General features: G+C 70.8%; 54 protein-coding genes (1 of these 54 running past the window's edge). 33 read left to right on the forward strand and 21 right to left on the reverse strand.

Annotated elements, in window-relative coordinates; translation table 11 throughout:
• Positions 1-207 (reverse strand): hypothetical protein (locus GA0070561_RS33840; RefSeq protein WP_167362532.1); only part of this gene is annotated, 207 nt, incomplete at its 3' end.
• Between the two features lie 72 nt (positions 208-279).
• Between GA0070561_RS33840 and GA0070561_RS29875 the strand changes: the two genes are divergently transcribed.
• Complete coding sequence (locus tag GA0070561_RS29875) at positions 280-1254, forward strand: pirin family protein (protein ID WP_091408808.1); 975 nt, start codon at positions 280-282, stop codon at positions 1252-1254.
• Positions 1255-1303: 49 nt separating this feature from the next.
• Positions 1304-1972, forward strand: a complete 669-nt coding sequence (locus GA0070561_RS29880; protein ID WP_091408811.1) for a hypothetical protein — start codon at positions 1304-1306, stop codon at positions 1970-1972.
• A 269-nt stretch (positions 1973-2241) separates the two neighbouring features.
• Here the strand turns inward: GA0070561_RS29880 and GA0070561_RS29885 are convergent, their stop codons facing one another.
• Both GA0070561_RS29885 and GA0070561_RS29890 read right to left on the reverse strand, forming a co-directional pair.
• Positions 2242-2910 (reverse strand): DUF1345 domain-containing protein, encoded by a 669-nt coding sequence (locus GA0070561_RS29885; protein WP_091408104.1) that lies wholly within the window; start codon positions 2908-2910, stop codon positions 2242-2244.
• Between the two features lie 42 nt (positions 2911-2952).
• Positions 2953-3225 (reverse strand): DUF2795 domain-containing protein, encoded by a 273-nt coding sequence (locus GA0070561_RS29890; RefSeq protein WP_030332551.1) that lies wholly within the window; start codon positions 3223-3225, stop codon positions 2953-2955.
• Positions 3226-3379: 154 nt separating this feature from the next.
• Between GA0070561_RS29890 and GA0070561_RS29895 the strand changes: the two genes are divergently transcribed.
• From GA0070561_RS29895 to GA0070561_RS29920, 6 genes are all read left to right on the forward strand, one after another.
• Entirely contained in the window at positions 3380-3790 is a 411-nt protein-coding gene (locus tag GA0070561_RS29895; RefSeq protein WP_091408107.1) for a DUF2267 domain-containing protein, read from the forward strand.
• A gap of 217 nt (positions 3791-4007) precedes the next feature.
• The gene (locus tag GA0070561_RS29900; RefSeq protein WP_091408110.1) at positions 4008-5033 is read left to right on the forward strand and encodes a TerC/Alx family metal homeostasis membrane protein; all 1026 of its coding nucleotides are present in this window, start codon (positions 4008-4010) and stop codon (positions 5031-5033) included.
• Between the two features lie 75 nt (positions 5034-5108).
• Positions 5109-5708 (forward strand): sulfite oxidase-like oxidoreductase, encoded by a 600-nt coding sequence (locus GA0070561_RS29905; RefSeq protein ID WP_091408112.1) that lies wholly within the window; start codon positions 5109-5111, stop codon positions 5706-5708.
• A 7-nt stretch (positions 5709-5715) separates the two neighbouring features.
• The gene (locus tag GA0070561_RS29910) at positions 5716-6480 is read left to right on the forward strand and encodes a ferredoxin reductase (protein ID WP_091408113.1); all 765 of its coding nucleotides are present in this window, start codon (positions 5716-5718) and stop codon (positions 6478-6480) included.
• 35 nt (positions 6481-6515) lie between these two features.
• Positions 6516-6809: a DUF6510 family protein gene (locus tag GA0070561_RS29915; protein ID WP_091408116.1), complete on the forward strand. Its 294-nt coding sequence runs from the start codon at positions 6516-6518 to the stop codon at positions 6807-6809.
• Between the two features lie 34 nt (positions 6810-6843).
• Complete coding sequence (locus GA0070561_RS29920; RefSeq protein WP_091408119.1) at positions 6844-7263, forward strand: hypothetical protein; 420 nt, start codon at positions 6844-6846, stop codon at positions 7261-7263.
• Positions 7264-7272: 9 nt separating this feature from the next.
• On the opposite strand, the gene GA0070561_RS29925 is transcribed toward GA0070561_RS29920, so the two are convergent.
• The 4 genes from GA0070561_RS29925 to GA0070561_RS29935 are packed head-to-tail and all read right to left on the reverse strand — an operon-like array spanning position 7273 to position 9117.
• Positions 7273-8202: an alpha/beta hydrolase gene (locus GA0070561_RS29925; protein ID WP_091408122.1), complete on the reverse strand. Its 930-nt coding sequence runs from the start codon at positions 8200-8202 to the stop codon at positions 7273-7275.
• A complete protein-coding gene (locus tag GA0070561_RS33845; RefSeq protein WP_167362533.1) occupies positions 8124-8348 on the reverse strand; it encodes a hypothetical protein in 225 nt (74 codons plus the stop codon). Before GA0070561_RS33845 ends, GA0070561_RS29925 begins: the two co-directional genes overlap by 79 nt.
• 23 nt (positions 8349-8371) lie before the next feature.
• Positions 8372-8779, reverse strand: coding sequence for a pyridoxamine 5'-phosphate oxidase family protein (locus GA0070561_RS29930; RefSeq protein ID WP_091408125.1), 408 nt, complete (start codon positions 8777-8779; stop codon positions 8372-8374).
• On the reverse strand, positions 8776-9117 hold the full coding sequence (locus GA0070561_RS29935) for a winged helix-turn-helix transcriptional regulator (RefSeq protein ID WP_091408127.1): 342 nt from the start codon (positions 9115-9117) through the stop codon (positions 8776-8778). The genes GA0070561_RS29930 and GA0070561_RS29935 overlap by 4 nt, the downstream gene beginning before the upstream one ends.
• Positions 9118-9188: 71 nt before the next feature.
• Between GA0070561_RS29935 and GA0070561_RS29940 the strand changes: the two genes are divergently transcribed.
• The 5 genes from GA0070561_RS29940 (at position 9189) to GA0070561_RS29960 (ending at position 15035) form a co-directional block, all read left to right on the forward strand.
• Entirely contained in the window at positions 9189-9953 is a 765-nt protein-coding gene (locus tag GA0070561_RS29940) for a group II truncated hemoglobin (RefSeq protein WP_091408130.1), read from the forward strand.
• A 156-nt stretch (positions 9954-10109) separates the two neighbouring features.
• A complete protein-coding gene (locus GA0070561_RS29945; protein WP_091408132.1) occupies positions 10110-10832 on the forward strand; it encodes a VOC family protein in 723 nt (240 codons plus the stop codon).
• Positions 10833-10902: 70 nt separating this feature from the next.
• Positions 10903-11430: a GNAT family N-acetyltransferase gene (locus GA0070561_RS29950; protein ID WP_091408135.1), complete on the forward strand. Its 528-nt coding sequence runs from the start codon at positions 10903-10905 to the stop codon at positions 11428-11430.
• A gap of 95 nt (positions 11431-11525) precedes the next feature.
• On the forward strand, positions 11526-13679 hold the full coding sequence (locus GA0070561_RS29955; protein ID WP_091408138.1) for an amylo-alpha-1,6-glucosidase: 2154 nt from the start codon (positions 11526-11528) through the stop codon (positions 13677-13679).
• Between the two features lie 54 nt (positions 13680-13733).
• Positions 13734-15035, forward strand: a complete 1302-nt coding sequence (locus tag GA0070561_RS29960; protein ID WP_091408141.1) for an NAD(P)/FAD-dependent oxidoreductase — start codon at positions 13734-13736, stop codon at positions 15033-15035.
• 59 nt (positions 15036-15094) lie between these two features.
• Here the strand turns inward: GA0070561_RS29960 and GA0070561_RS29965 are convergent, their stop codons facing one another.
• The 3 genes from GA0070561_RS29965 to GA0070561_RS29975 form a co-directional block, all read right to left on the reverse strand.
• Positions 15095-16189, reverse strand: a complete 1095-nt coding sequence (locus tag GA0070561_RS29965) for an AI-2E family transporter (protein ID WP_091408144.1) — start codon at positions 16187-16189, stop codon at positions 15095-15097.
• 58 nt (positions 16190-16247) lie between these two features.
• Complete coding sequence (locus GA0070561_RS29970; RefSeq protein ID WP_091408147.1) at positions 16248-17042, reverse strand: spermidine synthase; 795 nt, start codon at positions 17040-17042, stop codon at positions 16248-16250.
• Between the two features lie 103 nt (positions 17043-17145).
• Positions 17146-18123 (reverse strand): DUF2267 domain-containing protein, encoded by a 978-nt coding sequence (locus GA0070561_RS29975; protein WP_091408149.1) that lies wholly within the window; start codon positions 18121-18123, stop codon positions 17146-17148.
• 200 nt (positions 18124-18323) lie between these two features.
• On the opposite strand from GA0070561_RS29975, the gene GA0070561_RS29980 reads away from it, so the two are divergent.
• Positions 18324-18638: a hypothetical protein gene (locus tag GA0070561_RS29980; protein ID WP_091408152.1), complete on the forward strand. Its 315-nt coding sequence runs from the start codon at positions 18324-18326 to the stop codon at positions 18636-18638.
• 75 nt (positions 18639-18713) lie between these two features.
• Here GA0070561_RS29980 and GA0070561_RS29985 read toward each other — a convergent pair whose 3' ends face one another.
• Positions 18714-19052 (reverse strand): STAS domain-containing protein, encoded by a 339-nt coding sequence (locus tag GA0070561_RS29985; protein WP_091408155.1) that lies wholly within the window; start codon positions 19050-19052, stop codon positions 18714-18716.
• A 211-nt stretch (positions 19053-19263) separates the two neighbouring features.
• On the opposite strand from GA0070561_RS29985, the gene GA0070561_RS29990 reads away from it, so the two are divergent.
• The 5 genes from GA0070561_RS29990 to GA0070561_RS30010 all read left to right on the forward strand — a co-directional run bounded on the left by GA0070561_RS29990 (position 19264) and on the right by GA0070561_RS30010 (position 23686).
• The gene (locus GA0070561_RS29990) at positions 19264-21021 is read left to right on the forward strand and encodes a PP2C family protein-serine/threonine phosphatase (RefSeq protein WP_091408158.1); all 1758 of its coding nucleotides are present in this window, start codon (positions 19264-19266) and stop codon (positions 21019-21021) included.
• Entirely contained in the window at positions 21018-22055 is a 1038-nt protein-coding gene (locus GA0070561_RS29995; RefSeq protein ID WP_091408161.1) for a cobalamin B12-binding domain-containing protein, read from the forward strand. The genes GA0070561_RS29990 and GA0070561_RS29995 overlap by 4 nt, the downstream gene beginning before the upstream one ends.
• Before the next feature lie 116 nt (positions 22056-22171).
• Positions 22172-22519: an STAS domain-containing protein gene (locus GA0070561_RS30000; protein WP_091408163.1), complete on the forward strand. Its 348-nt coding sequence runs from the start codon at positions 22172-22174 to the stop codon at positions 22517-22519.
• 84 nt (positions 22520-22603) lie between these two features.
• Entirely contained in the window at positions 22604-23050 is a 447-nt protein-coding gene (locus tag GA0070561_RS30005) for a response regulator (RefSeq protein WP_091408166.1), read from the forward strand.
• A 114-nt stretch (positions 23051-23164) separates the two neighbouring features.
• The gene (locus tag GA0070561_RS30010) at positions 23165-23686 is read left to right on the forward strand and encodes an ATPase (RefSeq protein WP_091408169.1); all 522 of its coding nucleotides are present in this window, start codon (positions 23165-23167) and stop codon (positions 23684-23686) included.
• A 24-nt stretch (positions 23687-23710) separates the two neighbouring features.
• Here the strand turns inward: GA0070561_RS30010 and GA0070561_RS30015 are convergent, their stop codons facing one another.
• The 3 genes from GA0070561_RS30015 to GA0070561_RS30025 form a co-directional block, all read right to left on the reverse strand.
• Complete coding sequence (locus GA0070561_RS30015) at positions 23711-24559, reverse strand: hypothetical protein (protein ID WP_167362534.1); 849 nt, start codon at positions 24557-24559, stop codon at positions 23711-23713.
• A gap of 288 nt (positions 24560-24847) precedes the next feature.
• Complete coding sequence (locus GA0070561_RS30020) at positions 24848-25273, reverse strand: OsmC family protein (protein WP_030332593.1); 426 nt, start codon at positions 25271-25273, stop codon at positions 24848-24850.
• A gap of 69 nt (positions 25274-25342) precedes the next feature.
• Positions 25343-26290 (reverse strand): serine/threonine-protein kinase, encoded by a 948-nt coding sequence (locus GA0070561_RS30025; protein ID WP_091408818.1) that lies wholly within the window; start codon positions 26288-26290, stop codon positions 25343-25345.
• A gap of 199 nt (positions 26291-26489) precedes the next feature.
• Between GA0070561_RS30025 and GA0070561_RS30030 the strand changes: the two genes are divergently transcribed.
• From GA0070561_RS30030 to GA0070561_RS30050, 5 genes are all read left to right on the forward strand, one after another.
• The gene (locus GA0070561_RS30030; protein ID WP_091408172.1) at positions 26490-26720 is read left to right on the forward strand and encodes a hypothetical protein; all 231 of its coding nucleotides are present in this window, start codon (positions 26490-26492) and stop codon (positions 26718-26720) included.
• A gap of 119 nt (positions 26721-26839) precedes the next feature.
• Positions 26840-27580, forward strand: a complete 741-nt coding sequence (locus tag GA0070561_RS30035; RefSeq protein WP_372433046.1) for a response regulator transcription factor — start codon at positions 26840-26842, stop codon at positions 27578-27580.
• Positions 27558-29063 (forward strand): sensor histidine kinase, encoded by a 1506-nt coding sequence (locus GA0070561_RS30040; protein ID WP_091408177.1) that lies wholly within the window; start codon positions 27558-27560, stop codon positions 29061-29063. The genes GA0070561_RS30035 and GA0070561_RS30040 overlap by 23 nt, the downstream gene beginning before the upstream one ends.
• A gap of 44 nt (positions 29064-29107) precedes the next feature.
• On the forward strand, positions 29108-31321 hold the full coding sequence (locus tag GA0070561_RS30045) for an ArnT family glycosyltransferase (protein WP_091408179.1): 2214 nt from the start codon (positions 29108-29110) through the stop codon (positions 31319-31321).
• Between the two features lie 5 nt (positions 31322-31326).
• Positions 31327-32610, forward strand: a complete 1284-nt coding sequence (locus GA0070561_RS30050; RefSeq protein WP_425255919.1) for a glycosyltransferase — start codon at positions 31327-31329, stop codon at positions 32608-32610.
• Between the two features lie 10 nt (positions 32611-32620).
• Here the strand turns inward: GA0070561_RS30050 and GA0070561_RS30055 are convergent, their stop codons facing one another.
• The 3 genes from GA0070561_RS30055 to GA0070561_RS30065 are packed head-to-tail and all read right to left on the reverse strand — an operon-like array spanning position 32621 to position 35393.
• A complete protein-coding gene (locus tag GA0070561_RS30055; protein WP_091408185.1) occupies positions 32621-33757 on the reverse strand; it encodes an FUSC family protein in 1137 nt (378 codons plus the stop codon).
• Positions 33758-33804: 47 nt separating this feature from the next.
• Positions 33805-34179, reverse strand: coding sequence for a sensory rhodopsin transducer (locus GA0070561_RS30060; protein WP_091408187.1), 375 nt, complete (start codon positions 34177-34179; stop codon positions 33805-33807).
• Positions 34176-35393, reverse strand: coding sequence for a D-arabinono-1,4-lactone oxidase (locus GA0070561_RS30065; protein WP_091408189.1), 1218 nt, complete (start codon positions 35391-35393; stop codon positions 34176-34178). Before GA0070561_RS30065 ends, GA0070561_RS30060 begins: the two co-directional genes overlap by 4 nt.
• Positions 35394-35461: 68 nt before the next feature.
• Between GA0070561_RS30065 and GA0070561_RS30070 the strand changes: the two genes are divergently transcribed.
• Complete coding sequence (locus tag GA0070561_RS30070) at positions 35462-37303, forward strand: glycoside hydrolase family 15 protein (RefSeq protein WP_208603884.1); 1842 nt, start codon at positions 35462-35464, stop codon at positions 37301-37303.
• A gap of 4 nt (positions 37304-37307) precedes the next feature.
• Here the strand turns inward: GA0070561_RS30070 and GA0070561_RS30075 are convergent, their stop codons facing one another.
• Positions 37308-38159, reverse strand: a complete 852-nt coding sequence (locus tag GA0070561_RS30075; protein ID WP_091408192.1) for an arginase family protein — start codon at positions 38157-38159, stop codon at positions 37308-37310.
• A 200-nt stretch (positions 38160-38359) separates the two neighbouring features.
• On the opposite strand from GA0070561_RS30075, the gene GA0070561_RS33850 reads away from it, so the two are divergent.
• From GA0070561_RS33850 to GA0070561_RS30090, 4 genes are all read left to right on the forward strand, one after another.
• Positions 38360-38509, forward strand: a complete 150-nt coding sequence (locus GA0070561_RS33850) for a hypothetical protein (RefSeq protein WP_165947858.1) — start codon at positions 38360-38362, stop codon at positions 38507-38509.
• A 17-nt stretch (positions 38510-38526) separates the two neighbouring features.
• A complete protein-coding gene (locus GA0070561_RS30080; protein WP_091408194.1) occupies positions 38527-39957 on the forward strand; it encodes a class I SAM-dependent methyltransferase in 1431 nt (476 codons plus the stop codon).
• The gene (locus tag GA0070561_RS30085) at positions 39950-42004 is read left to right on the forward strand and encodes a sulfatase-like hydrolase/transferase (protein WP_091408196.1); all 2055 of its coding nucleotides are present in this window, start codon (positions 39950-39952) and stop codon (positions 42002-42004) included. The genes GA0070561_RS30080 and GA0070561_RS30085 overlap by 8 nt, the downstream gene beginning before the upstream one ends.
• A 186-nt stretch (positions 42005-42190) precedes the next feature.
• Positions 42191-43474 carry a citrate synthase gene (locus tag GA0070561_RS30090; protein WP_091408199.1) on the forward strand — a complete coding sequence of 428 codons (1284 nt, stop codon included), beginning with the start codon at positions 42191-42193 and terminating at the stop codon, positions 43472-43474.
• A 204-nt stretch (positions 43475-43678) separates the two neighbouring features.
• On the opposite strand, the gene GA0070561_RS30095 is transcribed toward GA0070561_RS30090, so the two are convergent.
• Positions 43679-44950, reverse strand: a complete 1272-nt coding sequence (locus tag GA0070561_RS30095) for a glycosyltransferase family 4 protein (protein WP_244166509.1) — start codon at positions 44948-44950, stop codon at positions 43679-43681.
• Between the two features lie 480 nt (positions 44951-45430).
• On the opposite strand from GA0070561_RS30095, the gene glgX reads away from it, so the two are divergent.
• Genes glgX through treZ form a run of 3 tightly spaced genes read left to right on the forward strand, consistent with a single transcriptional unit; the run spans position 45431 to position 51577 of the window.
• The gene (gene glgX / locus GA0070561_RS30100; protein WP_091408201.1) at positions 45431-47548 is read left to right on the forward strand and encodes a glycogen debranching protein GlgX; all 2118 of its coding nucleotides are present in this window, start codon (positions 45431-45433) and stop codon (positions 47546-47548) included.
• Between the two features lies 1 nt (position 47549).
• A complete protein-coding gene (gene treY / locus GA0070561_RS30105) occupies positions 47550-49856 on the forward strand; it encodes a malto-oligosyltrehalose synthase (protein ID WP_091408202.1) in 2307 nt (768 codons plus the stop codon).
• A complete protein-coding gene (treZ, locus tag GA0070561_RS30110; RefSeq protein WP_091408203.1) occupies positions 49853-51577 on the forward strand; it encodes a malto-oligosyltrehalose trehalohydrolase in 1725 nt (574 codons plus the stop codon). The genes treY and treZ overlap by 4 nt, the downstream gene beginning before the upstream one ends.
• A 197-nt stretch (positions 51578-51774) precedes the next feature.
• Here treZ and GA0070561_RS33360 read toward each other — a convergent pair whose 3' ends face one another.
• Positions 51775-53163, reverse strand: a complete 1389-nt coding sequence (locus GA0070561_RS33360; RefSeq protein ID WP_141710494.1) for a hypothetical protein — start codon at positions 53161-53163, stop codon at positions 51775-51777.
• Positions 53164-53631: 468 nt separating this feature from the next.
• Between GA0070561_RS33360 and GA0070561_RS30115 the strand changes: the two genes are divergently transcribed.
• Positions 53632-55341, forward strand: coding sequence for a DUF6119 family protein (locus tag GA0070561_RS30115; RefSeq protein ID WP_141710495.1), 1710 nt, complete (start codon positions 53632-53634; stop codon positions 55339-55341).
• An 88-nt stretch (positions 55342-55429) separates the two neighbouring features.
• On the opposite strand, the gene GA0070561_RS30120 is transcribed toward GA0070561_RS30115, so the two are convergent.
• Positions 55430-55871, reverse strand: the 3' portion of a protein-coding gene (locus tag GA0070561_RS30120) for an NUDIX domain-containing protein (protein WP_208603885.1). The gene runs 80 nt beyond the window's last position; the window shows 442 of its 522 coding nt (coding positions 81-522); its start codon lies beyond the right edge, outside the window; it ends in the stop codon at positions 55430-55432.

Raw genomic sequence — 55871 nt, forward strand, 5'->3', positions numbered from 1 at the left:
ACGCCAGCCCAGCCCACGCCAGCCCAGCCCACGCCAGCCCAGCCCACGCCAGCCCAGCCCACGCCAGCCCAGCCCACGCCAGCCCAGCCCACGCCGGACCAGCCCACGCCGGACCAGCCCACGCGGGGCCATCCGACGGGGGCGCCACCCACGCCGGGCCAGCCCACGCGGGGCGCCACCCACGCCGGGTGCCAGCCCCACAGCCACGAGCTGGTGAACCCCAGCCGCCCTGGCTGGAAGCACCGCGGTCGCGACTGGGCCTGCGCGTACAGTCGGGCGGTGGAGCGTACTGAATCAATGCTGGCGCAGACCCGACCGCCTGGCGTGGCCGACGTCGATCCCGGCAGTGTGTTGTTGCCCGGCCACGACGTGCCGTTGGGTCGGTACACCACGGTGCGGCGGCTGCTTCCGCAGCGCGCCCGCCGGATGGTTGGCGCGTGGTGTTTCGTTGATCATTTCGGCCCGGACGATGTGGCGCAGCGCCCCGGTATGGAGGTGCCGCCGCACCCGCACACCGGGCTGCAGACGGTGACCTGGCTGCTCGACGGCGAGATCCTGCACCGGGACAGCCTCGGCAACGTGCAGCCGATCGTGCCCGGCCAACTGAACGTGATGACCTCCGGGAACGGTATCGCCCACTCGGAGCGCTCGCCGGCCACTCATCCGCCGGTGATGCACGGTGTGCAGCTCTGGGTGGCTCTGCCGGACCCGGCGCGGGCCGGAGCGGCCGACTTCGCGCACCACGCCGACCTGCCGCGCTGGCGCGACGGCGATCTGGACGTCACAGTGCTGGTCGGCGAGTTCGCCGGGGAGCGGTCACCGGCGGTGGTGCACACCCCGCTGGTGGGGGTGCAGCTGGAGTTGGGCGGCGAGGCGCCGGCGACGATGGCGTTGCGGCCGGATTTCGAGTACGCCGTGCTGGCGATGTCCGGGTCCGCCGAGGCGGCCGGGGTCGGGTTCGAGCCGGGGGCGCTGCTGTATCTGGGCTCGGGCCGCCGGGAGCTGACAGTGCGTGGCGGGGCCGGGGCCCGGTTGCTGCTGCTGGGCGGTGCGCCGTTCGAGGAGCCGTTGGTGATGTGGTGGAACTTCGTGGGCCGGTCCCACGAGGAAATTGCCGCCGCCCGGGAGGACTGGATGGCCGGCGACGGGCGCTTCGGTGTGGTCGCCGACGATTCGGCGCCGCCGCTGCCGGCGCCCGCCCTGCCCACGACCCGCCTCAAGGCCCGCGACCGCACCGGCGGCCTGCACGGCTGACGGGCAGGTGCGGCCGGTGTGACCCCCGGTGGCGCGGGTAGTCGCCGGCATGGCGACCAGTTTGATCACTCCGGTGGAGGACCGTAAACGTCTGGCGCGCCGGCTCGCCGGTAGCGGGCGGGGCTTCGCCGAGCAGTACGGGTTCCGGGTGACCAACAACCCGGCGAGCCTGTTCCAGGTGCTGTACCTGTCGGTGCTGCTGGCCCGTCGCGGTGACTTCCGGCGGGCGTTGGACGGGGCGCGGGCGGTGCGCGACGAGGAGTGGGACAGCGCGGCCCGGCTGGCGCGTTCACTGCACGAGGACCGGGTCCGGGTGCTGCGCGCCAGCGGCCAGCGCGGTGACGTGGACGCGCTGGCCGCTGTCCTGGGTGACCTGGCCCGGACGGTGGTCGAGCGGTACCGGGGCGATCTGCGCCGGTTGCGGGCGGTGGCGCACCATGACCCGGTCCGGGAGCGGGCGCTGCTGGCCGAGCTTCCGGGCGTGGACGATCAGGTCGTCGACCTGTTTCTCCGCGAGGCCCAGGCGTTGTGGCGGGAGGTGGCCCCGGTCGCCGACCGGCGGGCGCTGGCTGCCGCGCGTCGGCTCGGGCTGGGCAGGTCGGCGGACGACCTGGCCGGCCTGGCCACTGGCGAGTCCGAGCAGTTGGCCTGGCTGGTGGGGGCGTTGGCCCGGGTCGACCTGGAGCACCGGTACGCGGAGGTGACCGGTCGGTCGTGACGTGCCCTGGCCCACACTTCCTCAAATTCTGACCAAACGGAGGATGGTCTGCCGTATGGTTGGACCCGGCAGTGCTGGCCGCTCGGTTCGAGCGGACCTCCACCGCCTGGTGACCGCGACCGGTTCGGATGCGGTTCACCGCCTGGGCAGGCTTGCGTGGCGCCCTAGGTCGCGGTTCGTGACCAGGGGCGCCCGCCTGTCCCGGCCCTTCGATCGGCCCCGCCCCCGTGTCACGCTCCGGGGGGTCCGCGCGGCCGGCTGAGTCCCTCTCACCGCGCCAGACCCGCCAGCAGGTTCACCGTCACGGCGATGATGAACGCGCCGAACAGGTACGACACCATCGAGTGGCGCAGCACCGTACGACGCATCTCGTTGCTGGTCAGGTTGGTGTCGGAGATCTGGAACGTCGTCCCGATGGTGAACGCGACGTACGCGAAGTCGGAGTAGCGCGGGGGTTCGGGCTGGTTGAAGTTCACCCCGCCGTCCGGGCCGGTGTAGTAGATCCGGGCGTACCGGGCGGCGAACACGGTGTGCACCACGAACCAGGAGAGCACCACGCTGAGCACGCCCACGCCGCTGTGCGCCTCCCGGGCCACCCCGGGAGGCGCGCTCTGCGCGCTGGCCACTACCAACCCGACGGCCAGCAGGCTGGCCAGGCAGGCGACAAGCAGCAGGGCGTCCCGGATCGCCCGGTTCGGGTCCTCGTGGACGGCCAGCTGGGCGGTCCGCTCGGCGTCCATCGGCCAGATCTTGTGCCAGACCAGCACGAGCCAGCTCAGTGCGCCCACGTCCCAGCCGGCCAGTGCCGCGAGCGGCAGGGGCAGCAGCAGCGCGAAGACGCAGCCGGCGAGGACGCCGACCACCGCCACAACGGCGAGCTGCTTCGCAGCAGCCGGGAAACGCACGTCCGCTGGCCGGTCGGGGCCGGTCTGGGTCATTCCGGACGCTCCCGGGTCGGGGTGGTGGGCGCCACCGCCGGGTCAGATGCCGCGCAGGTGCTGCGAGACCCGGTTGTGCTTCTTGTCCCGGGCCTGCTCCGCCCGCTGGGCGGGGCCGACCTCGGGCGCCGCCTCGATCCCGGCCGACCGGGCCACCTCGGTCCCGTTGGCGTAGTCGACCGGCGGCAGGGCGCGCAGCGCCTTCAACACGTCCGGCGGGGCACCCTCCCGTTCGGCCTCGCGGACCACGTCGTCCTTCTCGGCCGGGTAGTCCAGGCTCGACAGGTACTGCAGGACGTCGGCGTAGCTCGCCATGGCGTGGGCTCCCTCGGGCATCGATGTGGTGACGACCGGCGGCGGTTACCCGCCCGCCGGCCGGTCACGCCCGCCCGGCGCAGGAAACCGGCGCCGTTTCTCCTCGGCCGCCGCGGGTACCCGCAGACGCCGACGCGAGCCAAGGGAGTACGCGATGAACTACGACACCTTCATCGACCAGGTTTCCCAGCGCACCGCCACGTCGTCCGAGCGGGCGGTCGAGCTGACCCGGGCCGTGTTGGAGACGTTCGCCGAGCGGTTGACCGGCGGTGAGGTCCTGGACCTGGCCGCCCAGTTGCCCCAACCGCTGCAACTCGTGCTCAAACCGAGCCCGAGCACCGAGCAGGCGGACCGGTTCGGCGCGGCGGAGTTCGTCGCCCGGGTCGCGTTGCGCGCCGGTGTGCAGGAGCCCGCCGCCGAGGACGCCAGTCGGGCGGTCTTCACCACCCTGCGCGAGGCGATCACCGGCGGTGAGTTCGATGACGTGGTGACCCAACTGCCACGTGACTATCGGGGCCTGGTCGAGCAGGCGATGGCCCCGGGGGCGACGTTGCGCCGCGGCTGACAGCGCTCGTACCACGCACACACAGCGGTTTACCAGGGCAACCATCGATGTCCCGCTTGGCGTGGCGATTCCGCCTGGCCTAACCTTGTCGTGCGAGGGGAGTACTTCCCACGAACCATTCCGGTCAGTACGGCGCGCCCGGCGCGCCTCGGGTGGTTGCCCACCAGGTGGTGGGTGAAGGAGACCTCGAACATGACGGTGTTCGAGGAGACCCCACATGAGCCAAGTGTCGTATCTGTCCGCCGCCAGTGACCTGTCGTCGGTGGGCACGCCCACGCTGTGGGCGGTCACCATCATCGGGGTCCTCCTGCTGTTGGTGCTGGACTTCCTGGTCACCCGTCGCCCGCACGAGGTGTCCATGCGGGAGGCCATCGGCTGGTCGGCGTTCTACATAGCGCTGCCGCTGGCGTTCGGCGGCTGGCTCTGGTGGCGATTCGGCTCCCAGCAGGGCGTCGAATACCTGACCGGTTACCTGGTGGAAAAGTCGCTCTCGGTCGACAACCTCTTCGTCTTCATGTTGCTGTTGGCGGCGTTCGCGGTGCCGGCGGTGCTCGCCCAGCGGGTGCTGCTCTACGGCATCGCCGGTGCGCTGGTGCTGCGGGCCGTCTTCATCGCCCTCGGCGCGGCGGCGTTGCAGACCCTCGACTTCGCCTTCCTGCTCTTCGCGATCATCCTCATCGCCACGGCGGTGAAGCTGCTGCGTGATGCCATGTCCGGGCATCAGCAGGAAGTCGACATCAACAAGATGCGGTCGGTGAAGCTGCTGCGCAAGGTCATGCCGGTGGTCGACGACTACCACGGCACCAAGATGACCGTCCGGCAGGGCGCGAAGCGGGCACTCACGCCGTTCGCCCTGGTGGTGGTCGCGGTGCTGGCCACCGACATCGTCTTCGCTGTCGACTCGGTGCCGGCGGTCTACGGCATCACCGAGGACCCGTACCTGGTCTTCGCCACCAACGCGTTCGCCCTGCTCGGCCTGCGGGCGCTCTACTTCGTCCTGCACGCGGCGTTGAGCCGGCTGGTGCACCTCAGCTACGGCCTGGCCATCATCCTGGCGTTCATCGGCCTCAAGCTGGGTCTGCACTGGGCGCACGGCATCTGGGACAGCGTGCCGCAGATCCCCACCCTGGCCTCGCTCGGCGTGATCATCGGTGTGCTGGTGGTGGTCACGGTGACCAGCCTGCGCGCCACCCGGGGCGGCGACCTGCCCGAGGACCGCAAGGTCGTCGCGGAGCGGCACTGATCGCGCCGCGCCGTCTGACGACGGGGTACGCGGGAAAGCTCCCGCCCCCACCGGCGCGGGTGGTACGACTGTGCAATGGGAATCGTGTCACCGGGCTTTCAGGGTCGGCCCCGAACGCAGGAGCCGGCCCTGCCACCCGGTCAGTATCTGACCGAGGACTTTCCGGTGCTCTCGGCCGGCCCGACGCCCCGGGTGTCACTGGACACCTGGGAGTTCGTCATCTCCGCCGAGAACGGCAGCGAACACCGGTGGTCGTGGCAGGAGCTGATGGCGCTGCCGCAGGAGACGCCGATGGTGGACATCCACTGCGTCACCCGCTGGTCGAAGCTCGGCACCAACTGGCAGGGCGTCTCACTGGACACGCTGCTCGCCGACGTCGACACGGGGGCGCACTTCGCGCTGGCGCACTCCTACGGCGGGTACACCACCAACCTGCCGCTCGACGACCTGCGCGGTGGCCAGGCCTGGGTGGTGCACACCTTCGACGGCGCACCGCTGCCCGCTGAGCACGGCGGGCCGGCGCGACTGCTGGTGCCGCACCTGTACTTCTGGAAGTCCGCCAAGTGGGTACGCGGCCTCCGGCTCAAGACGATGGACGAGCCAGGGTTCTGGGAGACCGCCGGGTACCACGACTACGGCGACCCGTGGCGCGAACAGCGGTACCAGGGTGACTGAGCGCGCCGTGGCGACGAGCACCCAGCGCCGTACGCCCAACCGTTGGCAGGTCGGCCGGCTGGTGGAGCGCCGGGTGGAGACACCGACCGCGCAGACCCTGGTGCTGGAGGTGCCGGACTGGCCGGGGCACCTGCCCGGGCAGCACGTCGACCTGCGGCTCACCGCCCCGGACGGTTACCAGGCGGCCCGGTCGTACTCGATCGCCGGGCCGGCCGTGGACGGGCCGGGAGGGCCGCGCATCGAGGTGACAGTGCAGCGCGTGCACGACGGCGAGGTGTCGCCGTACCTCATTGATGTCTTTGGGGCCGGCGACCCGATCGAGGTACGCGGACCGCTCGGTGGCTGGTTCATCTGGCGGCCCGAGGAGACCGCGCCGGTGCAGCTGGTCGCCGGCGGGTCCGGCGTCGTGCCGCTGATGGCGATGATCCGGGCGCGGCGGGCGGTGGGCAGCAAGGCGCCGTTCCGGCTGATCTACTCGGTGCGCACCCCCGGTGACGTGATCTACGCCGACGAGCTGCGCCGCCGGGTCCGCGACGACTTCGGGCTGGACGTCGCGTACGTCTACACCCGTGAGGCGCCCGAGGGCTGGCGCGGTGAGCCGCACCGGATCGGGCTCGCCGACGTCAACACGCACGGGTGGCCACCGGACCTGGAACCACTCACCTACGTCTGTGGTCCGACCGCGTTCGTGGAGACCGTGGCCGACCTGCTGGTGGGGCTGGGTCACCCGTCGCGCCGGGTCAAGACCGAACGCTTCGGCCCCACCGGCTGACCACCCGCTCACTCACGCAGTGTCGAGGAGATTCGATGACCGAGATGTCGTACCTGGACGGCAACATGCTCGACGGCCCGATGCGTGAGCTGTTCACCGTCGACCTGAGCAGCGCGATGGGCCGCTGTGAGAACTGCGGGACGACCGGGTCGATGGCCAGCCTGCACGTCTACTCGCACGCCCCGGGCCTCGTCGCCCGCTGCCCCTCCTGCGAGGAGGTGATGGTGCGCCTGGTGCGCGGGCCGGACCGGGCCTGGCTGGACATGCGGGGCACCACCTACCTCCAGGTGCCGATGCCGATGGAGCAGACGTTCCCCGGCCCGCTCTGACGGAACGCTTGCCCGGCTGAGGCAGGATGGCCGGGTGGGCACCGGTCGATGGCGTGGTGTGCCGCTCGCGGTCCGGTGCGTGGTGGCTCTCGCCGTGCTGGTCTTCGCCTACGGCACCGCGGTGCACGTGGTGCAGTTGCTCCTGCCCCAGTTCGGGCCGCAGCTCGCCCTGCCCGGGTGGCTGACGTTCTACTTCACGTCCCTGACGCTGTGGGATCCGTTGGCGGCGTTGCTGTTGGCCGCTCGTCGGGTGCAGGGGCTGGTGCTGGGCTGCGCCGTCCTGGTGACGGACGCGGCCGCGAACGGGTACGCCAACTACGTGCTGGACCCGGCGGCCGGCGTCACCCCGGGCCGGGTCGGGCAGGCCGTCATCACCGCCCTCGCCGTCGGTCTCGTCGCGCTCACCCCGTGGCTCGCACCGTGGTTCGCCCGGTCCGCGGTCCAGCGGCACTGACCCGGTCCGCTACTGCGTATCCCGATCGACCTGGGCGAGGACAGCGCCCACTGCTTCGACCACGGCGGCGGGTTGGTCCTTGTGGATGTAGTGGCCGCTGTCGGGCACCACGACGTGGACGCCGCGTGCGAAGACCGCGGCGGTCTGGTCGGCGAGGTCACCGGAGCGCTGTCGCAGGGCCGCGGGCTTGCCGCGGGTCGCGGTCAGGATTCTCATCGGTACGTCGGGGGCGGTCGACGTCGCGCGCGCGGCGCGCACCTCCCGGGTGCAGGTGTTGGCGAGGCGGTTCTCCGCCCGAATGGTCGTGACCTGACCGAACGTGCGATAGCTGGCCCGGTACGCCTCGGTGATCGAGGCCTGGATCTCCAGGTCGTCTGTGCAGCGCTCAGCGAGCGTGCGGCCCATGTTCGCCGCGATCCGATCGAAGAGCCCGAGGGTCTTGAGCACCGGAATGGCGTTGAGCAGGAGATTTGATGAGACGCGGAGAGCCAGTGGCACCTCTGCCGTGCTGTCCTCGTGGAACGGATCGAGCAGGACCAGGCCAAGCGTCTGGTCGGGACGGGCGAAAGCGGCTAGTTGGGCGAGCAGTCCGCCCCAGCTGTGACCGACCAGCACGGCGGGGCCGACGTCGTCCAGGAGTGCCACGAGGTCGCGCACCTGGGAGTCCAGTGTCAGCCGCGAGATGGCGTCGCTGGCACCCAGACCGGCTCGGTCGTAGGCGATGACGCGGGACCCCTCGGCCAGCGAGGGGAGGACGACGGCCCAGTCCAGCCCCACTTCGCCGGCCCCGGAGACCAGGACGACCGGTGGCGTGGCGCTGCCGGCTGCCACCCACCGCAACTGTCGGCCGGACTCCCGGGTCAGCCGGCCACGGTCGACACCAGCTGGCACCAGTTTGGACAGCGCGACGACGACGGGGTCCTGCGGCTCGGTATCCATTCGGCCTCCTCGTCACGGCGCTTCGGCTTGGCGAAGTTGAGCCTGGCGGCCATCTCGGCCAGGTGACCATCGAGCACCGAACGGCGCGGATACCGGGCGAACGCGTCCCGTACGCCCGCCAGGGCCGTCGTCAGCTCGCCCTCCACCGGCCGATTCTCGCATCGACGGCTCACTGGGCGGTGCCCGCGAGCAGCCACCGCCGGACAGGGATCTCCAGCAGCACCCGCTCGCCGTCCGGGCCGACCTGCCGGCCGACGTCCCAGCCGTCGTACTTGCGCGCGAACGCCTCCACGACCGGGCTCGGGAATCCACTTCGGTGCACGTGGGCGGCGCCCTCCGCCACCACCGGCGCGTTGCCGTTCTCCAGAGCCAGGGACACCCGTGGGTCGGCCACGACGTTGCGGGCCTTCACGCTACGGCTCTCACAACCGACCCAGAACGTCGCGGAGAGGTGGACGAACCAGACCGGCGTCAGGTGCGGCGACCCGTCGCGCCGCACCGTGCACAGCCAGACGTTCAGCTCCCGCGACAGTCGCTCCTGGACGTCGGCCGGGGGGATCGAGGGGGTTCGGCTCACCGGGCCAGTGGATCACAAGGGGTACCGGTACGTGCGGCCCGCGCGGCGCCCCAGTCGTACAGGGCCTGCAACACCGGGGCCAGGCTGAGTCCTTCCTCGGTGAGCCGGTACTCGACATGAGGTGGTGTGGTCTCGTGGTCGTGCCGCAGGACGAGCCCGTCGACCTCCAACTCGCGCAGACGCTGGGTCAGCATCTTCTCGCTGATCCCCGGCATCCGGCGGCGCAGTTCGCCATAGCGGTGTACGCCCTCCTTGAGATGGGCCAGGATCACCGGTCGCCATTTTCCGCCGACAACGTCGACGGCGAGCTCCACCGGGCAGTGGTATCGCTTGGGCATCCTGGCCTCCCTCGGCACGTACCAAATGGTGCGTACTTGATCATCGCCACTGCGGGTGTTGAGCTGTAGCCATGGTGATCGAGTACATCAGGTACCGCGTCCCGCAGGAACGGCTGGATGGTTTCGAGGCGGCGTACGAGCGGGCCGCTGTCGCGTTACGCGCCGCGCCGCAGTGTGTGGACTACGAGTTGAGCCGCTGCCTGGACGACCCCGCCTGCTACCTGCTGCGCATCACCTGGACATCGGTGGACGAGCACCTGAACGGGTTTCGGGGTGGGCCGGTGTTCGGGCAGTTCTTCGCCGCGATCAAGCCGTACGTCGAGGACATCCAGGAGATGCGGCACTACGCCCGAACGTCGGTTGCCGGCAGTGGTGGCGCTGCGCCGCCGAGCCTGTACGAGTGGGCCGGCGGCACCGACGCGTTCATGAGGCTCTGCGATGCCTTCTACCGCCTGGTCCGCTCCGACGACCTGCTCGCGCCGATGTTCGCGCACATGGACCCCGACCACGCCCGGCATGTAGCGGTCTGGCTTGCCGAGGTCTTCGGCGGACCGGCCACCTACACGATGGAGCACGGCGGCTACCGCCACATGCTCGGCCAGCACCTGGGCAGGGCGATCAGCGAGGCGCAGCGTCGGCGGTGGGTCAATGTGATGATGGATGCTGCCGACGAGGTCGGCCTACCCGACGATCCGGAGTTTCGCGCCGCCTTCACGAGCTACCTCGAGTGGGGCACCCGGTTGGCGGTGGGCAATTCCCAACCGGACGCGGACCCGATCCTGCAGGCACCGGTCCCGCGCTGGGGCTGGGGTGTGGCCCCGCCCTACCGGGGATGAACCGTATCCCGCCAACCGACCTCGCCCCGCGCCCGCACCGCCGCGGCGTACCTCACCGCGTGACCCGAAACTCGGGTGCGGTCGACCTGGCACGGGCCTAGGCTCCCGCTCCGACGGCTGTCACGGCGTCCGGTCCGATGGGAGATGAGCGCAGCGATGACTGCACACCTGTTCGCGATCAGCTTCGACGCGAGCGAGCCCCTGCGGCTCGCGCAGTTCTGGTCCGGGCTCCTGGGGCGGGAGATCGTCGACGATCCCCACGACGGCGTCCTGCTGCTACCCGCCAACGACAACGGTTACCACATCCGCTTCGCTCCGAACCAGCAGCCGAAGGTGGTCCAGAATCGGATGCACTTCGATCTGACCAGCAGTTCGCTGGAGGACCAGCGGCAGACGGTGGCCAGGGCACTGGAGCTTGGTGCGCGGCACACCGACATCGGGCAGGGCCCGGAGATCGATCACGTGGTGCTCGCCGACCCCGAGGGCAACGAGTTCGACGTCATCGCACCGGGCAACAAGTTCCTCGCCGGCAGCGGCTTCGTCGGTGCGCTGGCCTGCGACGGGTCGCAGGCGGTCGGCTACTTCTGGAGTGCGGCGCTGGGCTGGCCGCTGGTCTGGGACCAGGACGAGGAGACCGCGATCCAGTCGCTGCGCGGCGGCACGAAGATCAGCTGGGGTGGCCCACCGCTGATGCCGAATGGCGGCAGGGATCGGGTGCGTTTCGACCTCGCCCCGCCTGTCGACGGCGATTGGCAGGCCGAGGTCGACCGTCTGCTCTCGCTCGGGGCGACCCGGGTCGACACCGACCAGGATGGGGCAGGCCGACTGGTACTGGCCGACCCCGATGGTCAGGAGTTCAGCCTGTTGACGTCCCGCTAGCCCGGCCGACGCCCACCCACGCGGTGGCCGGTTGGACAACGGCGGCACCGGTCGGTCAGAGTGATCCGCCGTGAGATACCTGCGTACCGGTGGTCCCGCCGCGATCCGGCGACCCCGGCCCACCGACTCGGACGAGTTCGTCGCCGCCGCGCGGCGCAGTCGGGACCTGCACCACCCCTGGTTGGCCGCGCCGGCCAGCCCGGAGGAGTACGAGCTCTATCTGCGCCGGATCCGTCGTCGCGACAGCGCCGGCTACCTGATCTGCGACCGGGCCAGCGGCGAGATCGCCGGTTACGTGAACATCAGCGGGATCGTGCTCGGTGCGCTGCGTGGTGGCTTCCTGGGGTACGCGGCGTTCCTGCCGTACAGCGGGACCGGGCACGCCTCGGCGGGCGTCGCCCTGGTGATCGACCACGCGTTCACATCGGTCGGGTTGCACCGGCTGGAGGCGAACATCCAACCGGGCAACGAGCCGTCCCGGCGGGTGGCCCGCAAGCTCGGTTTCCGGTTGGAGGGCTTCTCCCCGGACTACCTGTTCATCGACGGCGCCTGGCGCGACCACGAGCGCTGGGCGATCACCGCGCCGACCCCGGCCTGACCGTCGGCCCCGCCGCCCCGGGCCGACGGTCAGGCCGGACTTCTCACCCGGAGCGGGTGATGACACTCCGTACCCTGCTTCCTACGGTGGGTGTCATGGCTGCCGTGCGCGCGACCCCTGCCAATCCCCTCCCCGGCCTGTCCGTCGCGGATACGGACAGCGCCGACCAGCGGGCCATCCCGCCCGAGCTGGGCCCCGACTCCCTGGCGGTGCTCAGCGGCCCCACGTTCCTGTACTCCAACGCGTGCGGGGATGTGCCGACGGGCAGTATCGGTGGGCTCGTCCACCTGGACACCCGCCTGATCAGTGGCTGGAACCTGACCGTCAACGGCGGTGAGCTGTTGCTGCTGCGCGCCGAGACCATCGACCATTACTCCGCGCAGTACGTCCTCACCAACCCGGAGTTGCCCGGGTTGCCGCCGAACACGCTGGGCCTGCGGCGCCTGCGCTACGTCGGCGACGGGTTTCACGAACGCGTGGAACTGATCTCCTTCCGGCGGGAGCCGGTCCGGGTGGAGCTGCGGCTGGCCGTCGCCGCCGACTTCGCCGACCTGTTCGAGGTCAAGTCGAGGGTCCGGGACCGCTCTGCCGAGATCAGCCGCGACCACGCCGCCGACGGGTCCGAGCTGTGCTTCTCCTATCAGCGCGGCGACTTCTCCGCGCAGACCCGGGTGTGCTGCGCGAAGCCCGCCGACCGTATCGAGGGCGACGACCTGGTCTGGGAGCTGGAGCTGGGCCAGGGCGAGGAGTGGCAGGTCGACCTGCACGTGCCACTGCCGCCCGGGATGGGGGTGGTGGAGCCGGTCCGGGGCGACATCGCCGACGTCATCCACGGCCGGGCCGACGACCCGCTGCGCCGGTGGCTCGAAGACCGGGCGGTGCTGCACAGTGACAGCGAGGCGTTGGAGCGCACCGTGCGGCAGTCCCGCAACGACCTGGCGGCACTGCGGCTCGACCTGGAGGTCAAGGGACAGCGCATTCTGCTGCCCGGTGCCGGGTTGCCGTGGTTCCTCACCGTCTTCGGCCGGGACACCCTGATCACCGCGTATCAGACGCTTGTCGCCGGGCCCGCGCTGGCGAAGGGCACGTTGCTCGCCCTGGCCCGGCTCCAGGGTGAGACGTGCGACGACTTCACCGACGAGGAACCCGGCAAGATCCTGCACGAGGTGCGCAGCGGCGAGCTGACCCGCAGTGGTGAGAAGCCGTTCGGGCCGTACTACGGCACCGCCGACGCCACCCAGCTCTGGCTGATCCTGCTCTCCGAGTACTGGCGCTGGACCGGCGACGACGAGACCGTCCGGCACCTGCGGGACAACGCCCTGGCAGCGTTGCGGTGGATCGACGAATTCGGCGACCGGGACGGCGACGGCTACGTCGAGTACGCCACCCGCTCGCCCGAAGGGCTCGGCAACCAGTGCTGGCGGGACTCTCCGGACGGCGTCGTCTTTGCCGATGGCCGAATCCCGGTGCTCCCGCTGGCCACGTGCGACCTGCAGGGCTACACCTACGACGCCAAACTGCGGCTGGCCGAACTGTTCGACGGGCCGTTGGACAACCCCACGTTGGCGCGCCGGCTACGCGACGAGGCCAACACCCTGCACGAGCGGTTCAACCAGGACTTCTGGATCGAGGAACGGGGCGGCTACTACGCGGTCGCCCTGGACGGCGACAAGAACCGCGTCGACTCCAAGACCTCGAACATGGGTCACCTGCTGTGGAGCGGGATCGTCCCGCCGGAGCGGGCCGGGGCGGTGGTGCGGCAACTCATGTCGCCGGACATGTTCTCCGGTTGGGGCATCCGCACGCTGTCCCGGGAGGAAGCGCTTTACAACGCCCTCGGCTACCACCTGGGCACGGTCTGGCCGCACGACAACTCGATCGCCGCGCTCGGCCTGGCCCGCTATGGCTACCGAACCGAGTCGAACCGGATCAGTCTGGCGATGATCGAGGCCGCCGACCAGTTCGGTTACCGGCTGCCGGAGGCGCTCAGCGGGTTCGACCGGGAGCGGTTGCTCTTCGCCGTGCCCTACCCGACCGCGTGCAGCCCGCAGGCGTGGGCGGCCGGCACGCCGCTGGCCCTGATCCGCGCCATGCTCGGCGTCAATCCGGTCAACGGCCGGTTGGTCATCGATCCGGACGTCCCGGAAAAACTAGGCCGGATCGCCGCCGAGCGGGTGCGGGCGTTCGGCCAGGAGTGGGAGTTGGAGGCGGTAGGCCGCAGCGGCCACGTCCGGCTCCAGCCGAGTTGAGCACGGCTGGCGCGTAGGACGTTTGTCGCGGGCTTCGACGGGAAACGGCCCGCAATGACGAAACCTCGTGTGGTGATCGTGGGGGCCGGGTTCGCCGGTTACCACGCGGCGAAGACGTTGAGCCGGATCGCCCGGGACCGGGCCGAGATCGTGGTGCTGAACTCCACCGACTACTTCCTGTACCTGCCGCTGCTGCCCGAGGTGGCGGCCGGGGTGGTCGAGCCCAAACGGATCGCCGTGCCGCTGACCGGGACGCTCAAGGGCGTACGGGTGGTGGTCGGCGAGGCGGACCACGTCGACCTGCAGAACCGCTGGGTCGGCTTCACCCAGGCCGAGGGGGAGAAGAACCGGCTGGCGTACGACCGGCTCGTGCTCGCCGTGGGCAGCGTCAACAAGCTGCTGCCAATCCCGGGGGTGACCGAGTATGCGCACGGCTTCCGTGGCCTCCCCGAGGCCGTCTACCTGCATGATCACATCGTCCGGCAGCTCGAGCTGGCCGAGCAGGCCGAGGACCCGGCCGAGCAGCAGGCCCGGTCCACGTTCGTGGTGGTCGGGGCGGGCTACACAGGCACCGAGGTCGCGGCACACGGGCAGTTGTTCACCGACGCGTTGCACGCCCAGCGGCCCCGGCTCACCGTCCGGCCCCGCTGGATGCTGCTCGACGTGGCGTCCCGGGTGCTGCCGGAGTTGGACAAGCGGATGTCGGACACCTCGCACAAGGTGCTCAACCGCCGCGGGGTGGACGTGCGCATGGGTACCTCGGTGGCCGAGGCGACCTGCGACGGGGTGAAGCTCACCGATGGTGAGTACATCCCGACCTGCACCCTGGTGTGGTGTGTGGGGGTGCGCCCCGACCCGTTCGTCAACGAGCTGGGCCTGCGGACCGACCGGGGTCGACTGGTCACCGACGAGTTCCTCAACGTTCCCGGCTATCCGGAGGTGTACGCGTGCGGTGACGCCGCCGCGGTGCCCGACCTCGTCAATCCGGGCAAGGTGTGCGGGATGACCGCCCAGCACGCGCAGCGGCAGGGCAAGCGCGCGGCGTACAACATCGCCGCGTCGTACGGTTTCGGCCGCCGCAAGCCGTACAAGCACCACGACCTGGGCTGGGTCGTCGACCTGGGTGGCAAGGACGCGGCGGCGAACCCGTTGCAGGTCAACCTGGCCGGGTTGCCGGCCAAGGCGGTCACCCGGGCGTACCACCTGATGGCGATGCCGGGAAACCGCACGCGGGTCAGCGCCGACTGGGCGTTGGACGCCGCGTTGACCCGGTCCGCGGTCCAGTTGGGGCTGGTGCCGGCCAACGCGGTGCCGCTGGAGAGCACCACACCCGAGGTCGCGACCCGGTCCCGCTGAGCAGGCCGCCTGGTCGTCGCGGGGCAGGCCGGTGGCGGCACCGACCACATCCGCGACGGTCAGTCGGTGGTGCCCGCCGGTCGCGCGGACCGCGCGGCCGGGCCGGCCGGCGGGCCGGGCCGCAGCCGGCGCGGGCCGTACTCGCGCAGCAGCGTCTGGACGATGCCGGCGGCGGGGATGGCCAGCAGCGCGCCGAGCAGACCGGCCAGCTCCGCCGCGAGCAGCACACTGACCAGCACCGTCAACGGGTTCAGCCGGACCGCGCGGGACAGGATCAGCGGCTGGAGCAGGTGGTTCTCCAGCTGTTGGTAGACAACGAAGAAGACCAGCACCACCACCCCGGCGGTGGGGGAGTGCAGGAAACCGGCACCGGCCGCGATCACCGCGCCGAGGGTCGCCCCGACCAGCGGTATCAGGTCGGCCACCGCCACCAGCAGGGCGATCACCGCCGCGAAGGGCACCCCGGTGAGGGTCAGCACCACGAAGGTCAACGCCCCGCAGATCACGCTGATCAGCAGGTTCCCGGTGAGATAGCCGGTGACGGTGCGCGACACCTCCCGGCCAACCCGGCGCAGCCGCTCGCCCTGACCGTCCCCGGCCGCCGCGAGCAGGCCGCCGGTGAGCCGCGGAGCCTCCAACACCATGAGGTACGCGAGCACGATGACCGTGACCAGCCCGGCGACCGACTCGACGACGCCACGCAGCACACCGACCGCGGGCTGGCGCAGCCGGCCGCCGAGGTCGCGTAGCTGCTCGGAGTGCTCGCTGACGTAGCGGCGTGCCCCGGTGCGCTCCAGCGCCTGCCCCACCGGGCCCTGCCCGGCGCGGGCCTCCCGCAGCAGCTCGGGTGCCCGGTCGGCGAAGCGGCCCAGCTCGCCGAACAGCGGAACCAGGATGAGCGCGGCCAGGATCGCCAGCAGTACGAACGCGGCGAGGAACACCAGCAGGGTGGCCAGCGCCCGACGCCGGACGAAGCGGCGTTGCAGCCGGTCGACGAGGGGTTTGAGCGCGACGGCGAAGAACGCGGCGACCACCGCCCAGACCAGCACCCGCCGGGTCGCGTACACGAAGCCCAGCGCGAGCGCTGTCGCCAGCACCAGACCAATCACGATCAGAGTCCGGCGGCCAGTCGCCCGATCGTCGACGTCGCTCATCCGGCGGGCCTTCCCCGCGCGCGCCGTCGGAAACCCGGCATTACGGGCACAACGGCGATCAGTGGCGGGAGTTGTCGTCCGCGTCGGTGACGGGGTGGGCGCCGGCGACGAACGTGTCGAGCGCGGCGGCGTGCAGCAGCCCGCCGGGCACCGGGTCGCGCAGGGCGGCCACCGCCAGCCGGGCCACCGGCAGCCCGCCGGGGCGGGAGGTCGCGGCCAGCACCAGGTTGCCGTACCTGCGGCCGCGCAACATCCGCCGGTCGCCGACCACGCACACGTCGGCGAAGACCGCCCGCAAGGTGGCCACCTGCACCCGGGTACCGACCAGCGGCGGCAGGTCGGTGACGTTGACCAGATACAACCCGTCGGGGCGCAGGACGCGGGCCACCTCGGCGGCGAACTCGACGGTGCGTACGTGCCGGGGCATCCGGGCCGCCCGGTAGATGTCGGCGATCACCACGTCGTACCGGCCGTCCGGGGTGCCGGTCAGGGCGTCCCGGGCGTCGGCGACATCCACCCGCACCTCCGGCGGCAGCGGCGGCAACTCCCGGGCCACCAGCTCGACCACATCCGCGTCCCGCTCGACGACCCGTTGCGGGGAGCCGGGCCGGGTGGCGGCCAGCCAGCGGGGCAACGTCAACGCGCCGCCACCGAGGTGCAGGACGTTCAGCGGGGCGCCGGCCGGCGCCGCCACCTCCACCGCCGAGGCGATCCGCCGGACGTACTCGAAGTGCAGGTGCCGAGGATCCTCGACATCCACGTACGACTGCTCGACCCCTGCCGACAGCAGTGTCCGCCCGGTCCGGCGGACCGGGTCGGCGACCATTTCCAGCCGGTCGGCGGCGCGGTTCATGTCCGGCACGCTAGCCGAGCCCACGGTGCACCCGGCACGGCGGACGGGCCGGCGGAGCGGGGTCGCCCCGGGTCCGCCGGCCCGACGGTGTCGTGGTGACCGGTCAGCCGCCGGCCATCCCGGCCCCCACCTCGTCGATCGCGTCGTCGATCTGGCGGGCGAGGTCCACGTCGAGCGCGGTGACCCCGTTGGCCTGGCTGGTCCGCACGGTCAACACGGCGGCGGTGTCGCCCGGACGCCCGATGCTCGGGCCGCGGCCGTTGTCCTGGCGCAGCCGGTCGAGCCGGGCGAGCACCCGGTCCAGGTTGTCGGGCGGCAGTGCGACCACCCGGTAGAGGCCCTGGCTGTCGCCGGCCCAGTAGGGCAGGTCGTCCAGCGCCGCGCTGATCTCGTCGGCGTCCAGGGTGGGTGTGGTGGTGGAGGCGCCCACCAGACCGCCGCCCGCCTCCGGCGGGTTCAGCAGGTCGCGCAACCCGTCGGGTACGTGCAACGACTCGACCAGGTCGCCGTCCTGCTCGGCGAGCGCGGCGATCGTCGCCTCGGCCTGGTACCGGGCCTGCTCCGGGGTGTTGCCGCTGATCCGGCCCACCTCGGCCAGGAAGCCGGGCAGGTCCTGGTGCCGTTCGATGCCGTCGACCGGCAGCACGTCGTGCAGCGACGCCGGCACCGCGGCGAGCAGCCGCTGCCGCTCGGCGGCCTCCAGGGCGAACGCGAGGACCAGCACTGTCGCCTCGGTGCCCACCTTGGCGGTCTTGAAGTCGACCCCGGCGCGACGCCGGACCTCGTCGACCAGGTCGTGGTAGCCCATGCTGTTCACACCGGCCGCACCGCTCGGCGGGGACGGCTGCGGTCGCGGGTTGTCGGCGCTACCGACCGGCGGCGGTGCCGGCCCGCCGCGCGTGCTGTCCGACTTGTGCGTTCCGGCCGCTGGTGGGCCGGCCCGCTTACCCGCATCAAGGCTCGTGAGCTGCTTGGACGCACTCAGGCTGGCGCCGATCTCGCTGGGCTGGCGATTCTGCTCCCGGGCCTGCCGGGCCAGTGCCCGGCGCCTCTGGTTGTCGCCCTCCATCTGCTTGCGCATGGTGGCATCCCTTCCGCTGGGGATCGTGGCTGCGCCAGTCGCCTTCCCGCCGTCCCGGAGAAGGAAACGGAGGCCGCCGGCCGGGTCGGAGCGGCCTGCGCCACGCTTCATCCGGCGGGGGTGAGGGGTGCTCACCCGCACGGCCCGCACGATCGGGTCAGGACCGGAGTTCTTCCGAGGTACGCGGAAGGAAGGTCGTCATGAAGGAAGTTGTCGAGATCGTCCCCGCTCGACCCGGCTGGTACGCCCGCTGGCAGCTCACACCGGAGGTCACCAGGTGTTACCCGGTGAGCCTGTGGGCGCTGCTGGAGGAGGCCGACGGAACGGGCCGCGAGGTGATCGGAATGGACTGCATCGGTCAGTGGCCCGGCGCGGACGACAACGAGGCGGGTGGGCAGTTCGTCCGCTACCTGTACCAGACGCCCGATTCGGGGGAGCCGGAGGACGTGGACGCGGCCCCGATCGGCGAGCTGCGTGAGGACGGCCCCCGGCTCCAGCCGATGACGGCACCCTAGACATTCCTCCGGCCCCCGACCCCAGGTCCCAGGGTCGGGGGCCACCCCGTTTCGCTTCCGGGGGTGGCTTTCGGGTCAGCCGATGGCGCGCACGTCGTCGTCGGCGTACGCCTCGGCGAGCAACTCACTCAGGCCCGTGCGGTCCAGCATTCGCTGAAGTTGAGGGCTGACCCCGGTCAGTCGGATCGCCCCGGCGGCCCGGTGCACCACCAGCAGCGCGCTGAGCCCGGAGGAGTCGCAGAGGGTCACCCCGGTCAGGTCGAGAAGAACCGGGGCGTCACCGTCGCCGCCCAGCTCGGCCGCCGCGGCGATCAGGTCGGGCGCGCTGTCGTAGTCGAGTTCGCCGGTCAGCCGGAGTCGGACGTTCCCGGCGGCGAGCCGGGTTGTCTCGATGGTCAACAGCTGGTCGGGCATCCCACCATTTTCCTTGTCGAGCGACAAAACGCAAAGCGGGGGCGGCGAAGCGCCCTCGTGTCCCTCGTCCGACACCCCTGCCGTGGCGGTGCCCGTCACCTGCCGTGAGATGCCGCTTTCCGGGTTCCGGCGTAGGGTGGCCGGAGAGTTTTGACAGTGGACGCCGGTTCCGGCACGGGTTCGGTGAACGACAAGGAGTGAGGCTCAGCTGGTGACTGCTTCCGACGTCAGGGACTGGGACCCGGGCGACGGACGGCTCTCCACGCCGAGCACGACTCGACCCTCGGCGTGGTCCGCCGACGTTCGCCGCCCCACCGCTGCCCTGCCGCCGCTGGCCCCCGACCGGGGGCAAACCACGCCTGACTGGTTAGAGGTCGTCGAGCACTTCCGGGAAGGGCTGGTGGTCTGCGACGCCGATGGCGTCGTGCGGCACGTCAGCCCGGTGGCTGAGCGGTTGTTGCCCGAGGTGACGTCCGGCGAGCTGCTCAGCGCGGCCGGTGTGCACGGGTTGAGCGAAGGGGTCCCCGGGAGCTTCACCCATCGCGGGCGCCGGCTCACCGCGCGCCAGGTGCCGCTCTCCGGTGACCGCTGCTGCTGGTACGTCGAGGACGTCACCGACAGCGTCAGCCGCGCCGACGCGCTGCTCGCCGAACGGGCCCGCTCGGCATTCCTGGCCGTGGTCGGCGACAAGCTGGGCAACCCACTGCACCCCGACCGGGCGGCCGCCGCGGTCGTCCGACTCGCCGTGCCGACCCTGGCCGAGGTGGCGGTGCTGGTGATCGCGCCGCGGGCCGGTCGTGCTCGCTGGTGGCGGGCCTCCCGCACCGACGACGAGGTGCCGACGGTGGACAGCGGCGTGCTGGCCGGCGGCGAGCTGCCGACCGCCATCGCCGACGGGTTGACCGGGGCCGAGCCGCACGCGGTGGACTGGCTGGTCGAGCAGGCGGTCGACGCCGGCTGGCTGCCGGGGCTGGCCGGCACCGAGAGCGCCGCCCGGGTCGTCCCGCTGCCGGGGCGTGACGCGCCGGTCGGTGTGCTGCTGGTGGCCCGTCGCGCCACCCGCTGGTACGACGAGGACGACGTGGAGCTGGTCCGCGCTTTCGCGGCCCGCGCCGGCGCGGCGTTGACCACCGCGCTGCTCTACCGCGACCAGGCCGAGGTGGCCGACACCCTCCAGGCCAGCCTGTTGCCGGTCGAGCCGGTCGAGGCCGTCGGTGTGCAGTGGGGCACCGCGTACCGGCCCGCGCAGGCGGGGCTGCGCATCGGCGGCGACTTCTACGGTTCGCACCGGCTCACCGACGGTGGTTCGGTGTTCTTCCTCGGCGACGTGTCGGGCAAGGGCGTCGAAGCCGCCGTCTTCACCGGCCAACTGCGCCAGTGCCTCCAGGCGCTGCACCGGTTGGAGTCGAACCCCGCGCGGTTGCTGCGGCTGCTCAACGACGCGTTGCTGGAGACGACCCAGGCGCACGGCCAGGGCCGCTTCGCCACGATCGTGCTGGGTGTGGCCCGCCCGGAGCGCGACGGTGGCCTCACCCTCACCATGGCCGGCGGCGGGCACCTGCCACCGCTGGTGCTGCGCGCCTCCGGTGAGGTGGAGACGGTGGAGTTGCGCGGCATGCTGATCGGGGTGGTGCCCGACCCCCGCGTCGGGGAGGTGACCGTACGGCTGGCGCCGGGCGAGACCTGCCTGCTCTACAGCGACGGCGTGACCGAGGCACGGGGCGGGCGGCGCGGAGACGAGCAGTTCGGGCCGGAGCGGCTGGTCACGGCGCTGACCGGCTGCCAGCGGATGCCCGCGCCGGCTCTGGCCGAACGGGTCGAGCAGATCACCTGCGACTGGTTGGCGCAGGGCGACCACGACGACATCGCCGTGCTGGCGCTGCGGGCGGCCGGCCCGAGCGGGCGCGGGGCGCGGCACCTGCACTCGGTGCCCGCCGGCATCGACCAGACAGAGGAGACTGACGCGTGACCGCCGCCACGGCCACCACCGACCTCGGCGAGGCGTACTCGGGGTACCTGGACCACCTCGCCGACGCCGACGAGTACGCCGCGACCGACCTGGCGATCGGCCTGCTCGACGCGGGCGTCCCGGCGGAGCGGGTGCTGCTCGACCTGGTCGCGCCCGCCCAGGCCGAGGTGGGCGAGCGGTGGGCGCGCAACGAGTGGAGCGTCGCCCAGGAGCACGCGGCCACCCACATCAGCGAGCAGGTGGTGGCGGCGGTCTCCGCGCACGTCAAGGCGCGGCCGACCGGTGGCCGGGTCGTGGTCGCCTGCATGGACGGCGAGTGGCACGCGCTGCCACCCCGGCTGGTGGCCGAGGTGCTGCGGTTACGCGGGTGGCAGGTGACCTTCCTGGGCGCCAGCGTCCCCGCGGCGCACCTCGTGTCGTACCTGCACCGCTACGACGCGCACGCGGTCGCGCTGGCGTGCGCGCTGCCGATGCGCCTGCCGTACGCCCACCGGATGATCGAGGCCTGCCGCCGCTCGGACGTGCCGGTGGTGGTCGGCGGGCGTGGGTTCGGCACGGACGGCCGGTGGGCGCGCCGGCTCGGGGTGGCCTGGGCGCCGGACGCCCCCTCGGCGGCCGAGCTGATCACCGACGAGCGGGCGCTGCGCGGGGCCGCGCCGGCGCAACTGGCGCACCTGGGCGACGACGAGTACGCCAGCCTGGTGCGCCGTCGCGGTGAGCTGATCGACAGCGCGTTGGCGGAGCTGCGGGAGCGGGTGCCGGCGGCACGGGCGTACACCGCCGCGCAGCTCGACGCGACAGTGAGCGACCTGGGCCACATAGTGGATTTCCTGGCGGCGGCGGTCTATGTCGACGACCCAACGTTGTTCACCGAGTTCGTGGAGTGGCTGTCGGGGATTCTGGGCAGTCGTGGGGTGCCCACCGGGGCGGTCGTCCTGCCGCTGGAGCACTACGCCGCCGCGTTGCGGGACTTCCCCCGGGCGGCGCGGGCGCTGGCGCTGGGATGCGCGGCGCTGCCCGCCACCGCCCGCTGACCGACCCACCGGTGGCCGCCGGATCGATCACCGCGCCCGGCGGCGGACGAGTCAGCTCTGCGTATACTTGCCGGACTGCAAACGTCCCACCCTGGGGTGGAGCGAGGGGGAGAACGGTGACGTTCAGCGTCAACTACGTCGAGAGCGACGGTGGTGGCGCCTGCCTGCGGCTCGTGGGCGAGCTGGACCTGAGCACCGCCCCCGAGCTGACCGCCGCGATCGACCGGCTCACCGCGGCGGGTGAGACCCGGGTGCTGCTCGACCTGACCGACCTCACGTTCTGCGACTCCACCGGAATGGCGGTGTTCGTCCGGGGCGACAATCGGGCGGCGGCCGACGGGGGGTGGCTCCGGCTCACCGGCGCCAACGGGCGGGTCGAGCGGGTGCTGCGCGTGACCGGCCTCGCCGACGTGTTGCGCTACGAACCGGAGTCGGTCGACCCCGCGTCCCGCAGTGCTTCGTGATGGGCTAGATTTCCCCGCCAGCATTTCCCCGCCAACGCGGTGACCGTCAGGGTCCCGTCCCCGCCGACTCCGAGGCAGGTAGTGATGGGCGTAGACAGCCCGCAGCCGGTACGCATCCTGGTGGTCGACGACGACCCGGGTGATGTGCTGATGATCGAGGAGGCGCTGGCGGACTCCGACGTCGACAAGATCATCGACGTGGTGAGTGACGGCGAGGAGGCGATGGAGTTTCTCCGCGCCGAGGGCCGGCACGAGCAGGCCCGCCGACCGGACGTGATCCTGCTGGATCTGAACATGCCGCGGATGGACGGTCGGCAGGTGCTCGGGGCGGTCAAGCAGGACGAGGATCTGCGAACCATCCCGATCGTCGTGCTGACCACATCCAACGCCGACACCGACATCGTCGGCAGCTACACGTTGCAGGCCAACGCGTACGTCACCAAGCCGATCGACCTGGACGACTTCAACGACGTGGTTCGCCGCATCGACGAGTTCTTCGGCCGGGTCGTGGTGCTGCCCAAGCGCATTTGAGGCCCGCGCCACCTGCGCGCATGCTGAACATTTTTCCCGAACCCCCTCGGCGCGAGCGGTCGCGGCCGAGGATCCAGGTGGGGAAGTAACAGCAGCTGCCTGGGGGGCGACAGTATGAGGTTCTCCGTCGTTGAGACCGGTTACGACCAGCGACAGGTGGATTACTGCCTGGACGAGTTGGGGATCCGGTTGTCCCGGCTCGCGGCGCGGGCCGAGGGCGCCGCCGGGGAGGCCCGGGAGTGGGACGAGATCCGCCAGGAGGCAGCCTGGCTCAGCGGGCTCCTGCACCGACTCGATCTGGACGACGTCGCGGCCCCCCGGTACGCCGGTGACGCGGTGCGGCGTGAGGCCGCCGAGATCCTGGCCCAGGCCCGCGCCGAGCTGGACGCGGCCCGCGAGGAGGCGCGGCGGGTGCGGGAGCGGGCGTACGCGGAGGCCGTGCAGGCCCGACGTGACTTCGAGGCGGCGCTGGACGCTCGCCGACGGCGCGAGGTGCGGGTGGACGAGATCCTCAGCCAGGTGACGGTCGACCAGGTGCCCGCCGACACCCCCACCGCAGCCGCCGGAGTGCCGGGCAGCCGGGTCGGGGTCGGGGGCCCGGACGCGGGCGCGGAGCCACCGCCGGGCCGTCGCTGAGACGCGCGGGCGTGGGTGCCCGGCTCAGGCGGTGAGCGCCGCCGCGACGGTGGTCGCCCGGTCCTCGTGCTGGGCGTACGCGTCGGGGTACGCGGAGATCTGCACGGCCTGGGCGGCGGCGGTGACGCTCATGTCCTGCCAGCCGGGGATCTCGTTGAGCGCCGTGTAGAAGGCCCGCGCGGCGTACGACGGGCGCATCAGCTGGGCCACGGTGCCCCAGCCGCTGCTGGGCCGCTGCTGGAACAGCCCGACCGAGTCGTGGTCGGAGCCGCTGCCCTGGTTCGGGTACTCCGCCGACTCCGGGAGGACGTCGCTGGCCAGGTTGTAGAGGTTGCTCTCCTGCATGGCGGTGGACAGTGCCACCACCAGGGCGCGGCGCGGCATCTTCATCTCCAGGCCGACGTCCACGATGATCTTCGCGTTGTCCATCTGTGCCTGGTCGAGGCCGGCGACCGGCCGGGGGCGGCGGGGCTTGACCGGCTTCTTGGGCGCCTTGCGGACGGCGGTGGGAGTGGGCGTGGGCTTCGCCGTCGGGGTGGGCAGGATTCGGGCGGGGGCGGCGTCGCGATCCAGTGACCGGGAGGCGCGCTCGTCGGCGATGGCGGCGCGGTCGGCCACCGCCTCGGCGAGCGGCTCGACCGTACGGGGGGTGTCGTCGTTGCCTCGCGCGGTGGCGACCGCGACGAGGCTGAGGCAGCAGGTGACACCGGTGGCCAGCGCCACCCGGACCGGGGTCGAGCGCAGCAGGGCACGCCGCGACGGGTCGGGAGCGCGGTGACGGCCGATCGTCCGTTCGGTTGATGCGGCGTCGTCCGAGGGGGTGCTCGGGCGCGCGTCGGTCAGCTTCTGGGCAGAGGGGTCGTCGGGATGCACCTGACGAGGCTAAAGAGCTGAATGCCCGATGCCATCAGCCCGTACGGTGGCATGCGCCACAATTTGCCCTGATCATGGCGACTTTATTGGGCAAAATACGAGCGAAGTAGATCAACCTCGCGGATCACTCCAGACGGTTATTCCCGACTTGCCGGGTGAATGCGGTCGCCCCGCCACCCCGCTGGCCGCGCCTCCGGCAAACTTCAGGACTCAGCCGAACAGCCGAGCCATGCCTCCACCAACCGGCCCCGGGGTGTGCGGGTGACAGGCGACGACCTGAGCGTGGAGTCAGTGTCGGCCGTTCTCGGCTGGGGTGACGGTCAGGCGGTGTCGGCTGGCGTCGCCGCTGGAGAACGGCCAGAGCCGGTCGGCGTACTCGACCAGGTCGGCCAGTTGGTCTCGGCTCAGCCCGGCTGAGGAGATCTCCGCGTGCACGTCGGCCCGGTATCGGCCGTCGTTGTCCCGCCCCAGCTTCGCCTCCGCGCGGACCTGCACGGTGTGCGCCTCGTCGGTGATCTCCCCGGCCACCTCCACCGCCGCGTGATGCAGGCAGGAGGCGAAGGCTGCGGCCAGCAACTGTTCCGGGGTCAGCCCGGTGCAGTGCGGCGCCAGCGGTGAGGCCAGCGCGGTGGAGAGCCCGCCATCGTCGGTGCGTACGTGACCGCCCTCGGCGGTCGCTGTGGCCTCACGCAGCCAGGAACTCTGATCCGGCATCGCGTTTCTCCCGTCGCTCACCAGCCGGCTACCCCTTCGCCGCCCGGCGAAACGCCGCCTGTCGTCCGGTCAGCGCCCGGCGGGCAGGTGCGGCTCGTCCACCAGCACCACCGCCTCGGTGGCCTCCGCGGCGGCCCGCTCGGTCCACGGCGACGTCGGGGCCGGCCGGCGGGTCGTCGGGATCGTCATCGGCACGTACACCCGGGCGTCCACCGCCTCGGCCAGCAGCAACGCGGCGACCAGGCTGGTCGGCCGCTGCGCGGGGTCGTCGGCGAGGCAGGAGTGGCACAGCTCGGCCACCTCCGGCGGGAGCCCGGCGATGTCGGGCAGCGGCTCCGGTGGCCGGCGGCGGCGGACGAGCAGCAGTTCGCTGGCGGTCGCCGCGCGGTAGGGCAGGCGGGCGGTGAGGCTGTAGTAGAGCAGCACGCCGAGGGCGTACATGTCGGCGGCGGGGGTGGCCGGTGCCTCGTCCAGCTGCTCGGGTGCCAGGTACGCCGGGGTGCCCAACACCATCCCGGTCGGCATCGGGTCCGGCGCACCGGCGGCGATGGCGATGCCGAAGTCGAGCACCTTCACCCCCGCCGGGGTGAGCATGACGTTGGCCGGCTTGACGTCCCGGTGCACGATGCCCTCGGCGTGCGCGGCGGCCAGCGCCGCGGCGACCTCCGCGCAGACCCGCACCGCGATCTGCCAGTCCAGCGGCCCGGCGCGCAGGTGCACGGCGAGCGTCTCACCCTCGGCCAGCTCCATGACGATGTAGGGCACCGGTCGGCCGGGCCACGTCGAGGAGGTGCCGAAGTCGTGCACGCTGGCCACGTTGGGGTGTTCCAGCCGGGCAGCCGACCGGGCCTCCGCCCGGATCCGGTCCACCGGGCCGTCCCGATCGTCACGGCCGGGCGAGAGGAGCTTCACCGCGACCGGCCGGTCCAGTACCTGGTCATAGGCCCGCCACACCTCGGACATCCCGCCCACACCGATGCGCTGTTCGAGCCGGTACCGCCCGTCCAGCATCCGCATCGACCGCTCCTCGTCCTCGCCCCGCCGACGGCGGGTGCTGAGGTGCCGGTACCCGAGCGCCGAGCTGGGCAAACCGGAGCCCGATTCGAGGCGGACGGCCCCGCGCACCTCGCTGCGCCACGGCGGCGGGTGCGGTAGCTTGCGAGCCAGAGCCGGTGTCACCGATTGTGCCGGCACGGTCACCCGAGGGGACGCCGCGATGAGCGAGGTCACCGTACGCTTCGTCGGCGGGCCCGCGGACGGCCTGGTCCGGCTGCTGCCGGCCGGGTCGGACGGCGCCCCACCCCAACGTTGGATCATGCGGCACCCGGACGGCACGGGCCCGGTGCAGCCCGGCCCCGACCACCTCTACGAACGCGACCGGCCCGACGAGGCCGGCGGCTGGAGCATGCGGTTCGTGCGCACCGACGCGTACGGGGTGTCCGAGTGACCACGAGGCGGGGCTGACCGGTGGTGTCGCCGGCGTCGCGTCGGCCCGGCCGCACAGCTCGCGCACAGCTTCCGCAGGGGCGCGGCACAGGCGTGGCGGCCACCATGGGGCCCATGGTCATGAACGGGCAGGCCGCGCCGAGCCGGATCGAGCTGCGTCGCCCCGACGGTGAACCCGTCCGGGTGCTGGTGGTCGACGACGAACCCACGCTCACCGACCTGCTGTCGATGGCCCTGCGCTACGAGGGTTGGCAGGTCCGCACCGCCGGCAACGGCATGGCGGCGTTGAGCACCGCCCGGCAGTTCCAGCCGGACGCCGTGGTGCTCGACGTGATGCTGCCCGACCTGGACGGCTTCCAGGTGCTGCGCCGGCTGCGCGAGCACGCCCCCACCGTGCCGGTGCTCTTCCTGACCGCCCGCGACGCGGTCGAGGAACGCATCGCCGGGTTGACCGTCGGCGGCGACGACTACGTCACCAAACCGTTCAGCCTGGAGGAGGTGATCGCCCGGCTGCGCGCGCTGCTGCGCCGCTCCGGGCTGGCGATCGCCGCCCGGGAGGAGGCGGTGCTGACCGTCGGTGACCTCAGCCTCGACGAGGACAGCCACGAGGTCCGCCGTGCCGGCCAGCTCGTCACCCTCACCGCGACCGAGTTCGAGCTGCTGCGTTACCTGATGCGCAACCCGCGCCGGGTGCTCAGCAAGGCGCAGATCCTCGACCGGGTGTGGAACTACGACTTCGGCGGACAGGCCAACGTGGTGGAGCTGTACATCTCGTACCTGCGCAAGAAGATCGACGCCGGCCGGGCGCCGATGATCCACACGCTGCGCGGCGCGGGTTATGTCCTCAAACCCGCCGAGTAGGCGCCGCCCGCTGCGCGCCGCCCGAGGGTGGCTGGCCGGGCGCTCCCTGCGTACCCGACTGGTGTTCGCCCTGCTCGCGCTGCTGGCGTTGGTCAGCGTCGCCATCGGTGGCCTGACCACTGTGGCGCTGCGGCACTTCCTGATCGACCGGCTCGACGCCCAGTTGGCCCCTGCGACGGCCATGCGGGGCGACCGGCCGGGACGGCCGGCGTTTCCCGGCAACGGACCGGGCATCCCTCCCGGGTTGCCGTCCGGCGCTGTCGTCGCCGAGATCAACGACGGCCGCGTGACCAGCGCCCGGACCCTGACCAGGAGCGTCTCCAGCGCCGATCCGTTCCCCGACGAACAGTCGGTCCCGGTGGGGGAGGTCGCCGTGCTGGCGGACCTCCCGGTCGACGCCAGGCCGCGCACCGTCGACCTCGGCGATCGCGGTGACTACCGGGCCGTGGCCCGCCAGTACTGGGACGGCCGGGTACGCGTCGTCGCGATCCCCCTGTCCGGCGTCCAGGAGACCGTCTGGGCGCTGGTCGCCGCGCAGGCCGGGGTGGCCGCAGTCGGGTTGCTGCTCGCCGGTGTGGCGGGCGCGCTGATCGTGCGGGCGACCCTGCGACCGCTCAACCGGGTGGCCGCCACCGCCACCCGCGTCACCGAACTGCCCCTGGACCGGGGGGAGGTGGCGCTCGCCGTCCGGGTCCCGGCCGCAGACACCGACCCGCGCACCGAGGTCGGTCAGGTCGGCGCGGCGCTGAACCGGATGCTGGGCCACGTCGCCGACGCGCTCTCCGCCCGGCAGGCCAGCGAGACCCGGGTACGCCAGTTCGTCGCCGACGCCAGCCACGAGCTGCGGACGCCTCTCGCGGCGATCCGCGGCTACGCCGAGGTGGCCCGGCGTGGCCGTGACGAGGTCCCCGCCGACGTGGCGCACGCGCTGCGCCGGGTGGAGTCGGAGAGCACCAGAATGACCAGCCTCGTCGACGACCTGCTGCTGCTGGCCCGCCTCGACACCGGCCGGCCGCTCGCTGTCGAACCGGTGGACCTGACCGCCCTGGTGGTGGACGCGGTCAGTGACGCGCACGTCGCCGGTCCCGAACACCGCTGGCAGCTCGAACTGCCCGAGGTGGCGATCCAGGTACGGGGCGACGCCGCCCGGCTGCACCAGGTGGTCGCGAACCTGCTCACCAACGCCCGGGTGCACACCCCGCCCGGCAGCACTGTCACCACCACACTGGCCGTCGACACCGCCAGCGCCGTGCTGACCGTCGCGGACGACGGGCCGGGGGTGCCGGCGGAGCTGCAACCGGAGATGTTCGAGCGGTTCGCCCGGGGCGACAGCTCCCGATCCCGAGCGCACGGCAGCACCGGCCTCGGTCTCGCGATCGTCGCGGCGGTGGTGGAGGCCCACCACGGCACGGTCGGGGTGGACAGCCGTCCAGGTCGGACAATGTTCACCGTCCGGCTGCCGAATCCCACAGCTGACGCATAGTCGGCGCACGGGGTCGCGCCAGCCCGGCCGTCGAGGCTGGCCGCATGGACAGAACAGAGACCCTGCTGACGGCACCCGCCGCACCCGAGCCGCCGCCGGCCGCCCGCCCCGACCAGCACTCGCCGCCGACGCGCCGCTCGCCGGCCTGGGCCCGGCCCGCGCTGGCGATCCTGCTGCTCGCCACCGGCCTGCTCTACCTGTGGGGCCTGGGCGCGTCCGGCTGGGCGAACTCGTTCTACGCGGCGGCAGTGCAGGCCGGCTCGGTGAGCTGGAAGGCGTTCCTCTACGGCTCGTCGGACGCCGCGAACTCCATCACCGTCGACAAGACACCCGCGTCGCTGTGGCTGATGGCCCTGTCCGTGCGCGTCTTCGGGTTGAACAGCTGGGCGATGCTGGTGCCGCAGGCGCTCTGTGGGGTCGCCTCGGTCGGCGTGCTCCACGCGACGGTGAAGCGCTGGTACGGGCCGGCCGCCGGTCTGATCGCCGGCGCGGTCCTCGCGGTCACCCCGGTGGCGACGCTGATGTTCCGGTTCAACAACCCCGACGCGCTGCTGGTCCTGCTGCTGGTCGCCGGGGCGTACGCCACCGTGCGCGCGCTGGAGACGGCCAGCACCCGGTGGATCGTGCTGGTCGGTGTGCTGGTCGGCTTCGGCTTCCTCACCAAGATGTTGCAGGCGTTCCTGGTGGTGCCGGTCTTCGCCGGCGTCTACCTGTTGGCCGCGCCGACCGGGCTGTGGCGGCGGGTGCGGCAGTTGCTGCTGGCCGGGTTGGCGGTGGTGGTCTCCGCCGGCTGGTGGGTGGCGCTGGTCGAGCTGGTGCCGGCCAGCGCCCGCCCGTACATCGGCGGTTCGCAGGGCAACAGCATCCTGGAGTTGACGCTCGGCTACAACGGCCTCGGCCGGATCACCGGCGAGGAGGTCGGCAGCGTCGGCGGCGGTGGTGCGCGGCCGGGTGGCGGCGGTGGCCCGTTCTCCGGGCAGAACGGCGTGCTGCGGATGTTCGGCGGCGAGATCGGTGGTCAGGTCTCCTGGCTGCTGCCGGCCGCGCTGATCCTGCTGGTGGTCGGCCTGCTGCTCGCCGGGCGGGCGGCCCGCACCGACCGCCCCCGGGCCGGGTTGCTGCTCTGGGGCGGCTGGCTGCTGATCACCGGCCTGATCTTCAGCTTCATGTCCGGGATCTTCCACGCCTACTACACGGTGGCGCTCGCACCGGCGATCGGTGCCCTGGTCGGCATCGGCGTGACACTGCTCTGGCGGCAACGCCGACTGCTGCCCGCGTCCGCCGAAGCTGTCGGCACACGCTGGCAGCGGTGGCGTCCACTCGCCGCCACGGCGACGCTCGCCGGCACGCTCGCGGTCACCGTCTGGTGGGCGTGGGTGCTGCTCGGTCGCAGCCCCGACTGGTACCCGTGGCTGCGGACCACGGTGCTCGTCACCGGCCTGGTCGGTGCGGCGCTGCTGCTGGTCACCCGGCTGCCCCGCCGGTTGGTGCCGGTGGTGCTGGGCCTGGGCGCGGCGGCGGCCCTCGCCGGCCCGGTGGCGTACGCGGTGCAGACCGCCGCCACCCCGCACACCGGGTCGATCCCGAGCGCCGGCCCGTTCGTGGCGGGCGGGTTCGGCCGGGGCGGCTTCCCCGGCGGACGACCGCCCGGCGGCATGGAACTGCCGACCGGCGGTCAACTCCCCGGCGGCGGCCAGTTCCCGGGCGGCTTCCCGGAGGGCGGCCAACTCCCGGGCGGCGGCCAGAACGGCGGCGGTCAGAACGGTGGGGGCCGCAACGGCGGTCAGGGGCCAGGTTTCCCCGGCGGCGGCCGCAACGGCGTGCCTGGTTTCCCGGGCGGCGGCCAGGTCCCCGGCGGCCAGGGGCGCACGGCCGGTGGGGGAATGGGTGGGCTGCTCGACGCTCGCGAGCCCAGCGCCGCACTGCGCGAGCTGTTGGAGCGCGACAGTGCCGACTACACCTGGGTGGCCGCGACCATCGGCTCGAACAACGCGTCCGGTTACCAGCTCGCCACCGGCGAACCGGTGATGCCAATCGGCGGTTTCAACGGCAGTGACCCGTCGCCGACCCTCGCGCAGTTCCAGCGGTACGTGGCCGACGGAGAGATCCACTACTTCGTCGGTGGTGGTGGCTTCCGGGCCAACGGCGGCAGCTCGGCCTCCCAGGAGATCGCCGCCTGGGTCGCCGAGACGTTCACGGCGCGGACCGTCGACGGGGTCACCGTCTACGACCTCAGCGCCGGTGCGGAGGCGTCGTGACCACGCTGGGCGGGCCACGGGCCGCCATCCGGGCCCGACCCACCGCCGCCGTGCTGGACGTGGTGATCCCTGTCTACAACGAGGAGGTCGACCTCGGGCCGTGTGTACGGCGACTGCACGACCACCTGAGCGCGCACTTCCCGTACCCGTTCCAGATCACCATCGCCGACAACGCCAGCGTCGACGACACCCTGAAGGTGGCCGACGGCCTCGCCGGTGAGCTGCCCGGCGTCGAGGTGCTGCACCTGGACGCCAAGGGGCGGGGGAGGGCACTCTCCGCCGCCTGGTCGGCGTCGTCCGCGCCGGTGCTGGCGTACATGGACGTGGACCTCTCCACCGACCTGGCGGCGTTGCTGCCGCTGGTCGCGCCCCTCATCTCCGGCCACTCGGACCTGGCGATCGGCACCCGGCTGGCGCGTACCTCCCGGGTGGTGCGCGGCACCAAGCGGGAGGTGATCTCCCGCGCCTACAACCTGCTGCTGCGCGGGGCGTTGGCGGCGCGGTTCTCCGACGCGCAGTGCGGGTTCAAGGCGATCCGCGCCGACGTGGCCGCGGAGCTGCTGCCGTTGGTGCGGGACACCGGCTGGTTCTTCGACACCGAGCTGCTGGTCCTCGCCCAGCGGGCCGGGCTGCGCATCCACGAGGTGCCGGTGGACTGGGTCGACGACCCGGACAGCCGCGTCGACATCGTCGCCACCGCCCTGGCCGACCTGCGCGGCGTGGGCCGGCTGGGCCGGGCGCTGCTGACCGGCGCGCTGCCCCTGGCCGACCTGCGCGCACAGCTCGGCCGGGCGCCGCTCACCGCACCGCGCGCACAGCCCGGTCAGGCGCGGCCCAGTCAGGCGCGGCCCAGTCAGGTGCTGCCCGGTCAGGCGCTGCCGGGGCGGGTGCCGGTCGGGTTGCCCCGGCAGCTGGTCCGGTTCGCGGCGGTGGGGGTGGCGAGCACGCTCGCGTACCTGCTGCTGTTCGTGTCCACCCGGGGTCTGCTCGGCGCGCAGCCGGCGAACCTGTTGGCGCTGCTGGCGACCGCGGTGGCGAACACGGCCGCGAACCGGCGGCTGACGTTCGGCATCAGCGGACGCCGGCACGCCGCCCGGCACCACGCGCAGGGGTTGCTGGCCTTCGCCCTCGGTCTGACGTTGACCAGTGGCGCGTTGGCTGCGCTGCACGTCGTCTCCGCCGTACCGGCCCGTCCGGTGGAGCTGGCCGTGCTGGTGGCCGCGAACCTGGCCGCCACGGTGCTGCGCTTCGTGCTGCTGCGCCTGGGCATGCACCACCGCCGTACCTGAGAGTCACCGGTCAGCCGGCGGCGGCCTCGCGGACCAGCCGGCGTGCCTCGTCCCGGGGCACGCCGGTGGCCCGCAGGAGGTCGTTGGCGGCGGTGCGCAGCTGGGAGACCACTATCGTCCCGGAGAAGCCCAGGTCCTGCCGGCACGCCACGCCCGCCTCCCGGACCGCGTGCAGCACCCGCTCCCGGGCCTGCACCGGTTCCTGCCCGGCGACGAACTCCCGGTGCAGCAGCCGGACCGACTCGCCGAGGTGCTCCACCGCCGCGGGCAGGGCCGCCGGCACCGGTTCCTCGTCGCGCAGGGCGGTGCCGATCCGGCGCACCAGACCCCGGCTGTTGCGGAAGGCCCGTTCCATGTGCGTCACCCCGCGCCGGTACGCGGCGATCGCCCGGCGTCGTCGCCAGCGCACCGGGGAGAGCCGAACCACCTCGTCGGCGGCGGTCGTCACGGCGACGAGCTGTCGCAGTTGCGGGTCGGCGTCGCGCATCCGGTCCAACACCGCCCGCGCGCGGTCCCAGTCCGCCTCGGCCAGCGCCTGCGCGGAGGCGGTCATCTCCCGGGCGAACAGGTCCAGGGCGGGCTCGGCGGAGCGGCGCACCATCCGCATCGGGTTCAGGGGCAGCAGGACGAGCATCACGAACAATCCCGCCACCCCGCCGACCAGCGCGTTGACAGTTCGGGGCAATTCCAGGTCCGGCGCGGTCGGGGTCAGCGTGGCGACGAGCACGGCGGTACCACCGGCCTGGGTCATCAGTGCGCCGGTGCCGCGTACCAGCACCGACGCCGCGATCGCCAGGAAAACGATCACACCGGTCTGCCACGGGCCGGTACCGAACAGGCTGATCAGCAGGTCACCCACGCCGATGCCGAGCACCACCCCGACGACCAGTTCCAGTGCGCGGGGAGCACGTTTGCCCAGCGACGCCGCGATGACGCCGACCGCCGCGGCCGGCGCGAAGGTCGGCTCCGGGTTACCGAGCAACTCGCGGGCCACCAGCCAGGCCAGGGCGGCGGCCAGGCCGGCCTGGAGCGCCACGACCAGGTAGAGCCGGATCCGCTGGCCGCTCTGCCGGCCGGCCCGCGCGACGCGAGCCCGCAGGGTGCCCGCCGCCGTTCGCGCCCCGGTCGCCCCGGCCGTTGGTTTCATGGCGGGGGGTACCCGGCCCGGCCCACGAGCGAACCTGCGCCGAACGGTTACGCCGGGTACGCCATGGCAGCGGCGAGAGCGACGACCCCCGGCAGCCGGGTGTCCTGGCGCAGGAACTGCACCACCACCGGCACCGTGGAGCGCAACAGACAGCCGTACGGTCGGTCGAGCCGCACCGCTTCCGGGTCGATCAGGTCGTTCAGCCGAACATGTCGTACCCGGTGGGCGTCGACGGTGATGGCGTACGGGCCGACCGGCTCGGTGTCCTCGTAGTAGAGGTGCAGCTCGGCGTCGGCGCGGGTGCCGGTGGCGTTGAGGACGCACAGCTGATCGAAGCTGGTGAAGGCCGGTTCGGGGCCGTTGCTGGGGAACGGGATGTGCCCGCCCGGCACGACCCACACGCGGGCGCCGATCTCGGTCATCGGCTCTCCTCCAGCAGCCGGGCGAGGTCGGGGCTGAGGAACACCCCGTCCGGGTCGAGTCGGCGGCGGGCTTCCCGGAAGTCGTCCCAGCGCGGATAGAGGGGCCGCAGGTCACCGGCGGTCAACCAGTGCTTCTTGCCCCAGTGCGGCCGGCCACCGTACTGCCGGAAGACCGCCTCCATGTCCCGGAAGTAGTCCTCGTACGGCAGCGAGGTGTTCTGGAGGCAGGCGATGGTGGTGGTCGGCCGGCCGTACGCGTTGCTCAACCAGATGTCGTCGGCGGCGATGCTGCGTACCAGTACCCGCCAGCCGACGACAGTGCGGTGCCGTTGCAGGATCCGCCGCCGGACCTCGGCGAAGCAGGCGGGGAACGCCTCCGACGGCAGCATGTACTCGATCTCCTCGAACCGCAGGTCCCGCTCCTGCGGGATGGTGCGGTGGATTGGACCGGACCGGATCTCGTGGGGTGCGCCCCACGGGCCGGAATCCGGCACCCGCGGCGCGGCCCACACCCGCACGTCGGAGCCCCCGTCGGTACGGTTCAAGGTGCGGATCTGGGTCTCGTCGCTGCGCGGGTACCAGTAGAAGTCCATGTTGCGGTTGGTGTGCTGCAATTCGGCCAGGTGGTCGAGGGTCCAGTCGATGTGCGCGCACCACGCCCGGCGGTGCAACTCGTAGTGCGGTTGCACGTCCAGGGTGACCTGGGTGACCACTCCGAGAGCGCCCAGCGACAGCCGGGCCGCCGGCAACAGGTCCGCGTTGTCGTCGGCCGAGATGTCGAGAACCTCGCCGGTGCCGCTGACCAGGCGAACGCCGGTCACCTGGGTGCACAGGTTGCCGAAACCGATGCCGGTGCCGTGCGTGCCGGTGGCGGTCGCGCCGGCGATCGACTGGTAGTCCACGTCGCCGAGGTTGTCCATGGCCAGGCCGGCGTCGTACAACCCCTCACCGAGGGCCTTGAGCTTGGTGCCCGCCCACACCCGCGCCCGATCGGCGTCCTCGGTAATGACTCCGGCGAGCCGATCCACGCTGAGCAGGATGTCGTCGGTGCGCGCAAGTGGGCTCGACGAGTGGCCGGAGCCCACCGGGCGGATCGTCCTTCCGTCCTGGCGTGCCCGCACCACCAACTCCCGTACCGCGTCCTCGTCCGCCGGCTCGGCGAGCTCCCGCGGGGTGAACGAAAGGCTGCCGGACCAGTTGACGAACTGTCGCATCCGGCCGACTACCCGTCGGCGCGACCGGTAGTCGCGTTTCCGTGCCGGCCCGCCGGGTAAGGAGCCGCGTGCCGGCCTTCGGCTCCGCGAACACGCCGCCGATCGACTCGTACGCGTTCCTCTCCGACACCCACACCGGGGCGCTGATCGGCGCGGACGGCACGGTCGACTGGTTCTGTGTGCCGCACTTCGACGGCGACGCGGTCTTCGCGCGGCTGCTGGACCGTCGCGTCGGTGGCGCGTTCACCCTCTCCGTCGCCGCTGACGCCGCGCCGGTCCGCCGGTACCTGCCCGGCACCCTGGTCGTGGAGAGCGTGTACCGCGCCGCCGGTGGCAGCGCAGTCGGTCAGGACTTCCTCGCCGTACAGGCCGGTGATGCCGCACAGCCGTTCCGCGCGGGCAAGCTGCTGGTGCGCCGCCTACACGTGCGTGCCGGGTCGGTGCGGGTGCGTGCCGAGGTGACGCCGCGCCCGGGGTACGGCTCCCGTCCGGCCGAGTGGCACCGCGACGACGATCAGTGGGTGGCCGGCGACGCCGGGCTGCGGCTGGTCTCGGAGTTGCCGTTCCGCGTCGACGGCGCGACCGCACGGGCCGAGGCGGTGCTGCATGAGGGGCAGACGGTCGACGTGCTGCTCGGCTACGGCCCGGACCGCATCGACGCGGTCGACCCCGCTGACCTGCTGGAGGAGACCCGCCGTACCTGGCGCGAGTGGTCGGACCGCGCCGACTACACCGGCCACGGCCGCGAGCAGGTGCGGCACAGCGCCGCCGTCCTGCGGGGCTTGTCCTTCGACGAGACCGGCGCGTTGCTCGCCGCGCCCACCTCCTCGCTGCCCGAGGAGATCGGCGGGGTCCGCAACTGGGACTACCGCTACACCTGGCACCGCGACGCCGCGTTGCTGCTGCTCGCCCTGTTCCGGTTGGGCCACGCCGAGGAGGGCCGTCGCTACCTGCACTTCCTGCTCACCACGTGCGGCGGGGTGGGCGACGTCCTCAGCCCACTCGTCGGGATCCACGGGGTGACCCGCGAGGAGGAGATCCTCGATCACCTCGACGGGTACGTCGGCTCGCGGCCGGTGCGCATCGGCAACGAGGCCGCCCACCAGCTCCAGTTCGACACGTACGGGCACGTGCTCGACGCCGCGCTGTCGTACCAGCAGCTCACCGGAGAGTTGACCGGCACGCAGTGGCAGGTGCTGCGCCGGCACGTCGACACCATGGCCGCCCGGTGGCGAGAGCCGGACCATGGCATCTGGGAGATCCGGGGGCCACCGCGGCACTACGTCAACTCGAAGATGATGGCCTGGGTCTGCCTCGACCGGGGTGTCCGCCTCGCCGACCTGGTCGGGGACCACGACGCACCGATCGAGCGGTGGCGCGGCGAACGCGACGCCGTCCATGCCGAGGTCCTTGAGCGTGGGTTCGACCGTGGCGTCGGCAGCTTCGTGCTGGCGTACGACTCGACCGAACTCGACGCGTCGTTGCTCCGGATGCCCCTGGTCGGGTTCCTCGCCGGTGGCGACCCGCTGGTGGTGGCCACCATCGGCCGCATCCGGCGGGATCTCGCCATCGCCCCGGCGCTCATCCGCCGGTACACGGCCGACGACGGGTTGCCCGGCGAGGAGGGCGCGTTCCTGCTCTGCTCCTTCGAGCTGGTCTCCGCCCTGGTCCTGGCCGGGCGACGCGAGCAGGCCGCCGAGCTGTTCGACCAGCTCCGCGCGTACGCCGGGCCGCTCGGCCTGTACGCCGAACAGCTCGACGCCGACGGCACCGCGCTGGGCAACTACCCGCAGGCCTTCACCCACCTCGCGTTGATCGAGGCGGCGCTGAACCTCGATGGCGCTGGCGACCGCGACGCGTTGCACGCGTGGGCGGAGCGAACCGCGCGACAGGGAACGGCCGGCGGCTGACCGGTCAGCCGACCAGCATCTCGGTGAGGACCTCGACGACGCGTCGGGTGTGCCGCCCGTCGGGGTCCTCGTCGGGGTTCAGGTCGGTCACGCTCATCCCGAGCAGCCGGTCGGCGCGGGCCAACGGCGTGACCAGCGCGATCAGATCCGCCCAGCGCGGCCCGTCCGGCTCGGGGTAGGTCACCGCCGGCAGGTCGCGCGGGTCAACCACGTCCAGGTCGAGGTGCAGCCAGGCCGGTCCGTCCCCGTCGGCGGCCAGACCCGCGCCGACCGTCGCCGCGCCCCGGCGTAGCAACTCGGCGGCGTTGACCTGCCGGATCGCCGGGTCGATCCGGGCCGCCTCGACCCGGCTGCTCTCGTCGGTGGCCGGGCGGTGCCCGAGCAGATGGACGCGGCTCGGCTCGATCAGCGCGCCGCCGTCGGTGCCGACGGCGGCGGCGGGGCCGTACCCGGTGACCACCGAGAGATCCATGTCGGCGGCCTCACCGGTCGGTGAGGTCGTGCCGTCGAGGAAGTCCGGGTGGGCGTCGACGAACCACAGGTCGGTCGCCGGGGGCAGGGCCCGGCAGACGCCGGGCAGGATCGCGCAGTCGCCGCCGAGCACAAGTGGTCGGTGGCCGTCCGCGATCAACGCGCCGATCCGCGCGGCGATGGCGCCGCCGGCCCGGACCAGGCCCGCCGCGCCGATCACCCCGCTGGCCGGGTCGCGGTTCGGGTCGCGCAACCGCGTCTCGTCGATCTGCCCGTCGTCGTCGGCGGCGAGGGCCTCGCGCAGGCCGGCGCGGCGCAGCGCGGCCGGGGCCCGCTCCTCGCCGCGCCCGGCTCCGGAGGAGTCCAGCGGCGCGTCAACGATCATCCAGCGCACGTCCGCAGCGTACCGGCGCGACCGGCCGTCCCGGCCGCATTCTGTGGTGCGGCTGGGAGTACGCCGATGTGCCCGCGACAGCGACGACCACCGGCGTACGGTGGGGGACAAGTCCGGCTTTCTGGGTCAAAAGCCTCATCGGTGTACGCCCTGGGACGCCGGTGTCGAGGCGGCGAGGCAAGGAGCGATCGGTGGAACATCTGGCCTACCTGGACGCGGGGTCCGGCAGCCTGATCGTGCAGGCGGTCGTCGGTGGGGTGGCTGGCGCCGCGGTCGCCGCGAAACTCTACTGGCGACGGCTGGTCGACCGGTTCCGCCGGCAACCCACCGACCAGCGCTGAGCGGGCCAGCTCCGACGATGGCGATCTCACCCACCGAGGTACGGCCCGAGCCGGCCTCCTTCCGCGACCCCGCCAACCGGGTCTTCCACGTCGGCGACGAGGTGCTGCGCGGGCTGGACCCCCAGGCCGCCGAGCACTGGCGGGCACTGACCGGCAGCACGTTCTTCCCGGCGCTCGTCGCCGCGCGCAAGGTCTGCGCCACCGAGGACGCCCCGCCCACCCTGGTGCCGGCCGCGACCGGAACACCGTGGGCGGCCGTCCTGCGCCACGAGCGCATCCCGTTCGTCTCCCACCCGTACGAGTGGTCGTTCAGCATGCTGCGCGACGCCGCCCTGCTGCACCTGGAGATCCTGACCGCCGCGCTCGGCGAGGGTTTCACCACGAAGGACGGCTCGGCGTACAACCTCCAGTGGCGCGGCGCCCAACCGGTCTTCATCGACATCGGCTCCTTCGAGCCGGTCCGCGACGGCGAACCGTGGGCCGGCTACCGGCAGTTCTGCCAGACCGTGCTCTACCCGCTGATGCTCACCGCCCACCTGGGCGTCGACTTCCAACCGTGGCTGCGCGCCCGGGTCGACGGCATCGAGGCCGACGAGCTACGGCCACTGTTCAACGGCGCCCGCCGGCTGCGCCCCGGCGTGCTGACCCACCTGCACCTGCACGGGGCGATGCAGCAACGCAACGCCGCCGCCAGCACCACCGAGGTACGCGACCAACTGCGGGCCGCCGGCTTCTCCCGGGAACTGCTGGTCGCCACCGTACGCGGCATCGAGAAACTGGTCCGCAAGCTGGACCGCCGCCCGCCCGAGAGCCACTGGTCGGACTACCAACGCACCTGCGGCTACTCGGCCCGCGACCGGGTGGCGAAGGAGCAGTTCGTGGCCACCGCGGTCGCCGCCGGCACCCGCCCCCGCCTGGTGCTCGACCTCGGCGCCAACGACGGCCGGTACTCCCGGCTGGCGGCCGGGCACGCGGACTACGTGGTCGCCGTCGAGCAGGACCCCACGGTCGTCGACGAGCTGTACCGACAGCTGCGCTCCGAGGGGCAGCGCCGCATCCTGCCGCTGGTGCTGGACCTGGCCGACCCCTCGCCGGGTGGCGGCTGGCGGGGCGTCGAGCGGGCCGGCTTCGCCGAGCGGGCGTCCGCCGACGTGGTGCTCGCCCTGGCCGTGGTGCACCATCTGGCGATCGGGCGCAACGTACCCCTGCCGGAGGTCATCGACTGGCTGGCCGGGCTGACCGCGCCGGGCGGCGCGGTGGTGGTGGAGTTCGTCCACCCGGAGGACCCGATGGCGATCCGACTGCTGGCCAACAAGCCCGCCGGTCTCTTCCCGGACTACCGACGCGACACCTTCGAGACGTTGCTCGCCGCCCGGGGACGGATCACCGACCGGCTGGAACTGCCCTCGGGTACCCGCACGCTCTACCGGACGGTGATGGGTGGCTGAACCGGCCTCCGTCGACCCGTCGGCCCCGCACCGCCGGCCGCCGCCGGCCCCCGGACGGTGGGACCGGGGCTGGCGAGGTGAGCTGGGCCGGCTGCTGGAGGTCGTCGCGCTGGTCGGTCTCGTGGTCACCCAGCCGCTGTTGGACGTGCTGGGCCGCAGCCCCGACTTCTTCCTCTTCCACCGCGCCGACCCGGCCCAGATCCTGCTGCTGCTCGCCCTGGTGACGGTGCTCCCCACAGTCGCGGTGGCGCTGCTCGGCGCGCTCAGCCGACTGGCCGGCCGGACCGCCCGCGCCCTCATCCACACCGGGCTGGTCGGGTTGCTGGTCGCCGCTCTCGCCGTGCAGGTGGGCCGACACGTCACGCCACTTCGGGGCGTACCGCTGCTGCTGGTGGCCGTGCTGGCCGGAGCCGCCGGCGCGGCCGCGCACCGGCGGTGGCGGGCGCCGGGCCGGGTGCTGCGACTGGCCGCCGCCGGGCCGGTGGCCTTCGTGGCGCTCTTCCTGCTCGCCTCGCCCACCTCGGCGGTGGTCCTGCCGCGCGGCGACGGCGGCGCGGCCGGCACCGCGCAGGGCTCGGCCGTGCATCCGCCGGTGGTCATGCTGATCCTCGACGAGCTGCCACTGGTCAGCCTGCTCGGCGCGGACGGGAAGATCGACGCCGGGCGGTACCCGCACTTCGCCGAGCTGGCCGGCGGCTCCACCTGGTACCGCAACTCCACCGGGGTCAGCGGGTGGACGCCCAACGCGCTGCCGGCGATGCTCACCGGCCGCTACCCGGCCAAGCCGGTAGCCCCGCACTACTCGCAGTACCCGGACAACATCTTCACCGCCTTCGGCGGCCTGTACGACATCCGCGCCGAGGAGAGCATCACCCGGCTCTGCCCGCCCAGTCGCTGCGAGCAGCCGGTCACCCCGGAGCAGGGGCTCGGCGTGCTGGTCCGGGAGACCGGCAAGCTGCTCGGCCGGGTCGCCGGGCCGACGGAGAGCGCAGTCGACCCGGAGGACTCCTACCGCGAGCAGACCCGCGCCGAAGCCGGCCTGGACGCCGCCGAACCGGTGCCGGCGGACCCGAAGTTCCGCTGGGACAGCCTGGACGACAACCAACCGGCCCGGTTCACCAGCTTTCTGGCCGGGCTGAAGCCGTCGACCCGGCCCACCCTGCACTTCCTGCACCTGCTGATGCCGCACTCACCGTGGGCGTACCTGCCGTCCGGGGCGCGCTACGACGCCCCCGAGGACCTGCCCAACGACGGTGCCGGGTGGGTCGACCTGGCCCGGCAGCGGCACCTCGCCCAGCTCGGCTACACCGACCGGCTGATCGGCGAGACGCTGCGGACGCTGCGCGCCAACGGCCTCTACGACCAGGCCCTCGTCGTGGTGACCGCCGACCACGGGGTCAGCTTCCGCGCCGGCGCGCAGGGCCGGGGCATGGACGCCATCAAGGCCGCCGCCGGCGAGGTCGCCTGGGTGCCGACGTTCGTCAAGGAACCCCGGCAGCAGACCGGCCGGGTGGACGACCGCAACTGGGAACATGTCGACCTGCTGCCGACCGTGGCCGACGAGGCCGGCGTCCGGTTGCCCTGGCGGGTCGACGGGCGCTCCGCCCGGCAAGCCCCCCGCACCGACGGTACGAAACACTTCTACGACCGCCCCGGCCAACCGGTCACCTTCCCCGGTGGCGTGCCCGCCCCGCCACCCCTGCCGACCCCCCACCCCCTGGTCGGCACCGAGGTACGCGCCGGCCCCGCCGCCGGCAGCGCCCGGGTCGCCGACCTGGCGGCGTTCACCGCCACGGACCCGGACACCGGCACCCTCCCGGCACTGGTCTGGGGCGACGTCCCGGACCGGATCCCGGACGGCACCCTCCTCGCCGTCGCCGTCAACGGCCGCATCGGGGCCGTCGTCCCGGTGGTGCCGGCCGACCCCGGCGGACGCCGGTTCGCCGCGCTGCTCGCCGACGACAAGCTGTTCCACGCCGGCACCAACCAGCTCGACGTCTTCCAGGTCGCGACGGACGGTACGCTGCGACGCCTCACCCTGTCGTGACCTGCCTTCCGGGGTGGGTGGGGTCCGGTCCCGTCTGGCGGGATACCGGGTTTCCCGGCCGCCCGGTCGGGAATCGGGTGACGCATACCTCACCGCCGAACCACGGCGGGCGTTGTCCCCCGAGCCGCAATTACGGTAGAAGCGAAGGCAATTCAACGTAGATCTGCCGGCGAAGCGAGGAACCACATGACGGAAGTCAAGCTCGATCACCCCGGTGGGCAGCTGTCGATGCCGGTGCATCCTGCGGTCGAGGGCCCCGCCGGTATCGGGGTGAGCAAGCTGCTGAAGGAAACCGGGATGACCACGTACGACCCCGGTTTCGTCAACACCGCCGCTGCCTCATCCGCGATCACCTACATCGACGGCGACGCGGGCATCCTGCGTTACCGGGGGTACCCGATCGAGCAGCTGGCCGAGAAGTCCTCCTTCCTGGAGGTCTCCTACCTGCTCATCTACGGTGAGCTGCCGACCGAGCAGCAGCTGACCGAGTTCACCGAGTGGATTCGGCGGCACTCGCTGCTGCACGAGGAGATGCGCCGCTTCTTCGACGGCTTCCCCCGGGACGCCCACCCGATGGCGGTGCTCTCGTCCGCGGTGAGCGCCCTGTCCACCTTCTACCAGGACAGCCTGGACCCGTTCGACTCCGAGCACGTGGAGATCTCCACGGTCCGGCTCATGGCGAAGGTCCCCACCATCGCGTCGTACGCGTACAAGAAGTCCATCGGTCAGCCGCTGCTGTACCCGGACAACTCGCTGGGGTACGTGGACAACCTGCTGCGGATGACGTTCGGCGTGCCGGCGGAGCCGTACGAGGTCGACCCGGTGATGTCGAAGGTGCTGGACATGCTCTTCGTCCTGCACGCCGACCACGAGCAGAACTGCTCCACGTCGACCGTCCGCCTGGTCGGCTCCAGCAACGCCAACCTGTTCGCCTCGGTCTCGGCCGGCGTGAACGCGCTGTTCGGCCCCCTGCACGGTGGCGCGAACCAGGCGGTGCTGGAGATGCTCCAGCAGATCCACGCCGGTGACGGCGACGTCCGGTCCTTCGTCCGCAAGGTCAAGGACAAGCAGGACGGCGTCAAGCTGATGGGCTTCGGCCACCGGGTCTACAAGAACTACGACCCGCGGGCGGCGATCGTCAAGAAGGCCGCGCAGGACGTGCTGGGCCGGATGGCCAAGCCGGACCCGCTGCTGGACATCGCCATGGAGCTGGAGGAGATCGCCCTCGCCGACGACTTCTTCGTCTCCCGTCGGCTCTACCCGAACGTGGACTTCTACACCGGCCTGATCTACAAGGCCATGGGTTTCCCGACCAAGATGTTCACAGTGCTCTTCGCGCTCGGCCGGCTCCCCGGCTGGATCGCTCAGTGGCGCGAGATGATCTCCGACCCGGAGACCAAGATCGGCCGTCCGCGGCAGGTCTACGTCGGCTCTGCCGAGCGGGACTACGTCCCCTTCGGCGAGCGCTGACCCGCTCCTCGCTACGCCAGCAGGCCGTCGACCCCTCCCGGGTCGGCGGCCTGCCGCGTTTCCGCGCTCTGAGCTGCCCCGTCCCGCCCGTGATCGACTCGGGTTCCTTGAAGGCGCGGTGTTCCTCGTGCCAGGACACCCCGACTTTCAGGAAGCCGAGTCGAACAACCGAGCCCAGCCCGGGCCCGGGCCGGACGGTGAGGGTCAGCGCAGGCCGGCGGCGGCGAGCAGGTTGCCCTCGGGCAGCGCCGGGAGGGCCCGGCCCTGCGACATCCGCTGCTCGGCGCGCTCGGCGGTGAACGCGGCGTCGTGGTGGATGGCGGCGGCGTAGCTGGCGGCGGTGCGCTGGGCGATCGCGGCCCAGCCGTACTGGTCGTGGACCATCCGGCGGGCGCGGCGGGCCATGACGCGGGAACGGTCGGCGTCCGACAGCAGCGCGTCCACGGCGTCGGTGAGGCTGTCCGGGTCGTGCGGGCGGAAGGTCATCCCGGTGACGCCTGGCTCGACGATCTCGCCGAGGCCACCGGTGGCGGCGACGGCCAGGGGAGCGCCGGCCGCGGCGCCTTCCAGGGCCACCATGCCGAACGGCTCGTAGATGCTCGGCACGGCGAAGCAGTCGGACGCGGCCATCAGCGCCGGCAGGTCGGTGCCGCCCAGGAAGCCCGGCATGGTGACCATGCCGCCCAGGCCGCGGCGGTGCACCTCGGCCTCCAACTCGGCGCGGTACGGGCCGTCACCGGCGATCACGGCACGCAGCCCGGGGTGCCGCTCGCGCAGCCGGGGGAGCGCGGCGATCAGGTGCTGGACGCCCTTCTCGTACACCAGGCGGCCGGCGAAGGTGACCAGCGGGCCGTTTCCGGCGAAGCGGGCGCGGGCGGCGGCCACGGCACGCGCGGGCACCCGCCAGCGGTGCGGCTCCACGCCGTTGGCGACCACGTCGACCCGCCCGGCCGGTACGCCGAACAGCGCGTTCACCTCGTCGCGCATGTAGCCGGAGCAGACGATCACCCGGTTGGACTCGCTGCTGAGCCACTGCTCGACGCCGTGGATGGTGCGGTTCATCTCCTCCGGCAGCCAGCCCTGGTGCCGACCGGCCTCGGTGGCGTGGATCGTGCTGACCAGCGGGATGTCCAGGTGGTCGCGCAACGTCATCGCGGTGTGCGCGACGAGCCAGTCGTGGGCGTGGATGACGTCGTACGAGCCGGCCTGGGTGGCGCGCAGCGCGGTGCGGGTGAGGGTGTGGTTGAAGGCCATCGTCCAGGCCAGCAGCGAGCCGGTGGCGAGCGGGAAGGCCACCGGGTCCTCGGGGGCGCGCAGGATGCGCACACCCTCGGCGTACTCCTCCAGGGGTGCGCCCTCGGAGTGGCGGGTGACGACGGTGACCTCGTGGCCGGCGGCGGCGAGGGCGACGGAGAGGGCGTGCACGTGTCGACCGAGACCGCCGACGAGCACCGGCGGGTACTCCCAGGACAGCATGAGGATGCGGCGGGTCTGCGGGGGCACCCCGGGGCCGGACTGCGCCGGCACGGGCGTGCCGGGCTGCGCGGTGGGACCGGACTGCGCGGGGGGCCGGGAGGTCACTGTGGGCCGGTGGGCCCGGTCCTTGGTGGCAGCGAGCTGCTCGTCGACCCGCAGTGTCACATCAATCTCCGTCCATGCATGGTGGTGCGCGCCGGCGTCAGTGGCGGCGGAGCGAGAGGTGTAAGGAGTGGCCGAGGGCCTGGTGGGCACGCGCGGACGCTTGCCCCCGGTCAAGGAAAGTCCATCGGGACCAAGAACGCACCTCGAAAAGGGTCATCGTGACGGAGGACACCCGAGTGGTGTAGCGCGCATCAGACGGGCGGTTTTCGCCCATCGCCTGAAAGGATGGATTGGCGCGTCCGGGCCGGGGGCACTACCTGCGTGCGCGCGGGCGATCTCGGCCGGTGCGCACATAACCATGGTCTAAGGAGCGACATGCAGGTCTGGCCGGGCGAGCGGTACCCCCTGGGCGCCACCTACGACGGGATGGGCACCAACTTCGCCATCTTCTCCGAGGTGGCCGAGCGGATCGAGCTGTGCCTCTTCGACGAGTGGGACACCGGCGCGGAGCGCCGCGTCGAGCTGCGCGAGGTGGACGCCTACGTGTGGCACGCGTACCTGCCGGGCATCGAGCCGGGCCAGCGCTACGGCTACCGGGTGTACGGCCCGTACGACCCGGCGAACGGGCTGCGCTGCAACCCGCACAAGCTGCTGCTCGACCCGTACGCCAAGGCCATCGACGGTGACGTGGAGTGGGACCCGGCGGTCTACGACTACGACCTGGACGAGCCGGAGCGGATGTCGGAGGCCGACTCGGCGCCGTTCATGCCGAAGTCGGTGGTGGTCAACCCGTACTTCGACTGGGGCAACGACAAGCCGCCGCGCACCCCTTACCACCACTCGGTGATCTACGAGGCGCACGTGCGCGGGCTGACCATGCGCCACCCGGACATCCCGGAGGAGCTGCGCGGCACGTACGCGGGCATCGCCTCCCCGCCGATGATCGACTACCTGACCCGGCTCGGGGTGACCGCGATCGAGCTGATGCCGGTGCACCAGTTCATCCACGACAACCGCCTCGCCGACCTGGGGCTGCGCAACTACTGGGGTTACAACACCATCGGCTTCTTCGCCCCGCACCACGGCTACTCGGCGCTGGGCCGGCTCGGCCAGCAGGTGCAGGAGTTCCGGGGCATGGTGAAGGCCCTGCACGCCGCCGGCATCGAGGTCATCCTCGACGTGGTCTACAACCACACCGCCGAGGGCAACCACCTCGGGCCGACGCTGAGCTTCAAGGGCGTGGACGCCCCGAGCTACTACCGGCTCAGCGAGGAGGACCGCCGCTACTTCGTCGACTACACCGGCACCGGCAACAGCCTCAACGTGCGCAGCCCGCACTCGCTGCAACTGATCATGGATTCGCTGCGCTACTGGGTGACCGAGATGCACGTCGATGGCTTCCGGTTCGACCTGGCCGCCACCCTGGCCCGCGAGTTCTACGAGGTGGACCGGCTCTCCACCTTCTTCGAGGTGGTGCAGCAGGACCCGGTGGTCAGCCAGGTGAAGCTGATCGCCGAACCGTGGGACGTCGGCCCCGGCGGCTACCAGGTCGGCAACTTCCCGCCGCTGTGGACGGAGTGGAACGGCAAGTACCGCGACACGGTGCGCGACTTCTGGCGCGGCGAGCCGGCCACCCTCGCCGAGTTCGCGTCCCGGATCTCCGGCTCCGCCGACCTCTACCAGGACGACGGCCGCCGACCGTTCCACAGCATCAACTTCGTCACCGTGCACGACGGGTTCACCCTCAACGACCTGGTGTCCTACAACGACAAGCACAACGAGGCCAACGGCGAGGAAAATCGCGACGGCGAGAGCCACAACCGGTCCTGGAACTGCGGCGTCGAGGGCGACACCGACGACGAGGCGGTCCTCGCGCTGCGGGCCAAGCAGCGGCGCAACTTCCTGGCCACCCTGATGCTGTCGCAGGGCGTGCCGATGATCGGCCACGGTGACGAGCTGGGCCGCACCCAGCGCGGCAACAACAACGTCTACTGCCAGGACAGCGAGCTGGCCTGGGTCGACTGGGACAACGCCGACGAGCAGTTGCTGGACTTCGTCCGCACGCTCACCGCGTTCCGCAAACGACACCAGGTGTTCCGCCGCCGCCGGTTCTTCACCGGGCTGCCGGTGAACGGGCGCGGCATCGACGAGCCGCTGCCCGACCTGGCCTGGTACACGCCGGACGGGCGGGAGATGACCGGGGAGGACTGGGGCAACGACTTCGGCCGCTCGGTGGCGCTCTTCGTCAACGGCGAGGGCATCCGCGAGCGCGGCCAGTACGGCCAGAAGCACCACGACGCGTCGTTCCTGCTCTGCTTCAACGCCCACGACGCGCCGCTGGACTTCGTCATGCCCGGCAGCGAGTACGGCCAGAAGTGGGAACGGGTGATCAGCACCGCCGAACCCGAGCCGGACGACGCCACGGTGATCAGCGCGGGCGGCACCATCCGGGTGCCGGACCGTTCCCTCGTCGTGCTGGAGAGGACGATCTGACATGCCGGCCACCCCTCCCACTGCCACCTACCGGGTCCAGGTCCGCCCCGGCTTCGACCTGGACGCCACCGCCGCGATCGTCGACTACCTGGACGACCTCGGCGTCAGCCACCTCTACAGCGCCCCGCTGCTGACCGCCACCCCCGGCTCCCAGCACGGCTACGACGTGGTCGACCACCGGGCCGTCAACCCGGAGCTGGGCGGGGAGGCCGCCCGGCAGCGGCTGCTGGCCGCCCTGCGCGACAAGCAGCTCGGCCTGGTCGTCGACATCGTGCCCAACCACGCCGGGGTCGCCGTCCCGGCCGCCAACCCGGCCTGGTGGGACGTGCTGCGCCGAGGGCGCGACTCGGCGTACGCCGACTGGTTCGACATCGACTGGGACCGGGGCCGGCTGCTGCTGCCGGTGCTGGGCGACGACCCGGCCGCCCTGGACGACCTCAAGGTGGTCGACGGCGAGCTGCGCTACCACGAGCACCGCTTCCCGATCGCCGACGGCACCGGCGACGGCAGCGCCCGGGAGGTGCACGACCGGCAGCACTACGAGCTGGTCTCGTGGCGGCGCGGTGACGCCGAGCTGACGTACCGCCGATTCTTCGCCATCGCGGGCCTGGCGGGTCTGCGCGTGGAGGACCCGGCGGTCTTCGCCGCCACCCACGAGCTGATCCTGCGCTGGGCGGCCGCCGGGGAGGTCGACGGCATCCGCGTCGACCACCCGGACGGCCTGCGCGACCCGGTCGGCTACCTGGCCCGGTTGCGGGAGGCCGCACCGGACGCCTGGCTCGTGGTGGAGAAGATCCTGGAGTACGGCGAGGAGCTGCCGGACTGGCCGGTGGACGGCACCACTGGCTACGACGCCCTTGCCATGGTCGGTGGGCTCTTCATCGACATCGACGCCGAGGGTGACTTCACCGCACTGGACAACCGCCTCACCGGGCAGCACACCTCCTGGGAGGACCTGACCCACACCACCAAACTGGCCGCCGCCACCCAGCTGCTCGCCGCCGAGCTGACCCGGCTGGCCGCCCTCGCCCCCGAGGTGCCCACCGAGCAGGCCCGCGCGGCGCTCGCCGAGATTGCCGCCGCGTTCGACGTCTACCGGGGCTACCCGCCGTACGGCGCCCGGCACCTCGCCGCCGCCCGCTCCGAGGCCGGCCGCCGCCGGCCCGACCTGGCCGCCGCCCTGGACGCCATCACCCGCCGGCTGCGCAACCCCAACGACGAGCTGGGCATGCGGTTCCCACAGCTCACCGGCGCGGTGATGGCCAAGGGCGTGGAGGACACCGCGTTCTACCGGTGGACCCGGTTCGTGGCGCTCAACGAGGTCGGCGACAGCCCCACCCGCTTCGGGGTGCCGCCCGCGGAGTTTCACCGCTTCGCCACCGCCCAACAGGTCCGCTGGCCGGCCAGCATGACCACCGTCTCCACCCACGACACCAAACGCAGCGAGGATGTTCGCGCCCGCCTCGCCGTGCTCAGCGAGATCCCGGGCCGCTGGGCCGAGCAGGTAAAGGCCTGGATGGAGTACGCGCCGCTGCCCGACCCGGCCTTCGCCCACCTGCTCTGGCAGACCGCCGTCGGCGCGTGGCCGATCGAGCGGGAACGGCTGCACGCGTACGTCGAGAAGGCCGCCCGGGAGGCCGGGGCCTCGACCAGTTGGGCGGACCCCGACCCGGCCTTCGAGCAGGCAGTGCACACCCTCGTCGACCAGATGTACGACGACCCGAGCCTGCACGACGAGCTGACCGAACTCGCCGCCGCGATCACCCCGGCCGGTTGGTGCAACTCGCTCGGGCAGAAGCTGATCCAACTCACCATGCCCGGGGTGCCGGACACCTACCAGGGCACCGAGCTGTGGGACAACTCCCTCGTCGACCCGGACAACCGCCGCCCGGTCGACTTCGACGTACGCCGAGAGCTGCTGGCACGCATCGACGGCGGCTGGCGTCCCCCGATCGACACCGACGGAGCGGCGAAGCTGCTCGTCGTGTCGCGGACCCTGCGGTTGCGGCGGGCGCACCCGGAGCTGTTCACCACCTACCGACCAGTGCCGGCGCACGGGCGGGTGGGCCGGCACGTGGTGGCCTTCGACCGGGGTGGCGTGATCGCCGTGGCGACCCGGCTGCCGCTGGGTCTGGCACGCGCCGGCGGGTGGTGTGACACAGCTCTGTCACTTCCCGTTCACGAGAGGAAGGACCTGTTCACCGGCCGGGTCTACAGTGGCGGGGAGACCCCTCTGGACGACCTTCTGGCCGACTATCCCGTGGCTCTGCTGGCTCCTCTCACCGCTGCCGAGGAGGCCGTTTCATGACCGAATTCTCCGTCTGGGCACCGGACGCCACCCGGGTGCGGCTGCGCCTGGCCGGCGACACCGACCACGAGATGCGCGCCGCCGCCGACGGCTGGTGGCGGGTCGAGGTGCCCGACGCCGGCCTCGACTACTCCTTTCTGCTGAACGACGACGAAACCCCGCTGCCCGACCCCCGGTCACCGTGGCAGCCTGCGGGAGTGCACGGGCCGAGCCGCCGCTACGACCACGCCGAATTCGCGTGGTCCGACAGCGCGTGGACCGGCCGGCAACTGCCCGGCAGCATCCTCTACGAGCTGCACATCGGCACCTTCACCCCGGAAGGCACCTTCGACGCGGCCATCGACCGCCTCGACCACCTGGTATCGCTGGGCGTCGACCTGATCGAACTGCTCCCGGTCAACGCCTTCAACGGCGAACACAACTGGGGGTACGACGGCGTCTGCTGGTACGCCCCACACGAGCCCTACGGCGGCCCAGACGGCCTGAAACGGTTCGTCGACGCCGCCCACGCTCGCGGTCTGGGGGTGATCCTCGACGTTGTCTACAACCATTTCGGGCCCTCCGGGGCCTACGCGCCGCGGTTCGGGCCCTACCTCGCCGAGCAGAGCAACAGTTGGGGCCGCTCGATCAACCTGGACGGCCCGCACTCCGACGAGGTACGCCGCTACATCATCGACAGCGTGCTCATGTGGCTGCGCGACTACCACGTCGACGGGCTGCGGTTGGACGCCGTGCACGCGCTGCCGGACTCGCGGGCGGTGCCCATCTTGGAAGAGCTGGCTGTTTCCGTCGAATCGCTGTCGACGCACCTGGGGCGGCCGTTGTCGCTGATCGCCGAATCGGACCTCAACGACCCGCGGCTCATCACGCCGCGCGAGGCGGGTGGGTTTGGGCTGCACGCGCAGTGGAACGACGACGCCCACCATGCCCTGCACACGTTGCTGACGGGGGAGCGGCAGGGGTACTACGGGGACTTCGGGTCCCTGGAAACGCTGTCGGACGTGCTGACCGGCGGGTTCTTCCACGCTGGGACCTGGTCGAGCTTCCGAAACCGGCACCATGGGCGGCCGGTTGATCCTCGGGTGCCGGGGCATCGGTTCGTGGCCTACCTGCAGAACCATGACCAGATCGGGAACCGAGCTACCGGGGATCGGATCTCGGCTTCTCTCTCGCCTTCGCTGCTCCGCGTTGGGGCTGTGCTGCTGTTGACGGCGCCGTTCACTCCCATGTTGTTCATGGGGGAGGAGTGGGCGGCTTCCACGCCCTGGCAGTTCTTCACCTCGCACCCAGAGCCGGAGCTGGCCTCCGCGGTGCGGACCGGGCGGCGGCGGGAGTTCGCGGCGCACGGGTGGCCAGAGGGGGACGTGCCCGACCCGCAGGACCCGCAGACGTTCGTACGGTCGCGGTTGGACTGGGCGGAGCTGGACAAGCCTGAGCATCGGGAGATGTTGGCTTTTTACCAGCGGTTGATTGGGCTGCGGCGGTCTCTGCCGGATCTCTCGGATCCTCGGTTGAACGCTGTTTCTGTGCAGCATGGGGACCAGTTCCTGGTGATGCGGCGGGGGGACACGCTTGTGGTGGCGAACCTGGCTGGGCGGGGGCAGGGGGTTTCGCTGCCTGGGGTGGCGCGGCGGGTGCTGCTGGCTACGGGGGAGGGAGTCACCGTTATGCGGGACCGGATCCAGTTGCCGGCCGAGACTGCGGCGATCGTGGCGCTGTGAGTGTCGCTGCTCGCTAAATTCAAATCCAGATCCGCGCCCCAGCGGCGCTCTTAGGGTCCTTCTTAAGGTGGAGTTGGACGCGCACGCTATAACGAATTCCCAGCTGTTCTAAAGCAACCTTGGTGGTTAATCCTGACGTGCTCACACGCCTAGAGCCGCCTCAGCAGATCGTTCGGTAGTCGCGCCGTCGCGTGTCTTCAAGCAGAGAGCGTTCCGTCAGTCCCTTTGCTCTTCGCCTTAGCTGTATTCGTTCTCCGTTCGCGTCCCGCGACGATACTCGATAGTTTTTCGAAAAAACGCACAGTAACGACAGTTCTGAACTCTCTTGCTGCCTGGACCGCTAAAGACGTCGGAGAGAGTGCTGGCGGCTCAGTGGGTTTCATCAAGTCGTCCCCAAAAATTGCCTCCTCGCCGAGCTTGACGAGTCCTCTCTTGATGCAAGAGTAGAGGATTGCATCGGACTCTTTGATTTTGTGGCTGCCTGCTAGATGGACCGATCCACCCACTACCATCGCGCCAGCGATGGGTATTACAAGCGCGTCGAAGCTCACGGGAATACCGATGAGGCGTAACGCGAGGACCGCAAGGGCGGTGAGCAAGATCATGAGCGGAACCGAAATACCTCTACGAAATTCGCCCTCGGCCCTGATGCGATCACATTCTTGAAAAATTTCCGGATAGTCCTTGCGAAGATCGACATCTGCTTGATTGAGTCGTTGTCGCAACCTTTTGCGCATTGGTTCAAGGTCATACACTGCTTGCGCGAACGCCCACTGGGCACCAGTACTTTTGTGCAAGTCCTCATCGATAACCTGACGCACCAGGGCCTCCAGGTGCTGATTTTTGCGAATATAATACCGAAAGAGGACCTGCGATTCCGTCGAGCTGATCAATTTCTTGGTGGCATCGTCGGCGATCTCGTGAATCCTGGCTACTGATATGCCCATGGCCTCCGCCGCAACACTGACCGAGTTTACATCCATCTGCTGCACAGTGTCAGGCAGTAAGTCCTTGTTCTTGCCGAACTTGCCGATTACCTCCTGTTCAAGAATTTCGCGGAGAGTGCTGTAGTCGGGCTGAAACCCACGACGCACTCTCCCCCAGTATGCACGAATTGCACCCGCAATTTGGGAAGCAGTCTCTTCGATTGAGAAGGCTATCACTGCTGCAAGCCCGTCTGCCTTCATTCGTGTAAAGAGCCGGGCCGCGTTGACTAATGTTAGTGCAGCGAATAAGAACCCACCGATTTGGGCTAGGGTGATCAGACTGCTCTGGGAAAACAATTGCGCAAGGGATGTTACGGCAAATATGCCCAGGACTCCGGCTATCGTTATCAAACGGAAAAATCTGCTTATCATCTCAAGGAAAACGCCGAGTACGTAGGCGAAAAAGATTGCCATGGATACTAATAATTCAACTGGAAGCTTCCCGAGGGGTGCAACCATGGGCTCGATCAGGGTGATGTCGAGGGTTCGGGCTGGCAGAAGAAAGTAGGCGATCCAGAAGACTGTCAGCCAGAGGAGGCCAACCGCCAAAGGCGTTCGTGCGTCTCGCAAGCCTGGGACAATTTGGGAGAAAAAATTCAAAGATCTCTCGATTCGTCCAATATGAGCTAGCGACCGTCGCAACGGAACGTGGAGTCTGCGCAACGGCAACTACCGTAATCAAGATATTGTGAGTCAGGATCTCACGACACGGCCGCCGACCGATTGTCTAATATTTGACGGCTATGACGATCTTGCAGCGGCAACCAACTGGTCCTTGTTGAGGTATATGGGTGTCGCGGTTGATTGCCGAGCGTTCTGTGGTGGGCAGATCCTCAGGGTTAGGTGGTAGCTGTTCTTAGAACGTGTGTTCCCCGGGTCGATGGTCGCTGCCCGCCCCGCTTGGGAGGATCCGTTTGGTCACCTTAAGCTGTCCGGCAGGCTGTGCCACCGTCTCATTACCATGCCGCGACAAACTCCACCTGTCGGATATCTGGCAGGCTGAGAGCGCTCGGGTTCATCCTTGACTGAGGGACGATATCGAATCTCCCTGTCCCGGAGGTGGTTCAGATGCCGAGAACGCCCGCACCCTCGAACCAGACCACCCTGTATCGCCTGAGGCGCGAAGAGGGGCTTTCCCTGAGTGACTATGTACAGGAGAAGTACCTCGATCGAGGTTTCAACCCTGCGGAGGTCCAGCTTATTGAGGTCAGCAGCCTCCTTGTATATGGCGCCATCTCAAAGGATCGAGCATCCTGGGTAGAGCACGCTGCATCTCTCACCGGAGTTTCGCCTGAGATTGGAAACACCACATCAGCCGGCACTCTTCTAGTTCCTTACCACGAATTCATATATGCACTCACGTGGGGAATGGGTTTCCTGATCCTGGATCCCAAATATATGGACGCCGGCTTCGGCATACGTTTCGCCATTAGAAAAGCTGACCCGCGCCGTGTTCGGTCGGTAACAACCAATGCGATCGACGCACTTCCTCGGACAGCTAAGACGTCAATCTTAGGCGGTGCGGCACTTAGCGCCTTCCGCATTGAAGAAATTGGCGAAGTTCTGCACCGCATGGTCGTGGCAGTGCCGAGCGATGGACTTACATGCGAGCGCCCCGACAAGAAGAACTATATTACTGTGAGAGGCGCTGACGCTCTTAACGTACCTCTAGGCAAGTCACCCGACCAGTTGCTAAGTGATATATCTGTAATCCATAACGTAGTGCAGAGTCAGCCCGTGGTGCCGGGCCTTGAGCATCTTGAGGGAACGCGGCCGCTCAAAAATGACCACCCTGCCGTAGCGGCCCTAGAACAGAAACTGTCCGCAAACCTGGCGAACCAGGACGGTGGCCGCCTGGCTATGTCGTGGCCCGCAGAGTGGGAAGACGATCGCGGGGAAGGGACAAAGTTCAAGTTTTCCGGGTTCGGGCAAGGATTCAACGAGACGACGGAAGATCTAGAGTTAGAAGACGTGCTTGAACCCCTCAAAACTTTCCCTCCCGATCAGCAATTCGCTTGCCTAAAGCGAGGCAAGATCCAGGCATTGAACAACGATGGCGACGTAATCAGCAGAGCCATCGCGGCGAACAAATGGCTTACGTTTGAGACGGATCACAACAGTCAACGGTACGTTTACAGCCGGGGCCAGTGGTATAACGTTGGCGGAGCATACATATCCCTTCTTCAGGATCGGGTGGGGAGAATCCTGGAAAATGCCTGGGATGTTGAGCTGCCGAGCTGGCCTCAAAAGTGGAAGAAGCGCAAGAGTTCCGGAGAGGTGTATCTAGGACCAGCGCCCGAGGGTGACTACAACATCCACGTTGCAGGCTCTGACAGCCGTTTCACCTGCCTTGACCGCAAGCTTCTTTACACAGAGCAGCATCCGAGCGGCATCGAATCGTGCGACCTGCTAGGGCCGTCGCTTGAACTAATTCATGTAAAACGCCTAGACGACTCCGTTTCAGCAAGTCACCTATTCGCGCAAGCGCAGGTGTCGGCCGAGGCCTTATGTCACCAGGTGGACGCATTAGAACGATTCTCCGAACAGGTCCAAAGGCAGAGCGCGGACAAACGGTCAATTCCTTCAGAATTTCGACCAGCGCGAGTGGTCTTAGCCTTCGCTGGCCGTGACGCAACGGTCGCCAGCCTATTTACGTTTTCCCAGGTGACTTTGCATCGCTGCGCTCAACGCTTAAATGATTTAAGTATTGAACTCCTGGTGACGTCGATCAAAGATGACCGAAATTTGCCCCCAGCTACAAGTGCGATGGGACACTGAGCTCGGGAGGATGCTGTCACGGGTGCTAATAGCGGATCACAGGAAACCTCGAAGAACATCAACGCCAAATCGTAGAAATAGATCGGAGCTAAGGCGCAGCTTTGAGCTGGCGGGCGACTGACGAGTCCGCCCGTGCGGCCGCGCCTCCGGCGAGGTAAACCGCAGCGCATCGGTCACGGGCATATATTGCCGCCGGAACTCGTGTGGCGACGTTGGCGGGAAGACGCTGCTCGGCCTCTTGGCGCGAGAAGAAGGCGATGTTCTCCAACTCCTGTTCCGGCAGACTAAGGCCGTCAAGGCCGGCAATGGACCCGCAGTCGAACGTAAAGCTGATGATGGATCGAGGCCGCTGCCCGGCGGGCGGTGCCCAGTCGACTACGAGAAGATCGCCCACCGCCAGGGCGACCCCCAGCTCCTCTTGGATCTCCCGGGCGCAGGCATCGTGTGGGTATTCGTCCTCGTCCACGTAGCCGCCAGGAAAGGCCCAGTGGTCGCGGTATGTGGGCTTGACGAGCAGCACATTGCCCGCC

This window comes from Micromonospora saelicesensis (assembly GCF_900091575.1).
GTDB classification, from domain to species: domain Bacteria; phylum Actinomycetota; class Actinomycetes; order Mycobacteriales; family Micromonosporaceae; genus Micromonospora; species Micromonospora saelicesensis.

What these genes read in the sequence shown, in the direction of transcription:
- GA0070561_RS30005 (WP_091408166.1), top strand. Translation starts at nt 22,604, where the DNA reads ATGGGCGTAGACAGCCCGCAGCCGGTACGCATCCTGGTGGTCGACGAC.
- GA0070561_RS29905 (WP_091408112.1), top strand. Translation starts at nt 5,109, where the DNA reads ATGGGAATCGTGTCACCGGGCTTTCAGGGTCGGCCCCGAACGCAGGAG.
- GA0070561_RS29900 (WP_091408110.1), top strand. Translation starts at nt 4,008, where the DNA reads ATGAGCCAAGTGTCGTATCTGTCCGCCGCCAGTGACCTGTCGTCGGTG.
- GA0070561_RS30035 (WP_372433046.1), top strand. Translation starts at nt 26,840, where the DNA reads ATGAACGGGCAGGCCGCGCCGAGCCGGATCGAGCTGCGTCGCCCCGAC.
- GA0070561_RS30075 (WP_091408192.1), bottom strand. Translation starts at nt 38,159, where the DNA reads ATGATCGTTGACGCGCCGCTGGACTCCTCCGGAGCCGGGCGCGGCGAG.
- GA0070561_RS30090 (WP_091408199.1), top strand. Translation starts at nt 42,191, where the DNA reads ATGACGGAAGTCAAGCTCGATCACCCCGGTGGGCAGCTGTCGATGCCG.
- GA0070561_RS29960 (WP_091408141.1), top strand. Translation starts at nt 13,734, where the DNA reads ATGACGAAACCTCGTGTGGTGATCGTGGGGGCCGGGTTCGCCGGTTAC.
- GA0070561_RS29970 (WP_091408147.1), bottom strand. Translation starts at nt 17,042, where the DNA reads ATGAACCGCGCCGCCGACCGGCTGGAAATGGTCGCCGACCCGGTCCGC.
- GA0070561_RS30095 (WP_244166509.1), bottom strand. Translation starts at nt 44,950, where the DNA reads ATGCTGTCCTGGGAGTACCCGCCGGTGCTCGTCGGCGGTCTCGGTCGA.
- GA0070561_RS29925 (WP_091408122.1), bottom strand. Translation starts at nt 8,202, where the DNA reads ATGGATACCGAGCCGCAGGACCCCGTCGTCGTCGCGCTGTCCAAACTG.
- GA0070561_RS30065 (WP_091408189.1), bottom strand. Translation starts at nt 35,393, where the DNA reads ATGCGACAGTTCGTCAACTGGTCCGGCAGCCTTTCGTTCACCCCGCGG.
- GA0070561_RS30060 (WP_091408187.1), bottom strand. Translation starts at nt 34,179, where the DNA reads ATGACCGAGATCGGCGCCCGCGTGTGGGTCGTGCCGGGCGGGCACATC.
- GA0070561_RS30025 (WP_091408818.1), bottom strand. Translation starts at nt 26,290, where the DNA reads ATGCGGATGCTGGACGGGCGGTACCGGCTCGAACAGCGCATCGGTGTG.
- GA0070561_RS29975 (WP_091408149.1), bottom strand. Translation starts at nt 18,123, where the DNA reads ATGCGCAAGCAGATGGAGGGCGACAACCAGAGGCGCCGGGCACTGGCC.
- GA0070561_RS29955 (WP_091408138.1), top strand. Translation starts at nt 11,526, where the DNA reads ATGGCTGCCGTGCGCGCGACCCCTGCCAATCCCCTCCCCGGCCTGTCC.
- GA0070561_RS29980 (WP_091408152.1), top strand. Translation starts at nt 18,324, where the DNA reads ATGAAGGAAGTTGTCGAGATCGTCCCCGCTCGACCCGGCTGGTACGCC.
- GA0070561_RS30080 (WP_091408194.1), top strand. Translation starts at nt 38,527, where the DNA reads ATGGCGATCTCACCCACCGAGGTACGGCCCGAGCCGGCCTCCTTCCGC.
- GA0070561_RS29890 (WP_030332551.1), bottom strand. Translation starts at nt 3,225, where the DNA reads ATGGCGAGCTACGCCGACGTCCTGCAGTACCTGTCGAGCCTGGACTAC.
- GA0070561_RS29965 (WP_091408144.1), bottom strand. Translation starts at nt 16,189, where the DNA reads ATGAGCGACGTCGACGATCGGGCGACTGGCCGCCGGACTCTGATCGTG.
- GA0070561_RS29940 (WP_091408130.1), top strand. Translation starts at nt 9,189, where the DNA reads ATGGTGATCGAGTACATCAGGTACCGCGTCCCGCAGGAACGGCTGGAT.
- GA0070561_RS30040 (WP_091408177.1), top strand. Translation starts at nt 27,558, where the DNA reads ATGTCCTCAAACCCGCCGAGTAGGCGCCGCCCGCTGCGCGCCGCCCGA.
- GA0070561_RS29985 (WP_091408155.1), bottom strand. Translation starts at nt 19,052, where the DNA reads ATGCCCGACCAGCTGTTGACCATCGAGACAACCCGGCTCGCCGCCGGG.
- GA0070561_RS29935 (WP_091408127.1), bottom strand. Translation starts at nt 9,117, where the DNA reads ATGCCCAAGCGATACCACTGCCCGGTGGAGCTCGCCGTCGACGTTGTC.
- GA0070561_RS29945 (WP_091408132.1), top strand. Translation starts at nt 10,110, where the DNA reads ATGACTGCACACCTGTTCGCGATCAGCTTCGACGCGAGCGAGCCCCTG.
- glgX (WP_091408201.1), top strand. Translation starts at nt 45,431, where the DNA reads ATGCAGGTCTGGCCGGGCGAGCGGTACCCCCTGGGCGCCACCTACGAC.
- GA0070561_RS29885 (WP_091408104.1), bottom strand. Translation starts at nt 2,910, where the DNA reads ATGACCCAGACCGGCCCCGACCGGCCAGCGGACGTGCGTTTCCCGGCT.
- GA0070561_RS29895 (WP_091408107.1), top strand. Translation starts at nt 3,380, where the DNA reads ATGAACTACGACACCTTCATCGACCAGGTTTCCCAGCGCACCGCCACG.
- treY (WP_091408202.1), top strand. Translation starts at nt 47,550, where the DNA reads ATGCCGGCCACCCCTCCCACTGCCACCTACCGGGTCCAGGTCCGCCCC.
- GA0070561_RS30045 (WP_091408179.1), top strand. Translation starts at nt 29,108, where the DNA reads ATGGACAGAACAGAGACCCTGCTGACGGCACCCGCCGCACCCGAGCCG.
- GA0070561_RS30030 (WP_091408172.1), top strand. Translation starts at nt 26,490, where the DNA reads ATGAGCGAGGTCACCGTACGCTTCGTCGGCGGGCCCGCGGACGGCCTG.
- treZ (WP_091408203.1), top strand. Translation starts at nt 49,853, where the DNA reads ATGACCGAATTCTCCGTCTGGGCACCGGACGCCACCCGGGTGCGGCTG.
- GA0070561_RS29915 (WP_091408116.1), top strand. Translation starts at nt 6,516, where the DNA reads ATGACCGAGATGTCGTACCTGGACGGCAACATGCTCGACGGCCCGATG.
- GA0070561_RS30020 (WP_030332593.1), bottom strand. Translation starts at nt 25,273, where the DNA reads ATGCCGGATCAGAGTTCCTGGCTGCGTGAGGCCACAGCGACCGCCGAG.
- GA0070561_RS29880 (WP_091408811.1), top strand. Translation starts at nt 1,304, where the DNA reads ATGGCGACCAGTTTGATCACTCCGGTGGAGGACCGTAAACGTCTGGCG.
- GA0070561_RS30115 (WP_141710495.1), top strand. Translation starts at nt 53,632, where the DNA reads ATGCCGAGAACGCCCGCACCCTCGAACCAGACCACCCTGTATCGCCTG.
- GA0070561_RS30055 (WP_091408185.1), bottom strand. Translation starts at nt 33,757, where the DNA reads ATGAAACCAACGGCCGGGGCGACCGGGGCGCGAACGGCGGCGGGCACC.
- GA0070561_RS30010 (WP_091408169.1), top strand. Translation starts at nt 23,165, where the DNA reads ATGAGGTTCTCCGTCGTTGAGACCGGTTACGACCAGCGACAGGTGGAT.